The sequence below is a fragment of the Bacillus cereus group sp. N21 genome (assembly GCF_016483395.1).
Lineage (GTDB): Bacteria > Bacillota > Bacilli > Bacillales > Bacillaceae_G > Bacillus_A > Bacillus_A pseudomycoides.
On sequence record NZ_JAEHBX010000003.1, the window covers coordinates 57,672 to 115,342 of the forward strand.

Below are 57,671 nucleotides of genomic sequence, written 5' to 3' on the forward strand. Positions count from 1 at the left end.
AAAAAAAGACCCATATGGATTCACTTTCATCTATGAGAGAAAGCTAATCAATATGAGTCTTTGTATACACAAACAAGCTAATATTCATTAGTTTTCCCCATAGTCCAGCAATTTTCGGTTGCCGGGTAGAAACTCTCGATCCATATTATCAAGTATATATGAGGGAACATCGTCCGTATTAAATTATTAGTAGCGTAACATTAGTCAACAAAATTCGTCAATAGCTTTTTTTCTTCCAATGGATAAAGAGCATATGAGTATGGTAAAATGTAACGCAGTGTTATGAAAAAGAGAGGTCGGAAAATGAGTAATAAAATGACGCCACCAGTTGAAAAGAACGAGTTTATAGATGTAGTATTTGAAGATTTAACACATGATGGTGCCGGTGTTGCGAAAGTGAAAGGATATCCTATTTTCGTAAAAAACGGGTTACCAGGTGAAGAAGCACAAATTAAAATTATTAAAGTAAAGAAGAACTTCGCATTTGGCCGTTTAATGAAGCTTCATACAGAAAGCCCATATCGTAAAGATGCAGAATGCCCAGTTTACAACCAATGCGGCGGTTGTCAGCTTCAGCACTTAACATATGAAGGACAACTAAAGGCGAAAGAAAAACAAGTGCTTGACGTAATGCAGCGCATCGGTGGACTGCACGACGTACCAGTTCATCCTGTTCTTGGTATGGAGAATCCGTGGGTTTATCGAAACAAAGCACAAGTACCGATTGGAGAACGTGAAGGCGGGCTTGTAGCTGGTTTTTATCGCCAAGGAACACATGACATCATTAATATGGAAACATGCTTAATTCAAGCAGAAGAAAATGATGCATTAATTCAAGAAGTAAAACGTATTTGTGAAAAGCATGGCATCACAGCGTACAACGAAGAACGTCATAAAGGAACACTTCGCCACGTAATGGCTAGGTACGGACAAGTAACAGGGGAAATTATGCTTGTCTTCATTACACGTACGGCAGAGCTTCCAAACAAAAAGGCGATCATCGAAGAAATTACAACGAAGTTCCCAAATGTAAAATCAATTGTTCAAAACGTAAACACGAAACGTACAAACGTAATTTTCGGAGACACAACAACAGTCCTATATGGATCAGAATATATTTATGATTTTATCGGTGATATTAAATTTGCTATCTCAGCACGTTCTTTCTATCAAGTAAACCGAGAACAAACGAAAGTGCTATATGACAAAGCATTAGAATATGCAAAATTAGATGGAAATGAAACAGTAATCGACGCATACTGCGGAATCGGATCAATCTCGCTATTCCTAGCGCAAAAAGCGAAAAAAGTATACGGCGTTGAAATCGTCCCAGAAGCAATTGAAGACGCAAATCGAAATGCTGCATTAAACAACATGACAAACGCTGAATTTGCAGTAGGAGAAGCAGAGGTAGTCATTCCAAACTGGTATAAAGAAGGCGTAATTGCTGATACAATCGTCGTCGATCCGCCGCGTAAAGGCTGCGATGAGGCACTATTAAACACGATCATCGATATGAAGCCAAAACGCGTTGTATATGTATCATGTAATCCAGCAACACTAGCACGTGACTTAAAAGTATTAGAAGAAGGCGGATATAAGACGCAGGAAGTACAGCCTGTGGATATGTTCCCGCATACTACGCATGTGGAGTGTGTGGCTTGGTTGGAGTTGGTATAATAGAAAAGCAGTTGATATAGAAAAAATCTATACCATCTGCTTTTTTGTTTATAAAAATACCATTCAGGACCGACTTTAGTTAAAATAAACATTGCCGATTTTCACGATAGTTTTTCACAAATTATAAATGTCCAAATGTACTTGTGTTTGATAATAAGTTATTAAGCATGATATAAGTGTAAAAGAAGTGGAACATTTGGCTTTATATTTTTTGACTGAGAGTTTGAAGTTGTATCCATAGTGAGAGGATTTGAGTTTGAAATGATAGATAATTTTTGGCGTGATTTACCACGACCATTTTTTGTACTTGCACCAATGGAAGATGTGACAGATGTTGTTTTTCGTCACGTAGTAAGTGAAGCCGGTCGACCGGATGTATTTTTCACAGAGTTTACAAACTCGGATAGCTATTGTCATCCAGAGGGTATGAAAAGTGTGCGTGGCCGTTTGATTTTTACAGAAGATGAACAACCAATGGTGGCACATATTTGGGGGGATAATCCCGAATATTTCCGTCAAATGAGTATTGGCATGGCAGAGCTAGGATTTAAAGGCATCGATATTAATATGGGCTGCCCTGTACCGAATGTGGCATCAAGAGGAAAAGGTAGTGGCCTTATTCTGCGTCCAGACGTTGCCGCAGAACTTATTCAAGCAGCAAAAGCGGGCGGACTGCCTGTCAGCGTGAAAACACGACTTGGCTTTAAGGAGCTAAATGAGTGGGAGGAGTGGTTAACGCATATTTTAAAACAGGATATTGCGAACCTTTCTATTCATTTACGTACAAGAGAAGAAATGAGCCAAGTAGATGCGCATTGGGAGCTAATTCCCGAAATCAAAAAATTACGTGACCGTATCGCACCAAATACGCTACTAACAATCAATGGAGACATTCCTGACCGTCAAACTGGGCTACAGCTTGCTGAAAAATATGGTATTGATGGCGTTATGATCGGACGAGGTATCTTTAAAAATCCTTTTGCTTTTGAAAAAGAGCCGAAAGAGCATAGCAGTAAAGAATACCTTGATCTTTTAAGACTGCAGCTTGATCTTCAAGATCAATATGTGGAAGTACTGCCACGTTCAATCACAGGGCTTCATCGCTTTTTCAAAATTTATGTCAAAGGATTCCATGGAGCTGCTGAATTAAGAAATCAATTGATGAGCACGAAATCAACAGATGAAGTGCGTGCATTGCTTGATAAATTTGAAAAGAGTGTTGATGGGACAGAGGACAGTGAAATGGTGTAACTCTCAAAAAGTTAGAGGGGAAATGATTCACATCAACTCACGTGTGCTTATTTTATTCAGTTTCAAGTTCCCTTGCAGCCGACAACTTTTGTTTTGATAAAGTCTGTTTTCTGAAAGAAAAAGGTCTTAAGAATGTAATAAACCCACCAACACCCTTGTGTTGCCACATATACTCTGCATATGTGGAGTGTGTGGCTTGGTTGAGTTTAAAATAAATTTAAAGCAGAAAATGAGCAGTGTTTTTGAGAGATCAAAGTACTGCTTTTTCTTTTCGTTAACGCAACGGTGGAAAGAGTCTTATAAGCGTACCTCAGGGTTTAATAAATATAGACCAGATCTATAGGCGCAAGGAAGGAGAAGAGAATAAATCAAAAAATCATTTGAATCTTTCCTCAGACTCAAGGTCCTCTTGAGTTTTTTAGTATGACCTTCACAAGTATTAATTTGGGTAAGACTATAAAACATGTCTGTAAAGTGTTAAAGTATTAATTTAGCGGACATTAACTAAAAAGTTATATTAAACATGATAGTTTAAAGCATGTTAGAGGATACGCTTTGACTGCTGGATAAATAACCAACATTTTAGGAGGACAAACAATGGCTATAAGCAATAATGATATTTTAATTAGAGTAAGATATGCTCTGGATATAAAAGATATAGATATGGTGGAGATGTTTAAACTTGGTGGCGTTGAAGTAACAAAAGAAGAAGTGCGAAAGATGCTGACAAAATTAAAAAACAGTTACTATGATGAAGTTGACGATGATAGTGATGTAGTTGAAAATGATTACGAAATAAAATGCAATAATGTTATGTTAGAGTCGTTTTTGAATGGTTTGATTACTTTTAAAAGAGGAAAACAAGATCCAAAACCAGGGCAATCGGATAGACAAGCGATGTCTTTAAAGAGTAATGGAAGTGTTAATAATCTCGTTCTAAAAAAATTGAAGATAGCACTATCATTAACAAGTGAAGATATGCTTGATATATTAGAAGACGTAGGAGTCATCGTAACAAAAGGAGAATTAAGCGCTCTATTAAGAAAAGAAGGTCATAAAAATTACAAAGAGTGCGGCGATAGATACGCAAGGAATTTCTTAAAGGGACTAGCTGTTAAATATAGAGGATAAGGGATAAGTATTGTAGCATTTATGGTAAAGCAGTAAATGATATAATAGATAGAGTAGGGAGTTTGTAGCCTACTCTTTTTTATTTGTAAAAATAACAAGAACAAATACGCTAGGTGATGAAATGATACATACATATTTAGGTGAGACAATCAATTTTCATATAAATTACAAGAAGAAAAAATCAGTACGTCTTTATGTAGATTCTTACGGAAATGTTGAGGTACAAGCTCCGAAAGGGACGCCTGTTGAATATATAATCCAGTTGTTAGAGGAGAAATGGGATTGGATTCAGAAAACACGTAAGGAAATGCAGGAGAGAGTGCTTGGGCCACAGGAAAAGGCTTATGATCAAGGAGAGGGCTTTCTCTATTTAGGAAACACGTACCCGATACAGATTTCTCAAGATACAAGTATTGAGCAAGATAATGCGGTGTTTGAAGGAGATAAGCTGCATATTTATGTGAAAGAGCTTAAGAATGAGAAAATACAACAAGCTTTGAAACGATTTTATTATAAGCAGTGTAAAGCGTTAGTAGAGAAGAGTATTAAATCGTATCAAAGTAACTTTAAAACAAAGCCGCGTTTAATCCGTATTTCAGATAGTAACCGTACATGGGGAACCTGTGATTCAAATCTACAGTTAACGTTTAATTGGAAGCTAGCAATGGCACCTCAGAGGGTGATTGACTATGTAGTTGTTCATGAAATGTGCCATATGGTCCATTTAAATCATGATCGATCTTTTTGGCGTCTTGTTGGGAAGATAATGCCTGATTATAAGGAGATGGAAAACTGGTTAGCGTTATCAAGTTGGAAAATGACGGTTTAGTTATTACTCGGGATATGTGGCTTGAAATAAAGTAGAACCCTAATGAATTAGGGTTCTTTTTGTATATATATTATCGTCCAAATTTCACAACGAAAGCCTCATCCACTTTCTCCATCTCATATCCACGATAACCCTCTGAAAGTAATGCCTGCTGTTCGCTAGCATCACTTATCGAAATGTTCTTAACATCCGTCCAATCTCTTTCTTTATCCTTGCGCAACTCCTTCACAAATACATAACGCATATTCCCACCATACTTTTCCTTCAATGTCGCAATTTCCATTCCTTGCGCGAACTTATCTTTTAAGCTAGGAATATTAAATGGCGCAACTGTACAACAAACGTAATCGTATTTGCTGTCTGTTTGTGTTAATTGTTCCATAATCACTGTTGCTAATATTTTCTGCATGCCGTTTCCACGGCACTTTGGATGAACATTTGAGATTTCTTGGTAAATAACACGGTCTAAATCATCCTCAGTTAAACCAATATCAAACCCTAAATGTTCGTCATCAATAGGTGGGACTAAGAGTGCACGAAACGCAATCAGCTCTTGATCTACAAATGCACCAATTATTAAGCCGTTTCCGTTTAATATATATTGATATTCTTCTAACGTAAGAGGTTGCAAGCTATCTGTATTTTCTAATGCTTCAATTACAACATTTTGTAAGGATAAAATTTGCTGGATGTGATCGAAAGATAATGGTGCGACCTTGAATCTTTGTTCGTTTTGTTTTAATGTTCCTTCATAAAGAATGTTCATGTAGTGGTCCTCCTTTAGCGAACAACGTCTTGAAAAACGGTTAATTCATTTAGTATATCTTCATTGACATCGACGCCTAATCCTGGTTTTTCTGTTAAACGAATAAAAGGTATATCATAGGATAGATTCCCAATATCTTTTGTGAATTTTAATGGTCCTGTTAGTTCAACACTTGTAATAATCTTTTTCGAAAAGGCAACATGGAATCCTGCGGAAGAGGCAACAGATGATTCAACCATAGACCCAACTTGACATTCAATTCCAGCCATTTCAGCTTGATGAGCTAGTTTGACAGCTGGATGGATGCCGCCACATTTCATTAATTTAATGTTTACTTTGTCAGCTGCTTGCATTTGAATAATTTGGCGCATTTCACGTGATCCTTTTAATCCTTCGTCAATCATAAGGGAAAGATCTGTTTTGGAGCGAATAAAGGCCATTGCATTAATATCGTCAGCTATAACAGGTTGTTCAATCCAATCAATGTTCAAGTGTCCGAGTGAGCGTAATGCAGTTAACGTAGTAGCGCTATTTTTCCAGCCTTGGTTTACATCCACGCGAATTGCGATATCATTCCCTACTCGTTCACGTACAGTTTCAATTCTCTCAACATCTTTTTGGACATCTGTTCCGACTTTCATTTTAAAAGAGCGATAGCCTTTATTGATCATGGAAGCAGCTTCTTCTGCCATAGCTTCTGGGGAGGCGATACTTAAAACATGAGTAATTGGAAACACTTCATGGTAACGGCCACCAATCAATTGATAAACGGGCTGATTTAACTTTTTCCCAATTAAATCAAAGCAAGCAATATCAATCGCAGCTTTTGCGGTAGGAACACTATAAATAGTTTGATTCATGATGTCATGTATCTTCTCGATATTCATTGGATTCACACCTAGCAAGGCAGGAGCTAATGTATGTTTTAAAACTTGAAAGGTACTTTCCCATGTTTCGCCTGTAACGTGATCATCAGCTACTCCTTCACCGTAACCGACAATACCTTCATCTGTTTCAATTTTTACAATAATAGAAGGCATATCATGGTAAGTGCCGTAGCTGATAATAAATGGATCACGAAGTGGTAAACGAATTGCATAAAGATGAATTGCTGTAATTTTCATTGTATAATCCACGTCCTTTGTATCATAAATTTAAAGTTGCATATATTCTTAATTAGACTAATGATGAGTGATTTTTTAAAAGAATTTTCAGAATTTTTATCTTAATTACCTTATTATATTTCAAAAGAAATGAAGGGACAATCTCTTGACATTTGCGTGAATATTCAATATGTTTTTCGAAATAGGATTTTTATAAATGAGAAAACTGCTTCGAATTTAGGAAGGAGAAAGGGAAAGTGAAAACAGTAGAGCTTCAAGATCGTTTAAACGAAATTTTTCAGCATTTACACGAGAATCCTGAAATAAGTTGGAAAGAATATAATACAACGGCCTATATTACGAAATTTCTAGAAGAAGAAGGAGTTTCATATAAAGTATTTGATGATTGCCCTGGAGTTATAGCTGAAATGGGGAACGGGAAACCAGTTATCGCCATTCGTGCTGATATGGATGCATTATGGCAAGAAGTAGATGGGAAATTTAAAGCGAATCATTCTTGTGGTCACGATGCTCATATGACGATTGCGATGGGACTTATTTTGCAGTTGAAAAATGAGCATTGGAAAAAAGGAACTGTCCGATTTATTTTCCAGCCTGCAGAAGAAAAAGGAAATGGTGCTTTAAAGATGGTGGAGAAGGAAGCGGTGGATGACGCTGATTTCTTATTTGGTGTTCATTTACGACCAATTGAAGAATTACCTTTAAAAAAAGCAGCACCATCTATTCGGCATGGGGCAGCGGGATTTTTAGAAGCGAATATACACGGGGATGATGCGCATGGGGCACGACCACATCAAGGTGTGAACGCAATTGATGTTATTTCTATGATTAATATCGGATTAAAAAACATCTGGCTCTCACCGCAAAAATCATACTCTGTCAAAATGACGAAATGCCAAGCTGGTGGAGATAATTTAAATATCATTCCAGGAAATGGGCAATTCGGTTTAGATGTAAGGGCGGAGAGCAATGTATTGCTAGAAGAGTTAACGAACAAGATAGAACATGTCATTCAATCAGCTGAATCAATGGGAACGAAGATTTCTTATGAATGGGTTGATATTGCACCTGGGGCAGAGGTATCGGAAGAGGCAGAACAACTCATGCGGAAAGGAATTCTTGAAATATACGGAGAAGACGGATGCACACCACCACTTTTTACTACAGGAAGTGATGATTTTCATTACTATACGGTCAAAAGGCCGCATTTAAAAGCTGTTATGTTAGGATTAGGGGCAAATTTAAAGCCCGGTTTACACCACCCTTATATGAAGTTTGATCACGCTTGTATAATCGATGGAGTAGAGATAATGAAGCAAACTGTGTTGGAAGCTTTAAAATAATATTGGTTTAAAGTAAAAGCCTGATTTTATCAGGCTTTTTTTCTATGTTGTATAATAAAAAGTATTATTTCTTAATAGGAGAAAATCAATGAACGAACAATATTATGATGCGATATTAAATATAAAAACAGTAGGAGAGCAAAAGGGATTCAATAAGTCTCTGCATTATCATCGCTATGAACCAACACCATATAGCGGGCTAGAAATATTATTAGATCAATATGAAATGAAAAGCAGTGATCGGATTGTTGATTTTGGATGCGGAAAAGGCCGGCTGAATTTCTATATTCATCATGCATGTGGTGCGTCAGCTGTTGGAATAGAAATGAACGAGATGTTCTACAAAGAAGCAATGGAAAATTTAGAACGTTATGCGAAGAAATCGAGAAATAGTAAAGATAAAATTCAATTTCAATGTTGCTTAGCGCAAGAATATGAGATTGATCCGCGTGACAATCGATTTTATTTCTTTAATCCATTTTCAGTGCAAGTGTTTATGAATGTAATCAATAATATATTGCTTTCGGTGGAGGAAGTAGAGAGAGAAATAGAGATTATTTTATATTATCCATCGGAAGATTATATCTTTTTCTTAGAGAATCAAACGGCATTTGAATTGAAAGAGGAAGTTAGATTGCCTGGGGTGTATGAGCGGAATGGGAACGAGAGGTTTTTGGTTTATGGATTGAGAAGCTAGAAGGAGTAAAAAGATAAATAGTAAATGTCAGTGAGTATTTAGAATTAAATACGGTGAACGGTATCATAAATAAAACACAATGGAGTACAGGATGTTTGAACTTTGCTCATTATGTAAGATTGATAGGGGTTAAAGCGTATTAAATAAAAAGGAAGCAAGAAGCTCTTAAAATACAAAAGTAGCTTCTCGTTTTCATATAGGAAAACATTGACTCCCATCCCCAACAAGCTATAATAAAAACTAGATGTTCGTTTCAAACAAAATATGATACAAAAAGAACATATAACATAGATTGAAAAATACTTTCAATCTATTATTTTTACGGCTTTTAGAAAACGCTCACATTTAGTATGGAGGGAGAAACCATGTCTAAGTTCGCAGAGTATTTTTTAATGGAAGCTAATAATGTTATTGAGTATGTGAAAGAGAAGTTACCAATGTTTGAAAACGCAAAAGATTTGCAGTGCAAGGAAATTGGGGATGGCAATTTAAATTATGTGTTTCGTGTTTGGGATAAGGAGAAAGGAACTTCTGTCATTGTGAAGCAAGCCGGAGATACGGCGCGTATTTCAGATGAGTTTAAGTTGTCTACGAATCGAATTCGCATTGAGTCAAACGTTTTGCAGTTAGAAGGGAAGCTGGCACCTGGGCTTGTACCAGATGTGTATTTATTTGATAGTATGATGAATTGCTGTGTGATGGAAGATTTATCAGACCATACGATTTTACGGACGGCACTGATTGACCATCAAATGTTTCCAAAGCTTGCGGATGATTTAACTACTTTCATGGTAAACACGCTTTTATTAACATCTGATGTAGTGATGAATCATAAAGAGAAAAAGGAACTTGTGAAAAATTATATCAATCCAGAGTTATGTGAGATTACAGAGGATCTTGTGTACTCGGAGCCATTTACAGATCATAACAAGCGCAATGAGTTGTTTTCGATAAATGAAGGTTGGATTCGGGAGCATATATATGGAGATGAAGCACTTCGTATGGAAGTAGCGAAGCTTAAGTTTTCGTTTATGACGAATGCGCAGGCACTACTTCATGGTGATTTACATACTGGCTCTGTGTTTGTACGAAAGGATTCTACAAAGGTCATTGATCCAGAATTTGCTTTCTATGGTCCGATGGGATATGACGTTGGGAATGTGATGGCAAATTTAATATTTGCTTGGGTGAATGCAGATGTAGCGATGGTTGATGGAGTGGAAAAAGATACCTATATGAGTTGGCTGGAGTCTACGATTATAGATGTAATCGACTTGTTTAAGAAGAAGTTTTTAGAAGCGTGGAGCACACATGTAACAGAGATTATGGCAAAGGAAACTGGCTTTGCTCGTTGGTATTTACAATCTGTGTTAGTGGATACAGCGGCTGTGACGGGTTTAGAGTTGATTCGCCGCATTGTTGGATTAGCAAAGGTGAAAGATATTACATCGATTTCAAGTGATGAAGCTCGGGCGAGAGCAGAAAGGATTTGTTTACAGGCAGCGAAGAAGTTTATTTTACGAGCAAATGAATATAAAACAGGTGCTAGTTTTTTACAAACGTTAAACGAGCAGTCTGTCCATAGTGCAAAGTAAGGAGAGAAGATGATGACAGAGCAATTAATACCAATTCAGTGGAAAGATGATGCTTTAGTTTTATTAGATCAAACTCTATTACCAAATGAGGTAGTCTATGAATCTTTTACAACAGCTGAGGGTGTATGGGATGCCATTCAAGTAATGAAAGTACGCGGGGCACCGGCGATTGGTGTTTCAGCAGCTTACGGTGTGTATTTAGGCGTAAAAGAGACATCCGAAGATTCAGTGGAGTCATTTATAGAAGAAGTCAATAAAGTCTGCACGTACTTAGCGACATCTCGACCGACAGCGGTGAACTTATTTTGGGCACTTGAGAGAATGGAAAATGCGGCAAAAGAACATTCCCATTTATCTATCGCTGATTTGAAAAATAGGTTATTAGAGGAAGCAAAAGGAATTCATAAAGAAGATGAAGAGATTAACCGCCAAATTGGGGAATATGCATTAACATTGTTTCAAGATGGCATGGGTGTACTAACGCATTGTAATGCAGGTGCTTTAGCAACAACGAAATATGGTACTGCAACAGCGCCGATGTACCTAGCGAAAGAAAAGGGATGGGATTTAAAGATTTATTCTGATGAGACACGTCCTAGATTACAAGGATCTACGTTAACAGCACTAGAACTTCAGCGAGCTGGGATTGATGTAACAGTCATTACGGATAATATGGCGGCAATGGTTATGTCACAAGGAAAAATTGATGCAGTTATTGTTGGCTGCGATCGTGTAGCGGCAAACGGTGATGTGGCAAATAAAATTGGAACGCTTGGTGTATCCATTTTAGCGAAATATTATAACATTCCATTTTATGTTGCAGCACCGACTCCGACAATTGATGTAAAAACACCAACAGGTAAGGAGATTCCAATCGAGGAGCGTGATGCTTCTGAAGTGATTAACCGCTTTGGGCAATATTCAGCTCCAAAAGAAAGTAAAGTATATAATCCAGCGTTTGATGTAACGCCGCATGAGAATGTAACAGCAATTATTACGGAAAAGGGAATTGTTAGGGCTCCATTTACCGAGAATTTAAGAAAGTTATTTTAGTAATTATGAAATATATAAGTACAAATTGAAAAACTGATATAAAACCTTTCTTTTTAGATGGGAGAGAGCGTCCGTCCATGCATAGAAGCGGTCAGAGCCTCATTCTGCCCCATACCAAGTTAAAACAGGGGGAGAAAACGAGTGCAGATCATGTGTTGTTTTCATAGCAGTAACTTATATGTGAAAACAAAAAAGGAGTTATCCTTAAAAAACACGATAGGAAATGGAAGTTTCACTTTATATAAGTACAAATTGAAAAAACGATCTAAAACCTTTCTTTTTAGGTGGGAGAGAGCGCCTGTCCATGCATAGAAGCGGTCAGGTCCTCTTCCTGCCCCATGCCAAGTGAAAACAGAGAGAAAACAAGTAGCAATCATCTTTTGTTCTTCGTAGTAGCGACTTATATGTTGAAAAATCAAGATGGGTTTATATAGAAAATTGCTTATGTATATTAGACATATAAGAAAATAACGAAAAAGAGGACCGATTATCATGTCTAATTCACCGGTAGAGAGAAGAAATAAAATCATTGAGATGCTTGAACAAAGGGAGCACGTGGAAGTTTCATATTTAAGCCATACATTTCAAGTGTCGTTAATGACAATAAGAAGAGATTTAGAGAAGCTTGAAAAAGACGGCAAAGTCATTCGGATGTACGGTGGTGTAAAACTAAAAACAAAGCGGGTATATGAATATTTGATGGAAGAGCGTCTAAATAGTAATAAGAGAGAGAAGTTAGCAATCGCACGTGAAGCTGCTAGGTTAATTGAAGATGGTGATGTCGTTGCGTTTGATGCGAGTACAACAGCCCTTGAGGTAAGTAAACTTATTAAGGATCACAAAGATGTAACGGTTGTGACAAATAACCTGAGCATCGCGATTGAACTAGCAGATGTGCCAGAGATTGTTGTCATTGTACTCGGTGGCTTTTTACGTGGGAAATCATTATCTGTTATGGGAGCTTCTTTGAAACAGTATCTAGAGAGGATTTATATTGATAAAGCTTTTATTTCAAGTAAAGCACTTAGTTTTCATGAAGGCTTAACAGATACAGCTATTGATGAAGGAGAAGCGAAGCAAGCGATGCTTAGTAAATCGAATGAAGTCATTGTTTTAGCAGATCATACGAAGCTCGGAAAGGTTGCTTTCTATAAGGTTTGTGATAAACAGGGTATTACAAAAATTATTACAGATGAGCTCATACCGTTGACACCACTGCAGCAAGAATGTATTAACAGCTATAAAGAATATGGTACACCCATTATTCTAGCAAACTAGTCGTCACAGAGTTCACACCAAGGGGGATGTATATATATGTTACTACAAAAAGAAAGAGAAGAGATTGTAGCGTATGGAAAGAAAATGATCGCTAGCGGATTAACAAAGGGGACTGGCGGTAATATTAGTATTTTTAATCGTGAACAAGGTCTTATTGCAATAAGTCCAAGTGGTTTAGATTATTTTGAAACAGTGCCTGAAGATGTAGCTATATTGAATTTAGATGGTGAAATTGTGGAAGGTGATAGAAAGCCTTCTAGTGAACTAGATATGCATCTTATTTATTATAGAAAGCGTGAGGACATCAACGCACTTGTTCACACGCACTCCCCTTACGCAAAAACAATAGCATCATTAGGATGGGAACTTCCCGCAGTATCTTACTTAATTGCTTTCGCAGGGCCGAATGTACGTTGTGCGCCGTATGAAACATTCGGAACAAAGGAACTAGCAGAAGCGGCTTTTGAAGGAATGATTGATCGCCGTGCGGTTTTACTTGCTAATCACGGCTTAATGGCCGGTGGGAACAATATAAAAATGGCGTTTACTGTTGCGGAGGAAATTGAATTTTGCGCGCAAATTTATTATCAAACGAAGTGCATTGGAGAGCCAAAATTGTTGCCAGAGGAAGAGATGGCAAGATTGGCGAAGAAGTTTGATGGGTATGGGCAACAATAGAATTAGTAAATAGAAAAAATCCCTCGAGAACAAATCGATTCTCAAGGGATTTTATTTTTATTTCTTAAGTAACAAATACATAAAATAAGGAGCACCAATCAAAGCGACCATGATCCCCGCTGGAATTCCACTTGGCTCTACAATATGACGACCAATTGTATCTGCAAGTAACAATAGCCATCCCCCAATTAAAATGGCAACAGGAAGAAATAATTGATGCCTCGGTCCGACTAAAGATTTTGCGATGTGAGGAGCTATAAGTCCGATAAAGGCAATTCCTCCTGTGACTGAAACGGCAGAAGCTGCTAATGCAACGGCTGCTATAAGGAGTGAGCGGCGTTCTTTTTCGAGTGCGACACCAACACCAATTGCTACATGCTCATTTAATGCAAGGAGATTTAATCGGTTTGCTTTATAGAAAGTAAATGGAATGAGTACAGCTAGCCATGGAAGGAGTGCGAAAACAAAAACCCAGTCATCTCCCCAAATGTTTCCGGCAATCCATTTTACGATAAAGTCTACTTTTGCACGTTCAGCAGATGAAATAAGTACAATCATCGTTCCGGAAAGAGCGAACGTAAATCCAATTCCTGTTAATGTCAGTCTTATCGGTTGAAGCCCAGCGGTTTTACTGTATGAAAATCCATAGATGAGACAGGCTGTAATAAAGGCACCGATAAATCCAACGATTGGTAGCAAGTAAACAAATGAGCCTGCGTCTATTGGAAAATATAAAAAGAAAAGGGCAATTGCAACGCCTGCCCCTGAGTTAATACCGATAATACCAGGCTCGGCTAGATCATTACGCGTTATACCTTGTAGTATAGCTCCTGATAAGGCAAGTGCCATACCAGCTAATAGTGTAATCACAATTCGTGGTAATCGAAGAGAAAATAAAATAAATTCTTCTTTAAATGTACCTTGGCCAAAAAGTGTAGGTAGCAGTCTATCATAGGACAATGAAGCTGCTCCTAGGCCCATTCCAATTGTAATGGTTGCTGCAATAAGCAGGAGTAAGGCAAGTACGATTACTCGTTGTTTTTTAGATTGTTGAATCATGAGAACGACCTTCCTCCTTTACGTACGATGAATAGGAAGAATGGTAAACCTACAATTGCGATAATGGCCGCTATTGGTGTTTCATATGGAGCGTTGATTGTGCGTCCAAGTGTGTCAGCTAATAGCATAAAAGAAGCACCAGCAATGGCAGACATCGGTAGCACAAATCGATAGTCTGGTCCGACAATAGGGCGGACCATATGAGGTACCATTAAACCGATAAATGCCATATTTCCAACAAGTGCAACAGAAGCACCGGCAAGTAAAATGATAACGATAAAAAGAATGATTTTAATGACGATGATTTTTTGACCGAGTCCTATTGCTACTTCTTCGCTTAAGCTAAGAATCGTCAATTTCTTTGAAAATAAGATTGCAATGAATATACTGATTGAAATAACTGGAACAATGACCTGTAATTGGCTCCATGATGTTCCGATTACGCCTCCGGCAGTCCACATGGATACATCTTGTGAGATTTTAAAATAAATCCCGATTCCTTCTGAAATCGCGACTAAAAATGCTGAAACCGCGGCGCCAGCAAGTACAATACGAAGAGGAGAAAGCCCACCTTTTTTCATCATACCAATTCCGAAAACCATAATGGCGCCGATAGCAGCACCGATAAAACAAGCAATCATTATATAAAAATAGTTTACAGAAGGAATAAGGGCAAGTGTAATTGCCAAGGCAGCGTTGGCACCACCAGTTAGCCCGAGTAATCCTGGATCAGCGAGTGGATTTCGCGTTATACCTTGCATAATCGCACCAGAAACAGCGAGCCCAGCTCCAACAAAAATGGCTGCAATTTCACGTGGTAAGCGAAGTTCACGGATAATGGAGAACTTTTCTCCATTAACGTTAGAAGTCAGCGCTATCCATACATCCTTTATAGAGGTATCTGCTGCGCCAAATACCATGGCAACCATAAATATAATAAAGAACACAATGGTTCCTAAAATGAGCTTGTATACAAAGGAAGTGGAACGTAGATTGTCTTTTGTCATTAGTTTCACATCTTTTCTTTTCATAGAATAAAGGAAGAGGAATTCTTTAAATAAGAATTCCTCATTGTTGTGTTATTTACCAAGAAAGCTTTTCTTGAAGAAATCTAGTTGGAAATCTAATGTGATTGGATCATTAAAATAGAATTCTTTCGCGTTTATTTCAAATGCTTTATTGTTTTTAACAGCTGGAATGTTTTTGTACGATTCTGTTTCTTGGAATGAATTATTCGTATCGTTGTTTTTACTTATAATTAAGTAATCCCCAGCATACTCAGGTAGAACTTCAGCAGATAATGCATAGTAGCCATCTTTTAGCGCTTTTTCTTTTACTTTTTCCGGCATTTTTAATTTCATTTCTTGATACAGGATTTCTGTTCCACGGCCCCAGTTATCGCCGAATACATAGATTTGTTTGTCGAAGTTTTCAATAACAGAAACGGTTGTATCTTCACCAATTTTTGCTTTAATATCTTTTCCTGCAGCAGCAGCACGTTTTTTGAAATCATCAACCCAAGCTTTTGCTTCTTTTTCTTTATTTAGTAGTTTACCGATTTCTAAATGTTGTGTTAAGTAGTCAACTTTCCCATATGTGAATGTTACAGTAGGAGCGATTTTCTTTAACTTATCGATATTTTTAATGTTTGATAAACCAATGATTAAATCTGGATTTAATTCGATAATTTTTTCAACATTTTCATCAGATACTTCTGTAACATCTTTTAATTTATTCTCAAAACGCGGATTCATTTTAGACCATGAATCTACACCAACAAGGTTTACACCTAAAGACATTACGTTACCTGCGAATGATGATAGTACAACAACGCGTTTTGGATTTGCAGGAACTTCAACTTTACCATTCTCAGATTGGTATGTAATTGTTTCTGATTTGCTTCCCTTTGCATTTGAATCGTTTTTCTTATCTGTCGAACCGTTGCTACAAGCACTCATAACGAGTATGAATAGAACTGTAAGTGAAATGAATAACTTTTTCATTTTTTCTTTCTCCTTTTTTATATAGCTTTCTAACGGGATAGATGTCTTGCACTTAGTAGTTAAGGAATCTTATAAATCTTGATATTGAGATTTATTATAATAAAATACTTGAGTGATCTATAAATAAACGAGCCGCTATTTCCCCTACAAATTTGTTAATAGTTTACAAATAGATAATGATTATCAATATCGATTCTTTAATAATATAATTTTATATTTTTTATTGTCAATAGTTATTTTGATTGAAAACCTGAAGGAAAAAGGTTATATTTTATTGAGAATGATAATCGATTATATTTGATGGCTGGGGAGTGAACATAAATGAATCCAGAAGAATTATTTGATGTGACCGTGATTGGAGGAGGTCCGGCAGGGCTTTATTCAGCGTTTTATAGTGGACTAAGAGAGATGAAAACAAAAATAATTGAATTTCAACCACAGTTAGGTGGAAAGATACACGTTTATCCAGAAAAAATGATTTGGGATATCGGGGGACTGCCGCCAGTTACTGGAGCGCAGTTAATTGAGCAGCTTGTGGAGCAAGGGTTAACATTTCATCCAGAAGTAGTGTTGAATGAAAAGATAGAGTCAATCACTCGGAATGAAGAGGGAGTTTTTGTGCTAACAACTTTCTCTGGTCAAAGGCATTTTTCAAAAACAGTTATTGTAGCTACTGGAAGTGGAATATTAAAACCACAAAAGTTAGCAATTGAAGGTGCAGAGAGGTTTGAAGTATCAAATTTAAATTATACTGTCAAATCTTTAAAGGGTTTTAAAGATAAGACTGTAATTATTTCAGGTGGAGGAAACTCAGCGATCGATTGGGCAAATGAATTAGAGCCCATTGCGAAAAAGGTTTATTTAACATATAGAAAAGATACCTTAGCTGGTCATGAAGCACAAGTTACTCAGCTTATGAATAGTTCAGTGGATTGTCTCTTTAATATGTCGATTACAAAGTTGATGGCTGATGATAATCACGAAGCAATTGAATATATTGAGTTAACGAATCATGAAACAGGTGAAGTTTCTCATTTACCTATTGACGAAGTCATTATTAATCATGGGTATGAACGTGATATGACATTATTGGAAAATAGTGAACTAAATGTTGAAATCGTTGATAATTATTTTATTGCCGGGAGTGCGAACAGTGAATCTTCAATAGAAGGGCTATATGCTGCTGGAGATATTTTAAAGCATGAAGGCAAATTGCACTTAATAGCTGGTGCTTTCCAAGATGCTGGAAATGCTGTAAATAAAGCAAAACAATTTATCCAACCAGATGCGAGTGAATATGGAATGGTCTCTTCCCATAATGATGTTTTCAAACAACGTAACCGAGAACTTATTAAGCGAATGATGAAATAATCGGTCGTGTTGAGAAGGTTAAAGAATGGAAAGGAATGAATAGAGAAGAATATGTAAATGAATTATGAGAGATTTGAAATAAATATCTTTTTAATGGATAAACACCCAGTTACTTTCCTAATCTTTATTAAGTAAGGAAGTAGGCTGGGTATTTATATAATTACTATGTTTTTTATCATTTGTATTACACTGGTTTCTTCAGTTCACGTCTTTTACATGTATTTTGGGAAGAGAATACATGTAAAAGACGTGAACGTTTGATTTGTAAATCTTTTTTTGTGGTTCATATTTTTTATAGACAAGGAAAATTATGCTGTTCCTTGTGCGTACTGATCAGGAAACTGCTTATTTTGCACAGAGGCAATATATTGTTTCCCGTGTTTTCTAGCCATAGATTCTAGTATGTGACGTACACGTTTTGTAAGATGTCCCTGGTTTTGTAACGCTTCACAGTATGCATCATAGTAAGCATATTTAGCCCAAAGGAAATCATCTTGTTGAAATATGAAATGATGTTTATACCATTCTCCAATTGTATTATAGTTTACGCTTTCATTTGCAGCCTTTGTTTGCTCAATGATTCTTTTTGGTAAAGCTTTAGAAAGCTGAGAAGCAGTATTTGTTGTTTCAGTTTGTAATGATTGCTCTAACATTGTAATGATGTGACGAGTAGCCATATGTTTAACTCTCCTTTGTGTAAATGGATAAATGCCATCTATATTTTTTTAATACTTACTATATTATTATACAATATATGGAATGCATCTACCTGCTTTTTGATTTGTATTTACAAAATCTTTTTATTTTATTTATAAAAATCTTTTATAATAATGTAGACATAAAAAATAATAAGGGAATGAAACAATTGTATATAACGGTAAAAGAAGCAGCAGAATATTTAAATATTCCGGAATCTTACATTGAAGAATTGGTTCAGCAAAAACGAATTCGAGCCGTGTATGACGGTGAGCAATATTTGCTGAATAAAGAACAGTTCAATGCGCATTTAGAGCAAATGGAAAAATATAAACAGTTAGTAGAAGAAATATTAAATGAGCCAATTCCAGAGGATATGGATGTAAAAGACGAAGATTAAAACTCATGGGCCTATAGCGTAGTACTCTATGAAAAATGATACAGAATCATTTTTATCCTGCTATTTGTGGGCAGTAATATTCCCACTTTAATTTCAACAAAAGTAAAGAAGCTAGGTGGAGAATAAATTGCCCGTAAAAGCCCGATTGGTGAGGGCTAATATTAATGGAGGATGAAAAATCCTCCACTAAGTAAAGTTTCACTTTATAAATACTGTTTCAAGATCTGTAGGATAAGTATCTTGAAACGGTATTTTTTTATGATGAAATAGTAAAATTGTGTGCATAAATGGCGGCTAATGACATGCTGGGTATTGATAGAAGCCATGCTAGTCTTTTGTACATCAGAGATATACATATTGGATAGATGTACCCCCGTGTTAAAAACATATTTTTATATAATGGGACAATCATAGAGAACGTAACCTGTACAGATACATATACTATCAGTGCAAACGACTTATAAAACAATGAAAGGGGTTTTCTCATGAGCACGATTAGTAGTGATTTGCTGTATGGATTGATTGGAGAGAGTGTTAGAGTGAATCGAGGTGGACCAGAGTCTCAAAAAGGTACAGTGGTCGCAGTGTATTCGGATCATTTTATTTTATTGAGTGAAAACAGAACGTTTTACTATTATCAGTTTCAACATCTAAAAAGTATTACAAAAAATGCGAAAGATGTTGCTGCAGACATTGGAGTTTTACCAACATTTGCACAAGGTGAAGATTTTCAAGGCTTACTTCAAAATTTAAAGTATCGTTGGGTGAAAATTAACCGCGGCGGTCCAGAAAAGATTGAAGGAATTCTACAAGATGTTTCTTCTGAATATGTGACATTAATTGTAAAAGAGGAAGTTGTACAGATTCCACATTTCCATATTAAAAGTATGAATTATGGTCTGCAAGCACTAGAAGAAGATGATTATCAGTCAAATAACCAAAAATCCGATCAGACAGCATATGTTCAATATTCAAGAGCAAGAGCAACAAGACAATCAAGTCGATATAATCGATCCAAATAATAACAAAAGAGGGGAAGGAGGGATGAAATTGGAAAATATATTTCCTGAAAATCAAATAAAAAGCTTGGTTTATCAAGGTGTAAAAGTAAACCTTGGTGGACCAGAAAGCCGTACAGGTGTGTTGCTGGCAGCAGGTGATGATTATCTCGTTCTTCAAGGAAATACAGGAGAGGTCATTTATTATCAACAGAAGCATGTAAAGGGTGTTGTAAAAAAGGCAAAAGAGATAGGGTTAAATCCTTATTTTATTGAGCAATCCTATGCGGATGGTGCAACGTTTCAAGAGATACTAGGTAGTCTTAAGTATAAATGGGTCAAAATTAATCGCGGTGGACCAGAAAGCGTAGAAGGTTTATTAAGTGATGTAAATGAAGAATACGTTACATTAGTGAACCGTGATGAGGTAATTTACGTTATTAACTTTCACATTAAAAACGTAAATCAAATCGTTAAAACTAATAAAGATGAAGAAGAGTAATGTTTGATAAATAAGAGGGGGCAGTATGGAATAGGTAGTGGCGAATGTTTTTTGTTCAATTGCTATTATTTTACTATAGTCTAAATGCCCTCCTCTACTATTCATACAGATAGAAAGAGAGCATTGTGTCACTTTGCATACATGTTTTAGCCCCCTATTATTCTTTTTTAGCTACATGTGAATGAGAGATAAAGAGGAAGTTACGCTTTGGAGAAAGGAGGATACAGGTGAACGAACTAAGCAAAAATATTGGAGAATATATCTATGTTAAATTAATTGGCGAGAAAAGGTTTAAAGGATTATTAATTGATGTAGGCAATGATATTGTTGTTATTTATGATGGGAAAGACTACATCTATATTTCCTTATATCATATTCAATATTATAAATTTATGGCGAGTCTTGTGACCGAAATACACAAGCCAGAAACAGATTCTGTTATTAAAAGAGAGTCACCATCAATTTCCCTTCGAAAAGTACTGAGCACATCTAAAGGGATTTTTACGGAGATTTATGTAGCTGGTGGTTATCCTATTCATGGTTATGTTGCAAGTGTTATGAATGATTATTTAGTATTCTATAGTCCTGTGTACAAAACAGTATATATTTCTTTAAAACATCTAAAATGGTTAATCCCCTATCAAGAAAATCAAATTCCGTATTCCCTCAATAAAAATGAGCTTTCAGTTAATCCATTAAATATTACACTAGCTAGAACATTTGAAGAACAACTAATCAAAATGGCAAGGAAAATTATGGTGTTTGATTTAGGCGAACATTCAAATAAAATTGGGAAGATGACGAAAATTGAAGATGGTCATATTGAATTGATCAAGGCGCGTGATGAAAAAGTATATTTAAATATTCAACATGTAAAATCGGTTCATTTTCCGTAAGCTTGTTAAGAAGGCTTGCTTTTTCTTTTATGTGTGTAAAAGAAAAGGTCGAGTCTATTTTTATCCCGTAAAAGCCCGATTGGTGAGGGCTAACTATCAGTGAGGGATGAAGACATCTCCTCACTGATTAAATATTTAATTTATTTAATCATGGATTAGTAAGAGAGAAAGGTATATTTTTATAATAAAAAATGTGTACGAGCATGTTTATTATGTCCAAGCTATCCTTTCAAAATTGAATAGATTATGTATTATCTAACTAAATATTAAAGGGGTTTTCAGGGTGAGTCAGCTTAGACATTCTTTTTCAATTACATTACTTGGTAGTGGGGGAGGAGCCGCTAAAGCAGTATTGGCAGTTTTAAATCAAACTGTGGCGAATATAAATGATCCCATCTATTCTATGATAAAAGATTTAAAGTTTCATCTCGTTGATATAAAGCAAAAGGAAAAAAGCTATTATGACGAATTATTTCCGAATTTAAAGGGGAAATTCTTTCTTCATGAAATGGATCTTCAAAATACAATACTGTTTAAACAGCATTTACAGAAAACGGATGCAGGTGTAGTTATCGACGTTTCCGGAGCAGATACGATTCGTATACTTAGTTGTTGTAATGAATTAGGTATTTCGTATGTAAATTCAGCTTTGGAGAATGAGCAGGTGGATCAGGATGATAGCTTAAAGGGGTTTCAGCTTACAGAACGTTATACGAGATTTGAAAAGGAAAAAATAATTTTATAAATACAAGAGCTATCATAGGATCGGGAATGAATCCTGGTGTTGTTCAATGGATGGTTGTACAGCTTATGAAAGAACAACCGGGAAAAAAACCACGTGCGTGTTATATTATAGAGCATGATTATTCTTTCTTTGCAGACCAAAGTCTTATAAAACCTAATACACTGTATGCTTCATGGGCGGTAGAACGTTTTCTTGATGAAGCAATATTAAGTTATCCAATGTATGTGAGTCATCATCGGCCCATCTATTTTTATGAGGATGTATATGCTTCGGAATATAAAGTGAGATTAGGAGAGAAAGAGTTTCATGGTTGCCTAATGCCACATGAAGAAGTTCTGATTCTTGGTAAAACATTTGATATGGAAGTGGGTTTTCTTTATCGTATTAATGAATATACAACAGATTTAATTCGAAAAAATCTAGATGATGTGGATAAATTATGGAATTGGAATCGAAAAGTTTTTAATCCAGCAGAGGAAGAAATAGTCGGAGAAGATTTAGTTGGTGTGTTACTTGTCTATGAAGACAATGAAAAATATATGTACAATGTAATGAATAGTAGTGAAGTTTTCCAGAAATATAAGACAAACGCGACTTATTTTCAAGTTGGTTGCGGAATCTATGCTGGTTTGTCCAGTTTACTGCTAGATATATTTTCACCAGGTGTGTATTATGTTGAGGAATTATTACTTAATACAAAAAGTAAGTATGGTGAATATTTACATGTTTATATGAAAGATTTTGTGATGGGTGATAATTCATTTACGGATGGATTGCTTCATGAGCGGGTGAAGTGGATATAATTTATCCCGCCATTTGTGGGCAGTAAGACCTTCACCTCAAAGTTCAGCGAAAGCGAAGAGGTTAGGTGGTGGATCAACTGACTGTAAAAACCAGATTGGTGAGGACTAATAATCAGTGTGGAATGAGGCTTCCACTGATTAAGGTTTCATTTTGTGTAATTGTTAACAGGGGGAGTTTGTTCACTCCCTCTTTTAGTGTTATGGTATGAAAGGAAGTTAGAATAAAAATAGTATAGCTATTTTATATAGGATAATATTACTAGAAATTTCACATGACGTAAAAGTTAGATAGGAATGACTTTAAAGGGCTTTACTCAAATTCAAAAAGAGCGCAATCTAGCTGATAATGCTAGTTATGATATTATGCTGCAGGAAATTGAGAGAATCAATGGATTTGTTAGTGAGTTAATGTTACTTGGAAAACCGAAACCAACAATGTATCAATTATGTGATATGCGAAAAGTTCTGTTATATGTTGTTCATTTGATGGAAAGTTATGCAATGCAGTACGCTGTAAAAATACATATACAAGTAGATGAGGCGTTACCTGATATAAAGGGTGATGAAAAACAATTAAAGCAAGTCTTATTAAATCTTGTGAAAAATGGGATTGAATCGATGATGCATGGTGAAGATTTGAGAATTTCTGCCTATAAAACGATAGAAGAAAAATTGTTTATTTGCATTCAAGATGAGGGATGCGGTATGGATAGCGAAAGAATAGAGAGACTTGGAAAGTCTGTTTATACGACAAAGGAAAATGGAACTGGTCTTGGTTTAATCATTACAAATAAAATTATTGAAGAGCATCAAGGGATGATTCAATTCAAAAGTAACATTGGCACAGGGACAAAAGTAGAAGTGACATTGCCAACTATATAGAATTTAAAGACAAGAGTACTTTTCAGAAAAGTGCTCTTGTTGTGTAAATATAAACATTTTATAAAAAGCTTCAAGAATGCTTTTTTTTATAAAAAACTTAGTTTATAATGGAGGAAAATATCGACATGTAGTTTTATTACTCATGTACCGGTTTGTAGTTTTTACTTGTATGAATGTTTATATTGAATTGGGTTTTATGTGAATTAAAAAAGAGGGGTGCACATGCATCCTTTTTTCTATGCTGATATTATGACAGAGGTGGTACGATGGAACTAACATTAAATTCGACCGTATGTTTACACACTATTCAATTTCGAAAAGATCAAAAGAATTATATTGTAAAGGATACAATTACAGGAGAAAAATATGAAATGCCGCCACTTTGGATTGATGCACTTGCAATGATGCGTGACGGATTTTTATTGGGAGAAATTGAAGAAAAGCTAAAGGAAGAGTATCCAAAAGAAGAAGTGAATATTCTAGAATTTACGAGGCAATTGTTGGAACTAGAGCTTGTCGGAATGGTTGATGGAAAAGAAATTATTTGTAAGAAAAAGAAAGATAAAGATTATTTTGCATGGGTTCGTCCTCGGATTGAACAGTTTTTTCTTAATTTAAATCGAAAATATCGAAGCAGAGGTCAATGATGATCTCTGCTTTTTTGTTGCAAGAATAAAAAAATAGGTATTCACCCAATTGAAGCGTCGTGCATATTGTAACTTATGTAAGTAGACTGCTATAAAGGAGTGAGGGCAGTGACAGGGAAAATTTTAAATTATTATGCTGGAGGAAATACCGCGAGAGGTTTTTATAGTTTATATGAGGAAAATGTAAGGGGATTGGAAAGACTTTTCATTTTGAAAGGTGGTCCAGGGACAGGGAAATCCTCATTGATGAAAGCAATTGGGCGTGAGTGGGTTGGAAGAGGATATGATATTGAACTGTTACATTGTTCTTCTGATAATAAATCCATCGATGGTATTATTATTCCAAAATTAAAAGTAGGAATTGTAGATGGAACAGCACCACATGTCATTGAGCCAAAAACACCTGGAGTTGTGGAAGAATACGTAAACTTAGGTGTTGCTTGGGACTCAGGGAAATTACGAAAACATAAAAATGAAATTGTACGTTATATATCGGAAGCAAGCGATGCATTTCAATCAGCATATATTTGTTTCAAAGAGGCATTAGTTATACATGATGATTGGGAGAAAATTTATATTAATAATATTGATTTTCAAAAAGCGAATGAATTAACAAGCCAGCTTATACAAAAGTTATTTGCAGATAACAAAGGAAAACAAGCGGTGGTAAAGCACCGTTTCTTAGGGGCAGCAACACCAAAAGGGGCGGTTGATTTCGTTCCAAATTTAACAGAAGATATCCCGCATCGTTATTTTATAAAAGGACGCCCGGGTTCAGGAAAATCAACGATGTTAAAAAAATTAGCTGGGGCAGCGGAAGAGAAAGGATTTGAAGTTGAAGTATATCATTGCGGCTTTGATCCAAATAGCCTAGATATGATTATTGTAAGAGAATTAGGTTTTGCGATCTTTGACAGCACCGCGCCACATGAATATTTTCCAGAGCGAGAAGGTGATGAGATTATTGATATGTATGATCTCATCGTTACGCCAGGAACGGATGAAAAATATGCAACAGAAATTCGGGATGTTTCCATTCAATACAAAACAAAAATGAGTGAAGCAATGTCGTTCTTAGCGAAGGCAAAAGCAGTTCGAGATAAATTAGAACGGATTTATATTGCTGCGATGGATTTTACAAAAGTAGATATGTATAAAAATGAAATTCAGGGTGAGTTTGAGCGAATTGCAAAGCTTGTTAGCGAGCAACAAAAATGAAATGTTTATAGAGCTGCCAGGGAAGGCCTAGCAGCTTCCTTTTAAATTTAGTTATGTTACATACTATAGAGTTACTGAGATATTGATGTTAAAAGTAGAATAACACGCCAATAATAAGTAGATTATATTTGTCGAATTTCCAGGGAAATGATCAGAAAATGAGGATGATATATATGAGGGATAAAATTCAATTAGAATTACAGAGAATTGAAAAAGAGAACAATGTGAAAATTTTATTTGCTGTCGAATCTGGAAGTCGTGCATGGGGATTTCAGTCGAAAGATAGTGATTATGATGTTAGATTTGTATACATTCATTCAGTAGACTGGTATTTATCTATTAATGAAAAACGTGATGTGATTGAGTATCCAATTAGTGATGCTTTAGATATAAGCGGTTGGGATATTAGAAAAGCTCTGCAGTTATTTGCAAAATCAAATCCAGCACTATTAGAATGGATCCGTTCTCCAATCTTTTATTCTAAGAACTCTGATCTTCCAGAGCGTCTACAGAAAATGAGCGAAAATGATTTTGATCCTAAAGCAACGATGTATCACTACTTACATATGGCTTCAAAAAACTATCGTGAATTTCTACAAGGAGAGAGCGTGAAGTTGAAAAAGTACTTCTATGTATTGCGCCCTATTTTAGCTTGCAAATGGTTAGAAGAGAAAGGGACATTGCCGCCTGTAGAATTTGAACGATTCATTACTGAATTGTCGCTAGAACAAGAGCTTTTTGATGAAATTGAAGATTTACTACTAAAGAAAAAGGATGGTGTTGAGTTAGACGCTGGTCCGAAGATTATCGTATTAAATGAATTTTTAGAGAGGCAGATAAAGTATTATCAAGAGTATGTGAAAGGTATTGAAAAGGGAAAGGGCATTGAGGTTGAGAGGTTGAATGGCTTGTTTCGGGATATGTTATTTGAGAAAGAGCACCAGTAGATTGGTGCTCTGTTTGTTTTAGTTAACTTTATTCTCCATCAACCCGTTTTAACGGCTTATCTGCCGGCCCCTCAATTACATCTCCTTCAATTGAAAAGCGTGATCCATGACAAGGACAATCCCACGTACAATCACCGCTATTCCATTCTACTTCACAGCCAAGGTGTGTACAGGTCGTATCAACAATATGCAATTTTCCTTCGTTGTCTTTATAAGCGCCTGCACGTTTTCCATGTACTCTTACAACGGCACCTTCACCATTTTCAAGATCTTCTGGTTTACGCAGAGCAAATTCTAACTTGCCTTCGATCAAATGTTTTGCTACATCAAGGTTTTGAGAAACAAATGTTTTTATATCTGGATCTGCATGGAATCGTGATGGGGCAAAGAGTTCTTTATACGGGTTATCTATTTTTGTAATAGAGTCCTTTAGTAGTTGAGCTGCAGCAGTTCCTGTTGTCATCCCCCATTTTCGATAACCTGTTGCAACGAATATATTTGGATTATTTTCATTAATATGGCCGATGTAAGGTAGTTTATCTAGGGTAATTAAGTCTTGTGCTGACCATCTGTAAGGGATTGCATCTATTCCAAATGTTTCTTCTGCGAAAGAGTGCAATGCTTCATAATGAAGCATTGTATTGATTCCTTGTCCTGTTTTATGACTTTCACCCCCAACAAGAATAATTTTTTCTCCATTTACTGTTGTGTAACGTAAGGAGCGTGTAGGAGTGTCTATGCTTAAATACATGCCTCCGGGATAATCTTTTTTTGCTTTTATAGCTAGAACGTAGGAACGTTCTGCATACATTCTTGTGAAGAAAAAGCTATTTGCATCATAGAAAGGAAAATGAGAACAGGAGACGACATATCCACATGTAATACGATGGCCATCTTTTGTAATGACTTGCGGATAGAATCCTTTCTCGATATCGATTGCAGTGGTTTGCTCATAGATTGTTCCGCCTGCTTCAATAAACTGTTCAACAAGGTTCTTTAAATAATGAAGAGGATGGAACTGTGCTTGTTTTTTCATAACAAGTGCTCCCTGAACTGAGATAGGAAGTGGAATGGACTCTACATAGTCACAAGGAATATTTAGTTTTTTATAAGCTTCATATTCTTTTGTTAATTTCCGTAATCCGTCATTGCAAGTTGTATATAAGTAGGCGTCCTCTTCAGTAAAGTCACAATCAATGTTATTTGTTCGGACTGTTTCTTTTATAAATTGCAATGCTTTTTCGTTTGCCTCATAGTAGAGGCGCGCTTGATCAGCTCCAAAATGATCAATGAGCTCATCATAAATGAGATCGTGTTGTGCTGTGATTTTTGCAGTCGTATGGCCTGTCGTTCCATTTAAAATATTTCCGGAATCGATTAAAACAACTTTCATGCCCTCTTTTGCAAGTAAATAAGCAGTTGTGATGCCTGTAATTCCAGCACCAATAATTGCAACTTCTGCTTTTATATTTTCTGATAGCTTGGGGAAAATAGGGAATGAAGTAGAATCGCGCCAGTACGGTTCTGGAAATTGGGGAAATGAATTGTTTGTCATCGTATGTCCCTCCTGTTTTAAAATAATTTACTACTTATTTTTTCCAATTTATATAAAATTCATGTAGCTTATTTTCAATCTAGGAGAAGGAGATACTACTGTACAGTGAACAGAAGAAATTAAGAATAAGTTTTAAATATTTACAAAACATAAATATTATTCTAATATAATAAAAATGAGTATTCCTTTATAAGGTTATTTTAAATGACAGTCGATTCTATAAAGAATTATTGATGTTCATATATAAGCTTTTCTTGAGTGAAGCAGACTTTCTTATATGTGAAAGTATTTATATATATAATGGATAAAAGCTTATAAAACCTATGCTTTTCCTTTGGTGAAATAAAATATTATTATAAAAATATAACCACATTTTATTACTAGGTCATAAAAGTTATTGACAATATGGAAAGTCTATTGATATGATTCATCATGTGGAAAGGTTGATAAAGAGTAAAAAGAGAAATGTTTTTCATTGATAATAAAAGCGAAAATGAGTGACGATAGAGTGAGTATGATTTACTTATTATAAATGCTTTTTGTAATTAACTAGTATTATCAATCTGGAAACAAGAATTGATTTATGCAAGTTGCGTAAGCGCGGCATAAGAAAGGGGCAAAAGGATGAAGGAGCTTCATACGTTTGGATGGTATGCAGCACGTGTATCGCCGCATTTGCCAAAAAAAGCATTTAAACCAGTTCCAACTCGTTTGTTTGGTGGACTGGCTTATTTACTTGTGGCGGTAGCTGGGTTAATAGCGATTGGTTTATTCGATTTGAATGTGTGGGCAAATCTTGGAATTGCAATTGTTCTAGGGTTATGTTTTGCTTCACTTGGATTTTTAGGACATGAAATCTTGCACGGAACAGTTGTAAGAAAAGCATGGCTTCGTGATTTTTTAGGGGCAATTGCATTTATGCCATTATCTACAGGACCGAAATTGTGGAGAAAATGGCACAATGCGACGCACCATGTTCATACACAGCATGAAGAACATGACCCTGATGCGTGGCCAACACTTGAAAAGATGAAGAAGAGTAAATTTTTAAGATGGGTGTATCGTATGCCCTTGCATGTGCGTTCTTTCTTCAGTTTTCTGTCACTAACAATTCAATTTACAATACATTCAACTCGTATGTTCTTTCATTTTATAAAAGAATTTAAGTCATCGAATCAGAAGTCTGTATGGCTTCAACTTCTTTTGCCATGGACGGTTTGGATTAGTTTGCTATTTATTATGGGGCCTACGAAGTGGTTGTTTGCTTATGTGATTCCATTACTCATTGCAAACTTTATTGTAATGGGCTATATTGCAACAAATCACCGTTTAAATCCAATTGTTCCTGTAAATGATCCATTAGCTAACTGTTTATCTGTAACAGTGCCGCGCTGGGTTGATGTTTTGCATTTTAACTTCTCATATCATACGGAACATCATTTGTTCCCTGCTATGAGTTCTAAGTATTACCCATTAGTAAAAGAAAAAATTAAAGAAATGTGGCCGGAGCGTTATCATGAAATGCCGATGACGAAAGCAATGGCAGCACTTTGGAACACACCTCGCGTATATTATCAAGGCAGTGAATTAGTTGATCCTCATAGGGAACATTTCTATGGTTCTTTAGGGAATGGGTTAGACCCTGATAATATTGCATATCGTGAGGAGCATATAGAAGAACAGGAAACTATCAAAAAAGTGAATCCATGATTCTGGAATAGATTATTTAGAACCCTTTAACTATAAAAGCAAGCTACCTAAAAAGTAGCTTGCTTTTTTTAGTTTGTATTTTGATTGTTTTTTTGCATGTAATAGTAACTTTTCATTGATTCCTTTTTCAATCTAATAGATGAAAGGGTTGCTACAATTCTTCCTATAAAGAGACTGCTTTTTCTTTCTCTTTATTTACTTGTATAGAATTACTTTGTTTACGCTGAAGTTTTTTCTCTAAGAGATTTACGAGGTAAGTAAACAAAAGGACGAGTACAAGATAATAGGCACTAACAACAATGTATGTTTCAAGTTGCTTAAAGTTTCCAGCAGCTATAGATAAACCGGATCCCCAAAGCTCAGACATTCCTACGTATGCGACAAGGGAAGAATCTTTTAATCCAATGACAAATTGGTTTCCGAGCGGTGGGATTGATAATCGAAATGCTTGCGGTAAAATGATACGGCGCATAGCGAGTGGATAGGACATTCCTAAAGAACGAGCCGCTTCTAATTGGCCGCGATCGACCGATTGAATGGAGCCACGGAAAATTTCTGTAATATATGCACCGTTATGAATTGCTAAAGCAATGGCACCAGCCCAAAATGGAGACAGAACGATAATAGACGTAATGCCGAAATAAAGAATCATGATTTGAACGATTAATGGTGTGCCTCGGATAACAGCAATATATATGTGTGCAATACTATTTAAAATTTTATTATTGGAAATACGAAAAAAGGCGAATAGAAGTCCGATTAATGAACCAAGTAATAATGAAGTTAATGTTAATTGTAAAGTCATGACAATTGCTTTTAGAAATGTTGGATATGTAGATATGAAAATTTCAATCATCAACGTCACCTCAATATAGAATTTATTTTAGGAAATAGATGCAAATACCCCACGGCTGAGGTGGGGCATCGCTTATGGATTAAAAATGATTTGTTTTTTAGAAGGGTAAATCATTTTATTTTGTCTTTTCCTCTTCTCCAAGAATATTTTTTCCAAACCATTTTTTACTGATTTTTTCATATGTGCCATCTTTAATAATTTCCTCTAATGCTTTGTTTACTTTCTTCACCATCTCTTTATCATCTTTGCGAATTGCAATTCCCATTTCCTCAAGATTTAATGGTTTGCCAGCTTCTTTTATATTTGATTTTCCTTCTTTTATCATACGAAGACCAACCATTTGATCCGTAATAACAGCATCTACTCGGCCCGGTTCCAAATCCATAAGAGCTGTAATGTCACTGTCGTATTCTGTGATTTGATCTGTATGTTTTTCCACAAGTGTTTTAAATGTACTAGCTTTTACAACACCGATTTTTTTTCCTTTTAAGTCTTCTACTGAAGAAATGGAATTGTTCTTTTTAGCTACGAAAATTTGTGCACCAGAGCGATAGTATGGATTCGTAAAATTAACGGCTTTTAGGCGGTCTTCTGTAATTGCCATACTTCCTAATATGACGTCATATTTTTTTGCTTTTAGACCTTGAATCAATGTTTCCCAAGGATTTGTAACTGGAACAGGCTTCATTCCCATTTTTTTTGCGAGTGCCTCACCAATTTCGACATCAAAACCAACTAGTTTTCCGTCATTTTCTTTGAAGTTAAAAGGTTTATATAAGCCGCTCATTGCATAGCGAAACTCTTTCCCTTCATTTGTTGAAGTTTCCTTACTACAGGCTCCAAGGACGAAGGATACACATAGTGTAATTGCTGCAAAAACAGTAAGTATTTTCTTTCTCATCAAAACCCCTCCTATATATTCATCCTGCACATACGGGTTAAACAGCCGTATCTTAATTGCTATGGAAAGTTTCCATGGGTGGGGCAATTAGGCCACCCGTATGAGTTTTAATGGTTTAAGTATTCGTGGGGAGTGAAGTCCCTCTCTATAAAATGTTTCGTAAAAACTGTTTTGCTCTCTCATTTGACGGTGCTGAAAAAAATTGTTCTGGTGGTGCATCCTCTACAATTTGTCCATTATCCATAAAAATGACGCGATCTGCTACATCCCGTGCAAAGTTCATTTCATGGGTGACGATTACCATTGTCATTCCTTCACCAGCAAGCTCTTTCATAACTTGGAGTACTTCTCCAACAAGTTCAGGATCAAGAGCAGATGTAGGTTCATCAAATAGCATGATTTTAGGATTCATTGCAAGTGCGCGTGCGATCGCAACACGTTGTTTTTGTCCACCAGATAAAAGGTGAGGTGTCACGTTTGCTTTGTCTTGTAATCCAACCTTTTGTAATAGGTCGGTTCCAATTTCTTTCGCTTTTGTTTTGTCCATTTTTTTTACATGAATAGGTGCTTCTATGATGTTTTCTAATGAGGTCATATGTGGAAAGAGGTTAAAATGTTGAAATACCATTCCAACATTTTCGCGGACTTTGTTTAAGTTTGTACTTTTAGGATTAATTCGTTTCCCTTGTAAGTGAATTTCTCCTTCATCGTACATTTCTAAAAAGTTGAGACAACGAAGTAAAGTGCTTTTTCCTGAGCCGCTCGCGCCAATTAAAACAACAACTTCTTTTTCTTTTACTTCTAAATTGATCCCTTTTAAAACGTCTAATGAACCAAATGACTTTACTAGATTTTGAACTTGAATCATACCAATCCCCCAGTCAAATTTGTATTTTACAAATGTTGCCCCTTATTTTTGTTATTAGTCATAAAGTGCCAAAACCCTTTATTTTTTGCGAAAAACATTGTCTAGGGAACGTGAAATTAGGAAGATGATTCGGTTAGTAAGGTGATAAAAAGAGGCTTTGAAGAAAATAAAAAAGTGAGAGAAATTTATATTTTATTTATGGAAGGGAGGGATGCTTTGTGGGAATCGAAAAACATTACAAGGGTCATATACTGTTTTTACTTTACGTAACCTTGTAAAGTTTGTGCCATAGTAAGTGTTTTGCCAATCTGTAATATCAATATCAGGCCAATTGACATAATCACCTAATGTATAAGGTGCCATAGCATTTCGTAAATCTTTAATCCAACGTATATTTTGTTGTTCCTCATTGTCGCATTTCCAAGATGTAAGGTATTCTTGAGCAATAATTGCTTTTCGATGGAAATAAGCTGTTTCACTTGAAGCAATGTCTTCTACAGCTCCTATGAGTGATTGATGCCAAATGCTCGCTGAAGAATTTGGAGCATGACTAAGAAAATGCTTTAAAGTTTGAATTCCTTTAAGAGGAATAATTATAAACTATGAACGTTTCCGCAACATTTACCTTTATCTCTTTCGAATGGAAATTATAGCAAGATATAATAAAGTTATAATATTCGAAAGGATGTCTTTTATGAAAAAGGAGAAAAGACAACGGCTAATTAAACAATTGATAAGAGAGTGTGAAATAGATACACAAGAGAAATTAGTAGAATTGTTAGAAGAACATGGTGTAGTAGTTACACAAGCAACGATTTCACGAGATATTCGTGAATTAAATTTAATAAAGGTAACCTCTGCAAGTGGATTAACAATATATAAGATTTTTTCAGAAGACAGTTTACAAACGGATATGAAATTAAAGAAAAAAATAAAAGAAGTTGTTGTGAAAATTGATTGTGTAGAGCAATTAACAATCATTAAAACATTACCGGGAAATGCCCATGTTATTGGTGTATTATTGGATTCTTTAGATTGGAAAGAAAAAGTAGGATGTATATGTGGAAATGATACGTGCCTTGTGATTTCTCGATCACAATCGGATAGGAAGGTTCTAGAAGAAAGATTGAAATTGATTATGTAAGTGAAGATCCTATTTCTAATTTTTATTAGAAATAGGATCTTTTTTTGAAATTTTAATATGAATTAGTAAAGGGTTATTCATTATATATACGTAATATATAGCTGTTTTGCAAAATATGGAGCAAAAAACCTTATAAAAATACAAATATATATTATTTTAAAAAATAAATTGTGAAATATTCCACTTGAAAATGTTAGCGCTTTCACAAGAAGGGAAGTACGTACCGTTTATTATGTATTTGTAGACATCAAACAAATTTAAAAGGAGGTACAACAAATGAAACATCCGATACATGTTACTTCAGAAATTGGGGAATTACAAACGGTTTTATTAAAACGTCCTGGTAAAGAAGTGGAAAATTTAACGCCAGATTATTTGCAACAATTATTATTTGACGATATCCCATATTTACCAATTATTCAAAAAGAACATGATTATTTTGCACAAACATTACGCAATCGGGGTGTTGAAGTTCTTTATTTAGAAAAACTAGCAGCTGAGGCGTTAGTTGATAAAAAACTTCGTGAAGAATTTGTTGATCGTATTTTAAAAGAAGGACAGACTGACGTAAATGTTGCACATCAAACTTTAAAAGAATATTTACTTTCCTTTTCAAATGAAGAATTGATTCAGAAAATTATGGGTGGCGTGCGGAAAAACGAAATTGAAACTAGTAAAAAAACGCATCTGTATGAATTAATGGAAGATCATTATCCATTCTATTTAGATCCAATGCCAAATTTATATTTTACTCGTGATCCAGCAGCTAGTATAGGTGACGGTTTAACAATTAACAAAATGAGAGAACCGGCACGGAGACGTGAATCATTGTTTATGGAATATATCATTAAACATCATCCACGATTTGCAAGTCATGATGTGCCAGTTTGGTTAGATCGTGATTATAAATTTCCGATTGAAGGTGGCGACGAACTGATTTTAAATGAGGAAACAATTGCAATTGGGGTATCTGCTCGTACTTCAGCTAAAGCAATTGAGCGTTTAGCTAAAAACTTATTTAGTCGCCAAAATAAAATTAAAAAAGTGCTAGCAATAGAAATTCCAAAATGTCGTGCTTTTATGCACTTAGATACAGTGTTTACAATGGTCGATTATGACAAATTTACAATTCACCCAGCTATTCAAGGACCAAAAGGAAATATGAATATATATATATTAGAAAAAGGAAAGGATGAAGAAACTCTTAAAATTACCCATCGTACATCTTTAACTGAAGCTTTAAAAGAAGTATTAGGTTTAAGTGAATTAGTACTTATCCCTTGCGGAGGAGGAGATGTGATCGCTTCTGCTCGTGAACAATGGAACGATGGATCTAATACATTGGCGATTGCGCCAGGAGTAGTTGTTACATATGATCGCAACTATGTATCTAATGCTTTATTACGTGAGCATGGTATAGAAGTTATTGAAGTACTCAGCTCGGAATTATCTCGCGGTCGTGGGGGTCCACGTTGCATGAGTATGCCGATTGTTCGAAAAGATATTTAGTATAAAAAACGGAGAAAGTAGGGATGAATCATGTTGATGACTAAACCAAACTTAAAAGGAAGAAGTTTTCTTGCTGAAAAAGATTTTACGGAAGAAGAATTATTATACTTTCTAGATTTAGCAGCAGAATTAAAAGAGAAAAAGAAAAATGGTATTCCGCATCGTTATTTAGAAGGTAAAAATGTTGCACTCTTATTCGAAAAAACTTCAACTCGTACACGGTGTGCATTTACAGTAGCTTGTACAGATTTAGGTGCCAACCCTGAATACTTAGGTAAAGGTGATATTCAGCTCGGAAAAAAAGAATCTGTTGAAGATACAGCAAAAGTTTTAGGGCGTATGTTTGATGGGATTGAATTCCGTGGTTTCGATCATGCGACAGTAGAATCTTTAGCAAACAATTCTGGTGTGCCAGTATGGAATGGCTTAACAGATATGTGGCATCCAACACAAACACTTGCAGATTTATTAACAATAAGAGAGCATGTGGGACGTTTAAAAGACGTTAAGCTCGTTTATGTTGGGGACGGGCGGAACAATGTAGCAAATAGCTTATTAGTCGGCGGTGCAATTGTTGGAATGGAAGTCCGTATTTGTACACCAGAATCATTATGGCCAGCACAAGAAGTTATTGATTTAGCAAAAAAATATAATGATCGAGTAATGGTAACAAGTAATGTTCAAGAGGCTGTTGCAGATGCGGATGTAATTTATACAGATGTATGGGTATCTATGGGGGAAGAAGATAAGTTTGCTGAACGTATTGAATTATTGACGCCTTATCAAGTAAATATGCAAATGATTAAAGAAACTGGAAATGAAAATGTGGTGTTCTTACATTGTTTACCTGCATTTCATGATGCGGAAACAATGTACGGAGAAGAAATTTATGAAAAATATGGAATAAAAGAAATGGAAGTAAGTGACGAAGTCTTCCGTAGTAAGCATTCAAAAGTATTTGATCAAGCAGAAAATAGAATGCATACAATTAAAGCGGTTATGGCAGCTACTTTAGGAAATATGGAGTAAAGAAGGAAGGTAATCTTCCTTCTTTCTCCTCCTTTAGACACTATCATTCACTATTGTTGTTTTCTTCTTATTGCAATTAAAGAGAGGTGAGTGTAATGGGTGAAGAAAAGAAACTAGGACTATTTACTTTAACAGCTCTTGTCGTTGGTTCCATGATAGGCGGTGGAGCATTTAACTTAGCAAGTGATATGGCAAAAGGCGCTGGTGCGGGAGCCATTATTATCGGTTGGGTTATAACAGGGGTTGGGATGATTGCTCTTGGATTATCATTTCAAAATTTAACTGTAAAAAGACCAGATTTAGATGGTGGTATTTTTAGTTATGCAAAAGCAGGATTTGGTAATTTTATGGGATTTAATAGTGCCTGGGGATATTGGCTATCTGCTTGGCTTGGTAATGTAGCTTACGGTACATTATTATTCTCTTCATTAGGTTATTTCTTCCCAGTTTTTGAAGGTGGACAAAATGTAGCTTCGATTATTGGAGCGAGTATATTGCTATGGTGTGTTCACATGCTAATTTTACGTGGGGTACAATCAGCAGCACTTGTAAATTTAGTAACAACAATTGCAAAATTAGTGCCTGTATTTGTCTTTATTGTTGTAGGAATTTTCGCCTTCCATATTGATATTTTCTTAGATGGTTTTTGGGGACAAGCTGGTTCCTTTTCTTGGGGAGCAGTAGGTAGTCAAGTTAAGAGCACAATGCTTGTAACTCTTTGGGTATTTATTGGTGTAGAAGGGGCTGTTGTCTTATCAAGTCGTGCGAAAAGCCGAAGCGATGTGGGGAAAGCAACAGTCATCGGATTAATTGGTACACTCATCATTTATATCCTACTTACATTACTATCTCTTGGTCTTATGCAACAAGCTGATGTTGCTAATTTGAAAAATCCGTCTATGGCGTATTTATTTGAAAGCGTTGTCGGAAAATGGGGCGCTATTTTTATTAACTTAGGTTTAGTCATTTCTGTATTAGGTGCTTGGTTAGGATGGACGCTACTCGCATCTGAAATTCCATATTTAGCTGCTAAAGACGGAGTGTTTCCAAAGTGGTTTGCGAAAGAAAACAAAAACAAAGCTCCTATAAATTCATTATGGATAACAAATGGTTTAATTCAAATTTTTTTATTAACATTTGTTGTTTCAGATCAAGCATATCATTTTGCATTTTCTCTCGCGTCCTCTGCTATTTTAATTCCGTATGCTTTTTCAGCATTCTATCAATTTAAGCACAGTTTACAATCTAAAGAAAAAGATCGAACAAAAAATATAATCATTGGTTTGGTAGCAAGTATTTATGGAATTTGGTTAGTGTATGCAGCTGGCTTAGATTACTTATTACTAACAATGACATTATATGCACCTGGTATTTTCATCTTTTACAATGTTCAAAAGCAAACGAATCCAAAACAAATATTTACTCGTGTGGAACTGGCATCCTCTGTAGCTATTGGTGCCTTAGCATTTTTCGCGATTTATGGATTAATTACAGGGAGTATCACTTTATAAAATTTTGTGAAACTGAATTAATTGGAGGGTTGAAATATGACACGAAGAAAAATCGTAGTTGCACTAGGGGGAAATGCTATACAATCTGGAAATGCTACTGCCGAGGCGCAGCAAGAAGCATTAGAAAGAACAGCAGAACAACTTGTTAAAATTATGGAAAATAACATTGATATTGTTATTGCACATGGAAATGGCCCGCAAGTAGGTAATATTTTATTGCAACAAAAAGCAGCAGATACGGAAAAAACACCGGCAATGCCGTTAGATACTTGTGGTGCAATGAGCCAAGGGATGATCGGATATTGGATGGAAAATGCAATTGAGAAGGCTTTGAAAAAGCGTAAAATAAAAAAAGAAGTAGCCACGGTTATAACACGTGTTGTCGTGGATGAAAAGGATGAGGCATTCCGAAATCCAACAAAACCAATTGGGCCTTTCTATACAGAAGAAGAAGCAAGAAAGTTAATGGAAGAAACAAAAGCTGTATTTAAAGAGGATGCAGGAAGAGGATGGAGACGCGTTGTTCCATCACCAAAGCCTGTGAGCATTCACGAGCATAAAGTAATCAATTCATTAGTTGAAGGTGGAAATATAGTCATTGCTGTTGGAGGTGGAGGAATCCCCGTTATTGAGTCTGAGGAAGGGTTAAAAGGTACTGAAGCTGTCATTGATAAGGACTTTGCAGCTCAAAAGTTAGCAGAACTAGTAGATGCTGATACACTTGTGATTTTAACGGCAGTTGATTATGTTTATGTGCATTTTAATCAGCCTAATCAAAAGAGATTAGAGGCTGTTACAGTCGATGAATTAGAAGGGTATATACAGGAGAAACAATTTGCAGCAGGTAGTATGCTTCCAAAAATTGAAGCTGCTATTAGTTTTGCAAATGCAGATCCAAAGCGAAAAACAATTATTACTTCATTAGAAAAAGTATATGAAGCGTTAGAAGAAAAAGCTGGTACGATTATTTCTAAGCAGGACGTATATGCTTGTGTATAAACATAGCTCTTCTATTACTAGTAATTTCAAAAAGAATGAGGTAGCAACTTCATTCTTTTTTGTTTGTTAATTTTTGGATAAAACGTTCATAAAGTATTCATGATAAACAAAAGCTGTGTAAGTTAAGTGTGATAAAATAAAATTGAATACGCTTTCTCGATGTTTCACTCCGATATATAGCAAGAGAGAAGGAATTTTATGAACAGACGGAACGTAGTTAAAGACTTGAAGCAGTTTGAATTATTTTCTCATGTAACAGATACAAAATTAAAAAGCCTATCAGAGTTTGTTTATTGGCGAACTTATAAGAAAGGTCAGTTTTTATTTTTAGAAGGTGATTCAAGAGAAAGAATTTATTTTATGCTAGATGGTTTTGTAAAGTTAGAGCGAATAAATCAAAACGGGAATTTATTATATGAAGACTATGTAAAGCGACTTTCTATTTTCCCTTATGGTGGTATGTTTACAGACAATGCATATAATTATACAGCGGAAGCAATGACAGATGTGGATGTTTACTATATTCCTACAGTGATTTTTGAAGATATGGTAAAAGCAAGTCGGACACAGCTAATGTACGTTGTTCAGCAGTTATCCTCTATATTAAAAATTAACGAAAATCGGGTGCAAAATATTACAATCCCAAATGCACAAGATCGTGTTATCCAGACATTAAATTATTTAATGAATGATTTAGGAGAACAAGATGGTGAGGAAATTGTAATCGCATGTCCACTTACAACAATTGAAATTTCAAAGATATCTGGAACATCTCGAGAGACTGTTAGCGGTGTATTAAAACAATTAAAAAATGATAGTATTGTTACGGTTCTAGGTAAAAAAATTACTATACATAATCCAACGTACTTTGAGGAAATTTCGATGTGAAAACTTCATATTGTATATTAATAAAGTTCTTTATATATTTATAAGGAACTTTTTTATGTTATTCCCTATAAAAAGATTGTATATTCCGATAATGTTAGCTAAAATCGATAATAAAAAACAAAGGAGAAGGGAGAAAGAATGATTCGGATTGAATATGATCGATTAGTAGCCATTTTTTACAGTGTCGGAGTATTACTATTAATAAAAATGCCAAATGATAATGAATTAATTGGAGAAAAATTATTTCACGCATACGGGATTCCAGTAGATACATATATTTATATGGAGTATAAGATTTCGAATATCTGGATTTGTTCTTTTACATTACAAGCAATTTCTTTTCTATTTCTTATAAAGTGGTTAGAAAAGAAGGATTCTAATTGGTTAAAAAAGCTAAATAACATAAAAGTAGTGTGTATGAGTGTCTTGATTATCATAATGCCATTTACTTTAAATGAAATACTTCAAACTCTTGATAAAACATGGCATTACACAGGGAAAAAAGGACTAGAGGCAATTGAATACAAAAAAGAGGATAGCCAATGTACGATGGAGAAAAAGGGAGATAATTTTGAACAAAATTGCGTCGTCACTTTAAAAAATTATCGCAATCATTCACAAGCATTACAACTTGTTTTATATCAAGATGCAAATCAAAAATTAAAGAGTTATCAGGTACCAACACCTATTTACTTACAGCGACATGAAACAAAGCAATTTGAGTTTCAAGTTCCAGTTGTTTATGATGACGTCGTAGTGAAAAATAAAGCACCAAATATTAAATTGCGGTCATTAAATGAAAATCATAAGACAAATAATTAGTTTATGAAAATGAGGTTTGTTATTAGGAGAAAGAATTAGAAATGAAAAAGAAAAGTAAACTTTAGTCATCCAAAATGTTGCGAATAATCGGGCATAAATTGGATGACTTTTTATTTGTAATTAAGACCCACACATCAGAATTCAGGGAACCAACTGTCCGTAAAAGCCCGATTGGTGAGGGCTAATAATCAGTGGGGGATGAAGAATCCCCCACTGATTAAAGTTTCACTTTATTAATGATAAAGGGGAGTGAGAAATTCCCACCAAGTATGTACACCATAAAAATATGTAAGGTTAATGAAATGGAGTATTGTTTCTTAAAGAAAAGTAGATATTTAGTAATAAGATGAAATTTCTCATTGCAAACTCTCTATATTTTGTTATGATAGTGTTACGAAAACGTTTGCATAAATTTTTAAGATGGATGCAAAAGGAGAGAATTATTATGAATAAAACATGGTGGAAAGAAGCTGTCGCTTATCAAATTTATCCACGTAGCTTTATGGATTCCAATGGTGATGGTATTGGAGATTTACAAGGTATTATTACAAAACTTGATTATTTAAAGGATTTAGGTATCGATGTAATTTGGATTTGTCCAATGTATAAATCACCGAATGATGATAATGGTTATGATATTAGTGACTATCAAGACATTATGGATGAATTTGGTACAATGGCTGATTTTGATGAATTACTAGATGAAGTGCATAAACGTGGTATGAAGCTCATTATTGATTTAGTTATTAATCACACGAGTGATGAACATCCTTGGTTTATTGAATCGCGTTCGTCTAAAGATAATCCAAAACGTGATTGGTATATTTGGCGCGATGGTAAGGATGGAGAAGAGCCAAATAATTGGGAAAGTATCTTTAGCGGTTCTGCTTGGGAATATGATGAAGTAACAGATCAATATTTCTTACACATATTCTCACGTAAACAACCAGATTTAAACTGGGAGAATGCACAGGTCCGTGAAGTTTTATATGATACTGTAAACTGGTGGCTAGATAAAGGAATTGATGGTTTCCGTGTAGATGCAATCAGTCATATCAAAAAAGAAGAAGGCCTAAAAGACATGCCAAATCCAAAAGGGTTAAAGTATGTGCCTTCTTTTGATAAACATATGAATGTAAATGGAATTCAGCCACTTTTAGAAGAGTTGAAGGAGAATACATTTTCAAAATACGATATTATGACTGTTGGGGAAGCCAATGGTGTCAAAGTTGAAGATGCTGATCTTTGGGTTGGAGAAGAAAACGGTAAATTTAATATGGTATTTCAGTTTGAGCATTTAAGTTTATGGGATGCAGAAAAGAAAAAGGAACTTGATGTTGTGGAACTGAAAAAGGTGTTAACGAAGTGGCAAAAAGGTTTAGAAAATAAGGGATGGAATGCGTTGTATATTGAAAATCATGATAAACCACGGATTGTTTCTACGTGGGGAGATGATAAACAGTATTGGCGTGAAAGTGCAACAGCTTTAGGAGCAATGTACTTCTTTATGCACGGAACACCGTTTATTTATCAAGGACAAGAAATTGGTATGACAAATGTTCAATTCCAAAATATTGAAGATTATGATGACGTAGCAATTAAGAATTTATATCGCGAGAAAATTGCAGAAGGCGTATCACATCAAGAAATGATGGAAATTATTTGGGCATCTTGTCGTGATAATTCACGTACACCAATGCAATGGAATGATGAAGAAAACGCTGGTTTTACAACAGGGAAACCGTGGTTTGGAATGAATCCAAATTATAAAGAAATTAATGTTCAAAAGCAGCAAGTAGAGACTAGTTCTATTTTTAATTTCTATAAAAAGATGATTGCACTAAAAAAAGAGCATGATGTATTTAATTATGGCACATATGATTTGATTTTAGAGAATGATCCGCAGGTTTATGCGTATACGCGTACGTTAAATGATGCAAAAGTTGTTGTGATTAGTAATATATCTAAAGAAAATGCTGTGTATAATGAGGATACATTCTCTTTAGAACGCAAACGTTTGCTTTTAAATAACTATGAAGTAGCGGAACATAATAAATGTACTACAATTACTTTAAAACCTTATGAAACAAGGGTTTATCGTATTTCTTAATAAAAAAAGATGCTCTCGTAGCATCTTTTTTTATGAAAAATAATAAATTTATATTGCAATATGAAAACGCTTTTATTAAAATAGATTTATGAAAACGTTTGCGTTAAAAAGGTATCGTTTTCGTAGGTAAAAAGAAATTATTATCTATATTATTAGGGATTTTATAAATAAAGAGGAGGAAAAAACAGATGAAAATTACGTCTTTTGATTTTTGGCAGAAGTTCGGGAAAGCATTGCTAGTTGTTGTAGCTGTTATGCCAGCTGCTGGCTTAATGATTTCCATCGGTAAGCTAATTGGTATGTCTGCTGGGGATGTAAATGCAGTACATACAATTGCTAGAGTAATGGAAGACATCGGTTGGGCAATTATTACAAACTTGCATATTTTATTTGCAGTAGCAATTGGGGGGTCTTGGGCGAAAGACCGGGCAGGTGGTGCATTCGCAGCACTGTTAGCATTCGTCTTAACGAACCGAATTACGGGAGCTATATTTGGTGTTAACGCTGAAATGTTAACGGATTCAAAAGCGAAAGTTTCTTCATTATTAGCAGGAGATTTACTTGTAAAGGATTATTTCACTTCTGTACTTGGTGCACCAGCATTGAACATGGGAGTATTCGTAGGGATTATTACAGGGTTCTTAGGAGCTACCTTATATAATAAATACTATAACTATAATAAATTACCACAAGCATTAGCGTTCTTTAACGGAAAACGCTTTGTACCGTTCGTTGTAATTGTATGGTCTACAGTTACTGCGATTGCTTTATCACTTTTATGGCCATTTATCCAAAGCGGATTAAATGAGTTTGGTCGCTGGATCGCAGCATCTAAAGATAGTGCACCAATTGTTGCACCATTTGTATACGGGACATTAGAGCGTTTACTATTACCGTTCGGATTACATCATATGTTAACGATTCCTATGAACTATACGGAGCTTGGTGGAACATATACGATGTTAACTGGAGCAAAAGTTGGTCAGGTTGTTGCGGGACAAGATCCATTATGGCTTGCATGGATTACTGATTTAAATAACTTGTTAGCAAAAGGGGATACAAAAGCATATAACGATTTATTAAATAATGTTGTTCCAGCTCGTTTCAAAGTTGGGCAAGTTATTGGTTCAACTGCATCATTAATTGGTATTGCATTTGCGATGTTCCGTAATGTCGATAAAGATAAACGTGCAAAATATAAACCAATGTTCTTATCTGCAGCATTAGCAGTATTTTTAACAGGTGTAACGGAACCAATTGAATTCATGTTCATGTTTATTGCACCAGTATTATATATTGTATACGCGATTACAACAGGACTTGCATTTGCATTAGCGGATTTAATTAACTTACGTGTTCATGCATTTGGATTTATTGAGTTAATTACACGTACACCAATGATGATAAATGCGGGGTTAACAAGAGATTTAATTAACTTTGTTGTTGTGTCAGCGGTATTCTTCGGTTTAAACTTTACATTATTCAATTTCTTAATTAAAAAATTCAATTTACCAACGCCAGGTCGTGCAGGGAACTATATTGATAATGAAGATGAATCAGAAGAAGGCACAACGAATGTAAAAGAGGGTTCATTAGCAACAAAGGTTATTGAACTTTTAGGTGGAAAAGATAATATTGCGGATGTAGATGCTTGTATGACACGTTTACGTGTAACAGTGAAAAATTTAGAAGCTGTTGCACCAGAAGCACAGTGGAAGCAAAACGGTGCTTTAGGTCTCATTGTAAAAGACAAAGGTGTTCAAGCAGTATATGGTCCGAAAGCTGATGTGTTGAAATCAGACATCCAAGATATGTTAGGTGCATAATAAATGAAATTACTCACTTTAAACTGCCACTCTTGGCAAGAAGAGAATCAAATAGAAAAAATAAGACATCTTGCTAAAACGATTCAAGAGGAAGGTTACGATGTTATTGCCTTGCAAGAGGTTAGTCAGTCTATAAAAGCTCAAAATGTATGCGGTAATAAGAAAAAGGATAACTTTGGCCTTGTATTACTTGCAGAGCTTGAGAAGTTGGGTTCAGGAAATTACAATATTGTTTGGGATTACTCGCATATTGGTTATGACATATATGAAGAAGGTTCAGCTATCATAACGAAACATCCTATTGTGAAACAAGATTCTTTCTTTGTATCAGAAAGTAAGGATACTTCTTATTGGAAAGCACGTAAAATTGTAAGTGCAACAGTTTCTTATAAAGGAAAGAATATGACGTTTTATTCATGTCACCTTGGGTGGTGGAATGATGAGGAAGAAACGTTTCAAGGCCAAGTGAATTGTTTAACGCAGCATGTGAATGAAAACGAACTTTCAATTTTAATGGGCGATTTTAATAATAATGCCCGTTTACAAGGAGAAGGATACGATTATCTCATGCAAAAAGGGCTTTATGACACATATGAACTAGCTTTTAAAAAAGATGAAGGAACAACTGTACAAGGAAAAATTGCTGGTTGGGATGAAAATAAGCAAAATTTACGAATTGATCTTATTTTAAGTAACAAACCAAAAACAGTTATTTCTTCAAAGGTCATTTTCAATGGTATAAATCGAAATATTATTTCAGATCATTTCGGAGTAGAAGTTCAATTAGATATATAATAATAGAAGAAATCCTCATAGCAATGTAAGCGCTATGAGGATTTTTTTTGTGAATACAAGTATTTCCAAGATAAAATACTTGTATTTTTTATGACATTTCCTATATATTTGTTATTACTGAATGTAAAACCGATTTGGTCATTTTGCATGAATACTTTATCGACTTCGTTATATAATGAAGTAAGTGAAGTGTTTTGTTTGGAAAAATAGTACATTTTCGTTTAATCCACGATGAGGAAAATGATATAATTGCAAAATGCATGCATCATTTTCTAAAGAAGGAAAAATATATAATTAGGTGATAGCTTATATGAAACAGATATGGCGTATTTATACGACAGACTTACGGAATGTAGCCAAACATTGGGCTGCGATTGTAATTGTATTAGGACTTATGATTTTGCCATCGTTATATGCATGGTTTAACATTAAAGCTTCCTGGGATCCATATGGGAACACGAAAGATGTTCCAATTGCAGTTTCCAACCAAGATGCTGGATCAAATTTACGGGGAAAAGATATTAACATCGGGAATGAAATTGTAGATTCGCTCAAAAAGAATAAAAATATGGGATGGAAATTCGTTGATGAAAAGCAAGCAATTTATGGAGTAGAACACGGGGATTATTATGCAAGTATTACGATCCCGAAAGATTTCTCTGAAAAAATTGCAACGGTAATTAGCGATAATCCGCAAAAGCCAGAACTTGATTATTTTGTGAATGAAAAGGTCAATGCCATTGCACCGAAAATTACAGCGAAAGGTGCATCAGGTATAACAGAAGAAATCAGTAAAAACTTCGTTAAAACAGCAAACGGTGAGATTTTTGAAATCTTCAATGACCTTGGAATCGATTTAGAAACAAACTTACCAAGTATTGAAAAAGTAAAGGATCTTGTATTTAAGTTAGAAGCAGAGTTCCCAGAAATGTATAAACTTGTGGATACGGCGTTAGATGATGCCGGTAGAGCGCAAGGGCTTGTGAAGACTGCACAAGATACATTACCGACAGTAGAAAATGTGATTCGTGATGGACAACAAATGACGAAAGATTTGGATGCATTCTTTGCAAGAAATGGTCAAACTTTAGAAAATGCGCCTGACGTTATGAAAAATAACTTAACGGTATTGAAAAAAGGAATGGATGGTGCAGCGACGGCTACAGACTTTTTAATGCATCCAGGGTTTGATTTAAATATAGCCCTCCCAGATCTTCCACAAGTTAATACAGAGGGATATAAAAATATAGCGAACGGTATTAATCAAACTGTGAACAATGTTTTTAACTCCGCGCGTGTGGGAACTGCATATGCACAAAGTGTTATGGCTGGGTTACAAAATGGAAAGATTGATCCAGAGATAGCAAAGAAAAATGTAGAGACCGTCTCTAATAATTTTCAGACTGATATTAATAATGTGTCTTCTCTGATTGATACCATGGCTAGTTTAAAAGAGAAAGCACCAACTAAATTCGGGCAAGATTTCTTTAAGAACAGAAAAGAACATTTAACAGCTATTAGAGATTCTATGCAAGATGTAAATAATAGAATTAAGCATGTTGGAGAGTTAATTAGTACAGGTCAAGAAGTAAAACAAGATGTGAGAGATGGAATTAACCAAAAGTTAAATGCAGTAAATGGTTTAATTGATCAAGCTGAAAAAGATTATAACGAAACTTTTGTAACTGATTTCCAAAAAGCAGTGAGCACGGCAGAGCAGTTGAAAAATCAGGCAGGAAATACAGTAGAAGATTTCAAAAAAGCAAAAGGAGATTTACAAAATAAAGGTATTAATGGATTAGGTACTACAAAAACGGCTTTAAACAGCTTAAATGGTCAATTTCAAGCAACTATAAATATGATTGACGATATGATACCTGTCTTAAATGATTTGAATAAAATTTTAGGTGATGTTAATAGCGATAAAAATGTTAACAATCAGATTGATAAGCTAAACAAAGTAAAAGCTGATCTTCAAAAAGGGATGGATTTAACGAATAAAGGAATTGCTGCGATTGATAAAGGACAGCAGCCAGCAAAAGATGTAATTGAAAGTATTAACCAAGTATCAAAAAGTACTTCAGCACAATTAGGCGACATTTTAGCAAGATATGATTCTGAAATCGTTCCGAGCTTTAATACGGCAATTGAACGTACAAAGCAAATGTCAAAAGATACTGCTAAAATTCTAGGTGAAGCAAATAAAAGTCTTCCAGATGTTAAAAAACTGCTAGAAGATTCATCAAAAGGCTTAGTAGAAGGTACGAAGAAAGTTGAAGATATTAAAGCAGAAATGCCGGCTACTGAGAAAAAGATTAAAGAATTAGCAGATAAAATTCGTAAATTTGAATCGGAAGAAGATATAAAAGATATCATCAAGTTATTGAAAAATGATGTTGAACAGCAAAGTGATTACTTTGCAAATCCAGTAAATTTAAAAGAAAATAAATTATTTGCGATGCCAAACTACGGTTCGGGGATGTCACCATTCTATACAGTGCTTGCATTATGGGTAGGGGCACTTTTAATGGTTTCATTATTAACAGTAGAAGTACATGAGCCAGAGGCAAATTATAAGAGTCATGAGATTTACTTCGGACGCTTTTTAACATTCTTAACGATAGGTCTTGCACAGGCGTTTATCGTATCGATGGGAGATATTTTCTTACTTGGTACGTATGTAGTTGATAAGTTTTGGTTTGTTCTATTCAGCTTATTCATTGGTGGAGTCTTTGTTTGTATCGTGTATTCACTCGTTTCTGTTTTCGGAAACATTGGGAAATCGATGGCAATCATTTTACTCGTACTACAAGTAGCTGGATCAGGCGGAACATTCCCAATTCAAATGCTTCCAAAATTCTTCCAATCGATCTATCCGTTCTTACCGTTCACATATGCAATTAGCGTGATTCGTGAAACAGTGGGCGGAATGCTTTGGGATATTGTGATAAGAGATCTTCTCGTGTTAAGTGTCTTTGTGGTAATCATGCTTGTACTTGCATTGGTACTGAAAACACCGATTAACAAGTCGAGTGAGAAATTTGTTGAGAATGCAAAAGGAAGTAAAATTATTCATTAAAAAAAGTTCCTACCGAGAGCGGTAGGAACTTTTTTTATTCAAATTTTAACTTTTTTAATGCTTCTGCTAGTGCGTTATTTAATGGCTCTTCTTCTTCTTTTTGTTGCTGCTTCATATATTTTTGCACGTAGCGTTTATCTGCTTTATTTCCTGATTCTTTCTTGCGGCGCTCTTGGAATGTAGAAAGCTTCTCACGATATCCACATTTACATGCGAAGATTTGCCCATCTCCTTCACCGCGAAGTTCTAGTTTTTTCTTACATTGAGGGCATCTTGCATTTGTCGTACGGGATACATTTTTACGATGACCACATTCGCGGTCTTGGCATACAAGCATTTTACCTTTTTTGCCGTTTACTTCGAGCATCGGTTTGCCACAGTCTGGACAAGTTTTTGTTGAAATGTTTTCATGCTTATACTTTTTATCGCTTGATTTAATTTCAGCAACGATTTCTTTTGTATAGTTTTTCATCTCGGAAATGAAAATTTCTTTTTTTAATTTACCTTTTGCGATAGCTTCAAGTTTTTGTTCCCATTCAGCAGTTAGTGTAGGAGATTTTAGTTCTTCCGGTACTAAATCAAGTAACTGACGACCTTTTGATGTAATGTGAATATCTTTACCACGTTTTTCAATCAAGAATGAATTAAATAGTTTGTCAATAATGTCAGCTCGTGTAGCCACAGTACCTAATCCACCAGTTGATTTTAACGTATCAGCAAGTTGTTTGTTTTGCGTATCCATGTATTTTGTAGGGTTTTCCATTGCTGAAAGTAACGTTGCTTCATTAAAGCGTGCAGGTGGTTTTGTTTGACCTGATGTTTGAGCAATTAGTTTTACGCTTAATGTATCGCCTTTTTCAATGCGAGGTAAAATTTGCTCTTTTAAATCTTCAACTGCATCGTCATCTTCAAAGCGGTTTTCATATACTTCTTTCCAACCAGAATGTAAAATCGTTTTGCCACGTGCAACAAACGTTTCATCACCAATCTTCGTGCGTAATGTTAGTTGTTCATATTCAAAGGCTGGGAATAAAACTGCTAAGAAACGTTTTACCACTAAATCATAGATTTTGCGTTCTTTATCTGTGAAAGCTGAGAAATTCACATAGCTTTCCGTTGGGATGATTGCATGATGATCGCTTACTTTACTATCATCAACAAATGCTTTAGTGGATTTTATAGGCTTATTTAAAATTTTATGAGCTAAAGGACGGTATTCTCCTACTCCACACGCTTTTAGACGCTCTGGAAGTGTTCCGACGATATCAGATGAAATATAGCGCGAATCTGTACGAGGGTAAGTGAGTACTTTATGTTGCTCATATAATTTTTGCATAATATTTAACGTTTCTTTTGCAGAATAACCAAAGATTTTATTCGCATCACGTTGTAGCTCTGTTAAGTCATAAAGACCAGGAGCAAATGATTTTTTCACCTTTTTATCGATTTCTACCACAGTTGCATTTTGTTTATCCAGTTTTGTCACAATGGTATCGATTTTTGCTTTATCAAAACTGCGACCATTCCCTCTAGCGTCTTGCCAAGTCAATGTTAACTTTTCTGTTGTTTGAGCTTCAATGCCGTAGTATGTTTGTGCTTTGAAGTTTTTAATTTCGTCCTCACGACCTGCAATGATAGCTACAGTAGGTGTTTGTACACGACCACAGTTTAGTTGAGCATTAAATCGAGTAGTTAATGCACGTGTTGCATTAAGCCCGATATACCAGTCAGCCTCCGAACGTGCGACAGCTGAAGCGTATAAATTTTCATATGCTTTACCTGGCTTTAAGTTTGCGAAGCCATCTTTGATTGCTTTATCGGTAACAGATGAGATCCATAGGCGTTTAATAGGTTTATTAATTCTAACTTTATCAATAATCCAACGCGCGACTAATTCTCCCTCTCTTCCTGCGTCTGTAGCCACTATTATTTCAGTAACATCTTTTCTAATCAGTTGACTTTTAACGGCATTAAACTGTTTGCCAGTTTGTTTAATCACTGTCAATTTCAAACGTTCAGGTAGCATTGGTAAATCTTCTAGATTCCACTTTTTGTATTTTATATCATAGCTTTCTGGGTCTGCTAATGTAACGAGATGCCCTAAAGCCCAAGTAACGATATATTTATTACCTTCAAGATAACCATTTCCTTTTTTATCACACTTCAATACACGCGCAATATCACGTGCAACAGAAGGTTTCTCAGCAATTACAACACTTTTTGCCATATTTAAAACATCCTTTCAAGTTTCCGTAAGTTAAATATAGCATACATCCTTTGCGGATTCAGTTATGCCGAAGATTCTAACCTTTTGTTATTAATTAAATACTCTATATCTTTGAATAGTAGGGTATGTTTTTCGTTTTTATGGAAAAATATCAAAGCGTGATGTGGCGAAGTATTGGAAGTGATAAAAGATGATGTACCACAAAAGAATGTGCCAGAATATCTTTCTAAATATAAAGATAAAAAATATACAAACTTGTTATTTTATTAGAATAAGAGTAGACTCTGAATTAGATGAATAAGAACACATGGGAGTTTGCGGATGCAGACTGAGAGTACGACTAATCTGTCGTTGACCATTAGAACCTGTTGGATAATGCCAGCGTAGGGAGAGTGTAACAGCACATGTTCAGGCACTTTGCATACGCAAAGTGTCTTTTTGTGTATCTCCCATTATAAAGTTAGGAGATGAAAAGAATGAACATACAAGAAATCGCAAAAGTAGTGGAGACAGTGAGAGAGGCTAATCCTCTTGTGCATAATATTACAAATGTCGTTGTGACAAACTTTACGGCCAATGGTTTACTTGCAGTAGGAGCATCACCAGTTATGGCGTATGCAAAAGAAGAAGTGGCTGAAATGGCTAGCATTGCAGGAGCACTTGTTTTAAATATGGGTACGCTTCGTCCTGAAGAAGTAGAAGCGATGCTAATTGCTGGAAAGTCTGCGAATACACATCATGTACCAATATTATTTGATCCAGTTGGTGCTGGAGCTACTTCTTACCGAACTGAAGTAGCAAGACATATTCCAAGTGAAGTGAAATTAGCAATGATTCGCGGGAATGCAGCGGAAATTGCTAATGTTATCAATGAAAAATGGGAAATTAAAGGTGTTGATGTTGGTGCTGGAAATGGAGATGTTGTAGGAATTGCGAAACAAGCAGCAGATGAACTAGATACAGTCGCGGTTATTACCGGAAAAGAAGATGTTGTAACAAATGGTGAGCGAACTTTTATCATTCGTAACGGCCATCCAATCTTAACGAAAGTTACAGGGACGGGATGTTTGTTAACTTCTGTAATGGGAGCATTTGCAGCGGTTGAAAAAGATTATGTGAAAGCAGCAGTTGCTGCATTAACGTTTTATGGGGTAGCAGCAGAAATCGCTGCTGCAAAAACCGTGGAGCTAGGACCGGGCAGTTTCCAAATCGAATTTTTGAATCAGCTAGCAAACATTACTGTGGATGATATTGAACAATATGGAAATATCCAAGAGGTGCAGTAAGAAAGGATGAGGGAAATGGCGCGCATTAATCAACAGCAAATGTCCAAATTATTGCAAGTGTATTTTATTATGGGTAGTAACAATTGCCAAAAGGATCCATTACGAGTAATGAAAGAAGCGCTAGATGGTGGAGTGACCCTTTTTCAATTTCGTGAAAAGGGTGAAGGAGCTTTAACTGGCAAAGAACGAGTCCATTTTGCAAAGCAGCTACAAGCACTTTGTAAAGAATATAATCTTCCATTTATCGTGAATGATGATGTAGACTTAGCAATTGAATTAGATGCAGATGGTATTCATGTTGGACAAGATGATGAAGGAATTACATCCGTTCGTGAAAAAATGGGAGATAAAATTGTTGGGGTATCTGCCCATACGATAGAAGAAGCACGCTTTGCCATTGCAAATGGAGCGGATTATTTAGGAGTAGGACCTATTTTTCCGACGAGTACGAAGAAAGATACAAAAGCGGTGCAAGGAACGAAAGGATTACGTTATTTTAGAGAAGAGGGAATTATAATCCCGATTGTTGGTATTGGAGGAATTACAGTTGAAAATGCTGCCTCTGTTATAGAGGCAGGGGCTGATGGAGTTTCTGTTATTTCTGCCATTAGTTTAGCGGATTCCCCTTATGAAAGTACGTCTTTACTGACAGGTATTTTTAATGATAAAGTGAAACTTTAATTAGTGGGGGGGTTCTTCATCCCATACTGATTATCATCCCTCATCAGTTGATATATGGGAAGAACCATTTCTAATCTGAAGAAATGGTTTTTTGTCGTATAAAACAAAGTGTGCGGCTCAAACTAATATGTGTGAACATATATCGTTTCGGAGGGGAACATATGATTTCTTTACAAGATATTATAGCTGCTCATGAGAAAATGAAAGGCATTGTACATATGACACCACTGGATTATTCAAGTACATTTAGTGAATTATCAAAGAATGAAGTGTATTTAAAGCTTGAAAATCTACAAAAAACCGGCTCTTTTAAAGTACGTGGTTCTTATAATAAGATGGTTTCTTTAGAAAAAGGAGAACTAGAAAATGGAGTTATTGCAGCATCTGCTGGAAATCATGCACAAGGAGTTGCCTATTCTAGTAATATGCTCGGTATTCCTTGTACGATTGTGATGCCAAAAGGTGCCCCGCTTAGTAAAGTGCTAGCGACGAAGCGATACGGAGCACACGTGGAATTGCAAGGTGATGTATTTGACGATGCTTTAGCTTACGCGCTTGATTTAAAAGAACAAACGGGAGCGAAGTTTGTTCACCCGTTTGATGATGAGGCTGTCATTGCTGGTCAAGGTACAGTTGGATTAGAAATTATGCAGCAGCTTGATGATATAGATGCAGTAATCTGTCCTGGTGGAGGCGGAGGTTTAATTGCAGGTATAGCGATGGCGATTAAAGAACAGAAGCCATCGGTAAAAATATATGGTGTACAAGCGCTTGCCTGTCCAGGTATGAAGCAATCCTTTGAAGAAAAGAAAGTAATTACAGTAGAATCTTCACCGACTATGGCAGATGGAATCGCGGTAAAAAGACCAGGTGAGCTTACTTTTCAGCTTGTAGAGCGCTACGTAGATGATATTTTTTGTGTGGATGAAATGGAAATTGCACGAACGATGCTAATGCTACTTGAACGCAATAAATTATTAGTAGAGGGGTCCGGTGCTAGTTCATTAGCGGCGCTACTATATCAAAAAGTACCTGTGAAAGAAAAAAAGGTTGTGTCAGTTTTAAGTGGAGGGAATGTCGACGTAAACTTTATCACTCGTATTATTGAACATGGAATGGTTGAAGCTGGTCGATTTGTTCACATTGCGACAACAATTAAGGATAAACCAGGACATTTGCAACACTTACTTGAAATTGTGACAAATTTTGAAGCGAACGTATTACATATTCATTTAGAGAGAATTGGAACAAAGGTGTTTCCTGGGTATGCGCAGCTCCATTTATCATTAGAAACGAAAGATAAAAATCATATTGAAGAAGTGCTAAGCGCGATAGAGAAGAAAGGATATAATGTAGAGGTTATTGAATAAAGAATTTAAACAAACGTTTGATTAAATGAAAAAAGCACAAACTTTATTCAGAAAAAGTTTGTGCTTTTTATATATTAAAACATAATTGAAATTAGTAGCATCCCAATTCCAATGGAAGCAAATGTCGCAACCAGACCAGGAATCATAAAGCTATGATTTAATACATATTTACCAATACGTGTTGTTCCTGTACGGTCAAAGTTGATCGCAGCAACAATTGTTCCGTAGTTTGGAATGAAGAAATAACCGTTTACTGCAGGGAACATGGCAATAAGAAGTGCTGGTGAAATACCAAGTGATAATCCGAGTGGCATTAAAGCACGTACTGTTGCAGCTTGGCTATATAGTAAAATAGATAGGATAAATAGCGCAATAGCGAATAACCATGGTGCGCTTGTTACTAGGTGTTGAATCGATCCTTGAATCGTATTTAAGTTTCCATTGAAAAATGTGTCTCCCATCCAAGCGATACCGAAGATTGCAACAACGGCTGTAGCGCCGGCTTTGAAGACATTTCCAGATACAATGCTTTCTACATTTGGCTTACAGAAGATAATAATAAGAGCAGCAATTGTTAACATTACCATTTCAATTGTGTTTGGCATTGAAAGACGAACTAATTTTCCGTCTATCATCCATCCTGGACGAAGTACTTCGAATGAACCAAGAAGAACAACAAAAATAGTTGCAAATAAGAAGAGAACAACGGATAATTTGGCGCCCTTTGCACCGATAAATTCTTTCTTTTCTTCAAGTTTAGGAATCATTCCTTCTTTTAATCGTTTCAAGTATTCAGGGTCTTCATTTAACTCTTTACCCATTTTGCTGGCAACGAAAGCAGCTAGCATACAAGCGATGAAAGTAGAAGGAATACTTACTTTTAAAATATCTAACAATGTAATTTTATAATCAGCTAGCATTGCTAACAGGGCCACAGTTGCAGCAGAGATTGGACTTGCTGTAATTGCTTGTTGCGAAGCGATTACGGCAATTGACATCGGGCGTTCAGGTCTAATTCCTGATTCACGTGATACCTCTGCAATAACGGGAAGTACGGAATAGGCAACATGTCCAGTTCCAGCGCACAATGTAAATAAATATGTCACAATAGGTGCGAAAAATGTAATGTGCTTCGGGTTTTTACGAAGTGCTTTTTCTGCAAGATGAACAAGGTAATCCATTCCACCTGCAGCTTGTAAGGCACCTGCAGCTGTAATGACTGCTAAAATCATCAGCATAACGTCAATAGGAGGAGCTGTAGGTTGTAAATGGAATACGAATACAAGTATTGCCATACCAACTCCACCCATTACCCCTAGTCCAACTCCACCAAGGCGTGCACCGATAAAAATGCAGAGTAATAAGGTAATAAATTGTAGCCAAAACATGATAAACTACCTCCAAAATCCATATGGTAAGATATTTTTGAATAATTTAATTTGAATGATAATTATTAAATTAAACAAATAAAGACCTGTTAAATCAACCTTTTTATTATATAACACATAAAATGTAACATTCACTATATTTTGTGACATTATTTCGGAAAAACAATTACTTTAATTTAATATATAAATAAGAAATAATGGACGTATAGTAAATGTGTTGCAAAGAAAAAAGCAGAAACGAATTCATCCGTTTCTGCTTTTTTTTTATGAAAGAGACTTATTTTAGAGATTCTTTAATTTGTGTGAAAATATTAATAGCAAAAATGATAATAGCAAGAACAACAAGAATACTTCCACCAGCAACAAAAGGTATAGCTGCATGGTAGCCATAAATCTCAAGAGCGAGTGCAATCATCGTAATCGGTAGTCCGATATTTAAGAGCCAAAAATGCCATTTACCAAGTTTTGAGGCACCAGCTTCTTTGAAAATATAATATAAAATATATGACCAATAGTTTATGAGCGGTATCATATTATGAAAAAAATGTGGATTTGTTTGTTTGAAAAAATAAATCATGCTACAATGAAAACGAATTAAGACCGGGGAGCCAATTGGCTGAGAGGATGTAAGTAAGCATCGACCCTCAACCTGATCTGGATAATGCCAGCGTAGGGAGTTACTTAAAGTGATGTAAGCAGATGTTGTTGTATAATAACTTGCATACAAGGCTTTCCTACGTATTTTGTAGGAAAGCCTTTTCTTTTTACAAAACATATTTTGCAAGGAGGATTTTCGGATGTCACAACAAGTTACAATTTCATTTTCAGTCGTACCACAAGCAAAAACGAAAGATGTGTATGCCGTTGTTGATAAAGCAATTGAAGTCGTACAACAATCGGGTGTTCGTTATGAAGTAGGTGCGATGGAAACAACACTAGAAGGAGAATTAGACGTGCTTCTTGACGTGATTAAACGTGCACAACAAGCTTGTGTCGATGCTGGAGCAGAAGAGGTTATTACTTCTATTAAAATTCATTATCGTCCAAGTACAGGTGTAACGATTGATGAGAAAGTTTGGAAGTACCGTGATGAATATGAAAAACCAGAAACGATCTAACATAACAATTACAACGATTTGGCTTATCCTTCTCATTGCTATATGGGAAGGATCTGTTTCATTATTTCGAATTGAACCGTGGATTTTACCCAAGCCTTCTACTATTGTACAGGAACTGATTGGAATGAAAGATTTATTGTTGCCAAATACAATGCAAACACTACAAGAGGTTATCATCGGATTATTCTTTGCGATTTTACTTGGAACGAGTATTGCAATTATTATGGATGTGATTCCGTTATTTCGCATTTTAATTAATCCGTTACTCGTAATATCACAAACGATACCGATTGTTGTGCTAGCACCTTTATTCATTATTTGGTTTGGGTATGGGATGCTGCCGAAAGTGATGGTCGTGATTCTTGTTTGCTTCTTTCCGATTGCCTTGAGTATTTTAGAAGGTTTCCAAACAGTAGATAAGAACATGCTTAAGTTATTACAAACAATGCGTGCGACGAAATGGCAAATCTATCAGAAGGTAAAATTTCCAGCCGTGCTTCCATACTTTTTCTCTGGATTAAAAATTGCGGTTACATATAGCGTGATGGGAGCGATTATTGGGGAGTGGCTTGGTGCGAGCGAGGGATTAGGTGTTATGCTTACTCGTGCAACAAAATCCTTTTTAACAGCTCGTGTATTTGGTATTGCAGCAATTATTGTCATGGTGACATTGCTCTTGTATTTTATCGTAGAATTTATGGCAAGAATAACAGCACCATGGATATACAGAAAGGACGACAGAAAATGAAAAAAGGCTTAAAAGTGATGCTAGCTGCAATACTTGCAGCTGGTGTTGTTGGCTGTAATGCGGCGAAGAAAGAAGAGAGTACAGATAAAGGGAAGAAAGTAAAAGTTGTTTTAGACTGGTTCCCGAATACAAACCATACTGGTTTATATGTAGCAAAGACGAAAGACTACTATAAAAAACAAGGTTTAGATGTAGAAATTATTCAGCCGGGTGATAACGTATCGGCAGAGCAAATGATTGCTTCAGGAAAAGCTGATTTCGGTGTGAGTTATCAAGAAAACGTAACATCAGCTCGTGTTGAAGGAATACCGGTTGTTTCAATTGGAGCAATTATTCAACATAATACATCTGCATTTGCATCACTGAAAAAAGATAATATTACCTCTCCGAAAGGGTTTGAAGGTAAGCGCTACGGCGGTTGGGGTGCACCAGCAGAAGAAGCGACGTTAAAAACAATTATGGATAAGCATCAAGCTGATTTTAGTAAAGTAGAAAAGGTTGTTCTTGGACAAACAGATTTCTTTAAATCAATTGGCCGCGATGCAGACTTTGAATGGATTTATTATGGCTGGGATGGCATTGAAGCAAAACGACAAGGAAAAGAATTAAATACGATCATGGTAAAAGATTTAGATCCAGCGTTAGATTTCTATAGTCCT

The 57,671-nt window shown here is 35.6% G+C and carries 49 protein-coding genes, 3 pseudogenes and 3 riboswitches (1 of these 55 only partly in view); of the genes and pseudogenes, 38 read left to right on the forward strand and 14 right to left on the reverse strand.

Annotated features, from left to right (window positions below; translation table 11 throughout):
- Positions 1-80 precede the first annotated feature (80 nt).
- Positions 81-182: riboswitch (purine riboswitch) on the reverse strand.
- A 121-nt stretch (positions 183-303) separates the two neighbouring features.
- From rlmD to JDS96_RS02410, 4 genes are all read left to right on the forward strand, one after another.
- Positions 304-1,680: a 23S rRNA (uracil(1939)-C(5))-methyltransferase RlmD gene (rlmD, locus tag JDS96_RS02395; protein ID WP_199665866.1), complete on the forward strand. Its 1,377-nt coding sequence runs from the start codon at positions 304-306 to the stop codon at positions 1,678-1,680.
- Positions 1,681-1,941: 261 nt separating this feature from the next.
- The gene (locus JDS96_RS02400) at positions 1,942-2,931 is read left to right on the forward strand and encodes a tRNA dihydrouridine synthase (RefSeq protein ID WP_199665868.1); all 990 of its coding nucleotides are present in this window, start codon (positions 1,942-1,944) and stop codon (positions 2,929-2,931) included.
- Between the two features lie 597 nt (positions 2,932-3,528).
- Positions 3,529-4,062, forward strand: coding sequence for a YehS family protein (locus JDS96_RS02405; protein WP_003205667.1), 534 nt, complete (start codon positions 3,529-3,531; stop codon positions 4,060-4,062).
- Positions 4,063-4,183: 121 nt separating this feature from the next.
- Positions 4,184-4,891, forward strand: a complete 708-nt coding sequence (locus JDS96_RS02410) for a M48 family metallopeptidase (RefSeq protein WP_003194677.1) — start codon at positions 4,184-4,186, stop codon at positions 4,889-4,891.
- A 70-nt stretch (positions 4,892-4,961) separates the two neighbouring features.
- Here the strand turns inward: JDS96_RS02410 and JDS96_RS02415 are convergent, their stop codons facing one another.
- Both JDS96_RS02415 and JDS96_RS02420 read right to left on the reverse strand, forming a co-directional pair.
- Positions 4,962-5,657 carry a GNAT family N-acetyltransferase gene (locus JDS96_RS02415; RefSeq protein WP_199665870.1) on the reverse strand — a complete coding sequence of 232 codons (696 nt, stop codon included), beginning with the start codon at positions 5,655-5,657 and terminating at the stop codon, positions 4,962-4,964.
- A gap of 14 nt (positions 5,658-5,671) precedes the next feature.
- Positions 5,672-6,781, reverse strand: a complete 1,110-nt coding sequence (locus JDS96_RS02420; RefSeq protein ID WP_199665872.1) for a mandelate racemase/muconate lactonizing enzyme family protein — start codon at positions 6,779-6,781, stop codon at positions 5,672-5,674.
- Positions 6,782-7,017: 236 nt separating this feature from the next.
- On the opposite strand from JDS96_RS02420, the gene JDS96_RS02425 reads away from it, so the two are divergent.
- The 6 genes from JDS96_RS02425 (at position 7,018) to JDS96_RS02450 (ending at position 13,425) form a co-directional block, all read left to right on the forward strand.
- Complete coding sequence (locus JDS96_RS02425; RefSeq protein WP_199665874.1) at positions 7,018-8,124, forward strand: M20 peptidase aminoacylase family protein; 1,107 nt, start codon at positions 7,018-7,020, stop codon at positions 8,122-8,124.
- Positions 8,125-8,212: 88 nt separating this feature from the next.
- Positions 8,213-8,821 carry a class I SAM-dependent methyltransferase gene (locus JDS96_RS02430; protein WP_006093259.1) on the forward strand — a complete coding sequence of 203 codons (609 nt, stop codon included), beginning with the start codon at positions 8,213-8,215 and terminating at the stop codon, positions 8,819-8,821.
- Positions 8,822-9,186: 365 nt separating this feature from the next.
- Positions 9,187-10,416 (forward strand): S-methyl-5-thioribose kinase, encoded by a 1,230-nt coding sequence (mtnK, locus tag JDS96_RS02435; RefSeq protein ID WP_199665875.1) that lies wholly within the window; start codon positions 9,187-9,189, stop codon positions 10,414-10,416.
- A gap of 12 nt (positions 10,417-10,428) precedes the next feature.
- A complete protein-coding gene (gene mtnA / locus JDS96_RS02440; RefSeq protein WP_033670960.1) occupies positions 10,429-11,469 on the forward strand; it encodes an S-methyl-5-thioribose-1-phosphate isomerase in 1,041 nt (346 codons plus the stop codon).
- 492 nt (positions 11,470-11,961) lie between these two features.
- The gene (locus tag JDS96_RS02445; RefSeq protein WP_199665877.1) at positions 11,962-12,747 is read left to right on the forward strand and encodes a DeoR/GlpR family DNA-binding transcription regulator; all 786 of its coding nucleotides are present in this window, start codon (positions 11,962-11,964) and stop codon (positions 12,745-12,747) included.
- 36 nt (positions 12,748-12,783) lie between these two features.
- Entirely contained in the window at positions 12,784-13,425 is a 642-nt protein-coding gene (locus JDS96_RS02450; RefSeq protein WP_016112878.1) for an L-fuculose-phosphate aldolase, read from the forward strand.
- Between the two features lie 57 nt (positions 13,426-13,482).
- Here JDS96_RS02450 and JDS96_RS02455 read toward each other — a convergent pair whose 3' ends face one another.
- Genes JDS96_RS02455 through JDS96_RS02465 form a run of 3 tightly spaced genes read right to left on the reverse strand, consistent with a single transcriptional unit; the run spans position 13,483 to position 16,487 of the window.
- Positions 13,483-14,484, reverse strand: a complete 1,002-nt coding sequence (locus JDS96_RS02455) for a FecCD family ABC transporter permease (RefSeq protein WP_199665879.1) — start codon at positions 14,482-14,484, stop codon at positions 13,483-13,485.
- Positions 14,481-15,515, reverse strand: a complete 1,035-nt coding sequence (locus tag JDS96_RS02460; RefSeq protein ID WP_199665881.1) for a FecCD family ABC transporter permease — start codon at positions 15,513-15,515, stop codon at positions 14,481-14,483. The genes JDS96_RS02455 and JDS96_RS02460 overlap by 4 nt, the downstream gene beginning before the upstream one ends.
- 48 nt (positions 15,516-15,563) lie before the next feature.
- Complete coding sequence (locus JDS96_RS02465) at positions 15,564-16,487, reverse strand: iron-hydroxamate ABC transporter substrate-binding protein (RefSeq protein WP_033795832.1); 924 nt, start codon at positions 16,485-16,487, stop codon at positions 15,564-15,566.
- A gap of 321 nt (positions 16,488-16,808) precedes the next feature.
- Here JDS96_RS02465 and JDS96_RS02470 point away from each other — a divergent pair, with 321 nt between their 5' ends.
- A complete protein-coding gene (locus JDS96_RS02470) occupies positions 16,809-17,858 on the forward strand; it encodes an NAD(P)/FAD-dependent oxidoreductase (RefSeq protein ID WP_199665883.1) in 1,050 nt (349 codons plus the stop codon).
- A gap of 308 nt (positions 17,859-18,166) precedes the next feature.
- On the opposite strand, the gene JDS96_RS02475 is transcribed toward JDS96_RS02470, so the two are convergent.
- Complete coding sequence (locus tag JDS96_RS02475; protein ID WP_003205643.1) at positions 18,167-18,535, reverse strand: hypothetical protein; 369 nt, start codon at positions 18,533-18,535, stop codon at positions 18,167-18,169.
- Between the two features lie 179 nt (positions 18,536-18,714).
- Between JDS96_RS02475 and JDS96_RS02480 the strand changes: the two genes are divergently transcribed.
- The 9 genes and pseudogenes from JDS96_RS02480 (at position 18,715) to JDS96_RS02520 (ending at position 26,592) form a co-directional block, all read left to right on the forward strand.
- Positions 18,715-18,954, forward strand: a complete 240-nt coding sequence (locus JDS96_RS02480) for a helix-turn-helix domain-containing protein (protein WP_199665884.1) — start codon at positions 18,715-18,717, stop codon at positions 18,952-18,954.
- A 485-nt stretch (positions 18,955-19,439) separates the two neighbouring features.
- Entirely contained in the window at positions 19,440-19,976 is a 537-nt protein-coding gene (locus JDS96_RS02485) for a hypothetical protein (protein WP_003194708.1), read from the forward strand.
- Between the two features lie 22 nt (positions 19,977-19,998).
- On the forward strand, positions 19,999-20,454 hold the full coding sequence (locus JDS96_RS02490; RefSeq protein WP_374220968.1) for a spore coat protein: 456 nt from the start codon (positions 19,999-20,001) through the stop codon (positions 20,452-20,454).
- Between the two features lie 227 nt (positions 20,455-20,681).
- Complete coding sequence (locus JDS96_RS02495; RefSeq protein WP_199665886.1) at positions 20,682-21,350, forward strand: LSm family protein; 669 nt, start codon at positions 20,682-20,684, stop codon at positions 21,348-21,350.
- Between the two features lie 283 nt (positions 21,351-21,633).
- Positions 21,634-22,898: pseudogene (locus JDS96_RS02500) on the forward strand (S-adenosylmethionine decarboxylase related protein).
- A 300-nt stretch (positions 22,899-23,198) separates the two neighbouring features.
- Positions 23,199-23,780 (forward strand): annotated as a pseudogene (locus JDS96_RS02505) (ATP-binding protein); the annotation flags it as partial.
- A 266-nt stretch (positions 23,781-24,046) separates the two neighbouring features.
- Positions 24,047-24,427 carry a hypothetical protein gene (locus tag JDS96_RS02510; RefSeq protein ID WP_003194716.1) on the forward strand — a complete coding sequence of 127 codons (381 nt, stop codon included), beginning with the start codon at positions 24,047-24,049 and terminating at the stop codon, positions 24,425-24,427.
- Between the two features lie 108 nt (positions 24,428-24,535).
- Complete coding sequence (locus tag JDS96_RS02515; RefSeq protein WP_003205635.1) at positions 24,536-25,645, forward strand: PRK06851 family protein; 1,110 nt, start codon at positions 24,536-24,538, stop codon at positions 25,643-25,645.
- A 173-nt stretch (positions 25,646-25,818) separates the two neighbouring features.
- Positions 25,819-26,592: a nucleotidyltransferase domain-containing protein gene (locus JDS96_RS02520; RefSeq protein WP_199665887.1), complete on the forward strand. Its 774-nt coding sequence runs from the start codon at positions 25,819-25,821 to the stop codon at positions 26,590-26,592.
- Between the two features lie 28 nt (positions 26,593-26,620).
- Here JDS96_RS02520 and JDS96_RS02525 read toward each other — a convergent pair whose 3' ends face one another.
- The gene (locus tag JDS96_RS02525; RefSeq protein ID WP_003194721.1) at positions 26,621-28,147 is read right to left on the reverse strand and encodes an FAD-dependent oxidoreductase; all 1,527 of its coding nucleotides are present in this window, start codon (positions 28,145-28,147) and stop codon (positions 26,621-26,623) included.
- A gap of 624 nt (positions 28,148-28,771) precedes the next feature.
- Here JDS96_RS02525 and desB point away from each other — a divergent pair.
- The gene (gene desB, locus JDS96_RS02530) at positions 28,772-29,857 is read left to right on the forward strand and encodes a Delta(10) desaturase DesB (protein ID WP_003194723.1); all 1,086 of its coding nucleotides are present in this window, start codon (positions 28,772-28,774) and stop codon (positions 29,855-29,857) included.
- 163 nt (positions 29,858-30,020) lie between these two features.
- On the opposite strand, the gene JDS96_RS02535 is transcribed toward desB, so the two are convergent.
- The 4 genes and pseudogenes from JDS96_RS02535 to JDS96_RS02550 all read right to left on the reverse strand — a co-directional run.
- On the reverse strand, positions 30,021-30,713 hold the full coding sequence (locus JDS96_RS02535; protein WP_003194725.1) for an amino acid ABC transporter permease: 693 nt from the start codon (positions 30,711-30,713) through the stop codon (positions 30,021-30,023).
- A gap of 115 nt (positions 30,714-30,828) precedes the next feature.
- Positions 30,829-31,614 (reverse strand): ABC transporter substrate-binding protein, encoded by a 786-nt coding sequence (locus JDS96_RS02540; RefSeq protein WP_018766523.1) that lies wholly within the window; start codon positions 31,612-31,614, stop codon positions 30,829-30,831.
- A gap of 145 nt (positions 31,615-31,759) precedes the next feature.
- Positions 31,760-32,482, reverse strand: coding sequence for an amino acid ABC transporter ATP-binding protein (locus JDS96_RS02545; RefSeq protein ID WP_003194731.1), 723 nt, complete (start codon positions 32,480-32,482; stop codon positions 31,760-31,762).
- Positions 32,483-32,674: 192 nt separating this feature from the next.
- Positions 32,675-33,073: pseudogene (locus JDS96_RS02550) on the reverse strand (BBE domain-containing protein); the annotation flags it as partial.
- Between the two features lie 103 nt (positions 33,074-33,176).
- Between JDS96_RS02550 and argR the strand changes: the two are divergent.
- The 11 genes from argR to JDS96_RS02605 all read left to right on the forward strand — a co-directional run bounded on the left by argR (position 33,177) and on the right by JDS96_RS02605 (position 48,194).
- A complete protein-coding gene (argR, locus tag JDS96_RS02555) occupies positions 33,177-33,626 on the forward strand; it encodes an arginine repressor (RefSeq protein WP_018766526.1) in 450 nt (149 codons plus the stop codon).
- 276 nt (positions 33,627-33,902) lie between these two features.
- Positions 33,903-35,135, forward strand: a complete 1,233-nt coding sequence (gene arcA, locus JDS96_RS02560) for an arginine deiminase (protein ID WP_003194737.1) — start codon at positions 33,903-33,905, stop codon at positions 35,133-35,135.
- Positions 35,136-35,165: 30 nt separating this feature from the next.
- A complete protein-coding gene (gene argF / locus JDS96_RS02565) occupies positions 35,166-36,164 on the forward strand; it encodes an ornithine carbamoyltransferase (protein ID WP_003205627.1) in 999 nt (332 codons plus the stop codon).
- Between the two features lie 95 nt (positions 36,165-36,259).
- A complete protein-coding gene (arcD, locus tag JDS96_RS02570) occupies positions 36,260-37,675 on the forward strand; it encodes an arginine-ornithine antiporter (RefSeq protein WP_033798007.1) in 1,416 nt (471 codons plus the stop codon).
- Positions 37,676-37,711: 36 nt separating this feature from the next.
- Positions 37,712-38,674: a carbamate kinase gene (gene arcC / locus JDS96_RS02575; RefSeq protein WP_003205622.1), complete on the forward strand. Its 963-nt coding sequence runs from the start codon at positions 37,712-37,714 to the stop codon at positions 38,672-38,674.
- Between the two features lie 198 nt (positions 38,675-38,872).
- The gene (locus JDS96_RS02580; RefSeq protein ID WP_199665888.1) at positions 38,873-39,562 is read left to right on the forward strand and encodes a Crp/Fnr family transcriptional regulator; all 690 of its coding nucleotides are present in this window, start codon (positions 38,873-38,875) and stop codon (positions 39,560-39,562) included.
- Positions 39,563-39,700: 138 nt separating this feature from the next.
- Positions 39,701-40,384 carry an ABC transporter permease gene (locus JDS96_RS02585; protein WP_199665889.1) on the forward strand — a complete coding sequence of 228 codons (684 nt, stop codon included), beginning with the start codon at positions 39,701-39,703 and terminating at the stop codon, positions 40,382-40,384.
- A gap of 445 nt (positions 40,385-40,829) precedes the next feature.
- The gene (locus tag JDS96_RS02590) at positions 40,830-42,494 is read left to right on the forward strand and encodes a glycoside hydrolase family 13 protein (protein WP_098148630.1); all 1,665 of its coding nucleotides are present in this window, start codon (positions 40,830-40,832) and stop codon (positions 42,492-42,494) included.
- A 188-nt stretch (positions 42,495-42,682) separates the two neighbouring features.
- The gene (locus JDS96_RS02595; protein WP_003194749.1) at positions 42,683-44,320 is read left to right on the forward strand and encodes a PTS transporter subunit IIBC; all 1,638 of its coding nucleotides are present in this window, start codon (positions 42,683-42,685) and stop codon (positions 44,318-44,320) included.
- A gap of 3 nt (positions 44,321-44,323) precedes the next feature.
- Complete coding sequence (locus JDS96_RS02600; protein ID WP_199665890.1) at positions 44,324-45,115, forward strand: endonuclease/exonuclease/phosphatase family protein; 792 nt, start codon at positions 44,324-44,326, stop codon at positions 45,113-45,115.
- A 310-nt stretch (positions 45,116-45,425) separates the two neighbouring features.
- On the forward strand, positions 45,426-48,194 hold the full coding sequence (locus JDS96_RS02605; RefSeq protein WP_199665891.1) for a YhgE/Pip domain-containing protein: 2,769 nt from the start codon (positions 45,426-45,428) through the stop codon (positions 48,192-48,194).
- A 34-nt stretch (positions 48,195-48,228) separates the two neighbouring features.
- Here the strand turns inward: JDS96_RS02605 and JDS96_RS02610 are convergent, their stop codons facing one another.
- Complete coding sequence (locus JDS96_RS02610) at positions 48,229-50,421, reverse strand: DNA topoisomerase III (RefSeq protein ID WP_199665893.1); 2,193 nt, start codon at positions 50,419-50,421, stop codon at positions 48,229-48,231.
- Between the two features lie 297 nt (positions 50,422-50,718).
- Positions 50,719-50,828, forward strand: a riboswitch (TPP riboswitch).
- Between the two features lie 60 nt (positions 50,829-50,888).
- Here JDS96_RS02610 and thiM point away from each other — a divergent pair.
- The 3 genes from thiM (at position 50,889) to ilvA (ending at position 53,758) form a co-directional block, all read left to right on the forward strand.
- Positions 50,889-51,707: a hydroxyethylthiazole kinase gene (gene thiM / locus JDS96_RS02615; RefSeq protein WP_374220969.1), complete on the forward strand. Its 819-nt coding sequence runs from the start codon at positions 50,889-50,891 to the stop codon at positions 51,705-51,707.
- Between the two features lie 6 nt (positions 51,708-51,713).
- Positions 51,714-52,388 carry a thiamine phosphate synthase gene (gene thiE / locus JDS96_RS02620; RefSeq protein ID WP_274605925.1) on the forward strand — a complete coding sequence of 225 codons (675 nt, stop codon included), beginning with the start codon at positions 51,714-51,716 and terminating at the stop codon, positions 52,386-52,388.
- 161 nt (positions 52,389-52,549) lie between these two features.
- Positions 52,550-53,758 carry a threonine ammonia-lyase gene (ilvA, locus tag JDS96_RS02625; protein ID WP_199665903.1) on the forward strand — a complete coding sequence of 403 codons (1,209 nt, stop codon included), beginning with the start codon at positions 52,550-52,552 and terminating at the stop codon, positions 53,756-53,758.
- 74 nt (positions 53,759-53,832) lie between these two features.
- Here ilvA and JDS96_RS02630 read toward each other — a convergent pair whose 3' ends face one another.
- Together JDS96_RS02630 and JDS96_RS02635 are read right to left on the reverse strand one after the other, a co-directional pair.
- Complete coding sequence (locus JDS96_RS02630; RefSeq protein ID WP_199665904.1) at positions 53,833-55,146, reverse strand: anaerobic C4-dicarboxylate transporter family protein; 1,314 nt, start codon at positions 55,144-55,146, stop codon at positions 53,833-53,835.
- A gap of 277 nt (positions 55,147-55,423) precedes the next feature.
- Positions 55,424-55,723 carry a hypothetical protein gene (locus tag JDS96_RS02635; protein ID WP_199665994.1) on the reverse strand — a complete coding sequence of 100 codons (300 nt, stop codon included), beginning with the start codon at positions 55,721-55,723 and terminating at the stop codon, positions 55,424-55,426.
- 14 nt (positions 55,724-55,737) lie between these two features.
- Positions 55,738-55,839, forward strand: a riboswitch (TPP riboswitch).
- Positions 55,840-55,943: 104 nt separating this feature from the next.
- Here JDS96_RS02635 and JDS96_RS02640 point away from each other — a divergent pair.
- The 3 genes in view from JDS96_RS02640 to JDS96_RS02650 are tightly spaced (each overlapping or abutting the next) and all read left to right on the forward strand, a layout consistent with a single transcriptional unit that may run on beyond the window.
- Positions 55,944-56,264: an MTH1187 family thiamine-binding protein gene (locus JDS96_RS02640; RefSeq protein WP_006093425.1), complete on the forward strand. Its 321-nt coding sequence runs from the start codon at positions 55,944-55,946 to the stop codon at positions 56,262-56,264.
- The gene (locus tag JDS96_RS02645) at positions 56,236-57,012 is read left to right on the forward strand and encodes an ABC transporter permease (RefSeq protein ID WP_199665906.1); all 777 of its coding nucleotides are present in this window, start codon (positions 56,236-56,238) and stop codon (positions 57,010-57,012) included. The genes JDS96_RS02640 and JDS96_RS02645 overlap by 29 nt, the downstream gene beginning before the upstream one ends.
- Positions 57,009-57,671, forward strand: the 5' portion of a protein-coding gene (locus JDS96_RS02650) for an ABC transporter substrate-binding protein (RefSeq protein WP_018766537.1). The gene runs 336 nt beyond the window's last position; 663 of the gene's 999 nt are visible here — the first part of the coding sequence; the start codon lies at positions 57,009-57,011; its stop codon lies beyond the right edge, outside the window. The genes JDS96_RS02645 and JDS96_RS02650 overlap by 4 nt, the downstream gene beginning before the upstream one ends.

Coding starts and splice junctions, on each gene's coding strand:
- rlmD (WP_199665866.1), top strand. CDS start 304: ATGAGTAATAAAATGACGCCACCAGTTGAAAAGAACGAGTTTATAGAT.
- JDS96_RS02400 (WP_199665868.1), top strand. CDS start 1,942: ATGATAGATAATTTTTGGCGTGATTTACCACGACCATTTTTTGTACTT.
- JDS96_RS02405 (WP_003205667.1), top strand. CDS start 3,529: ATGGCTATAAGCAATAATGATATTTTAATTAGAGTAAGATATGCTCTG.
- JDS96_RS02410 (WP_003194677.1), top strand. CDS start 4,184: ATGATACATACATATTTAGGTGAGACAATCAATTTTCATATAAATTAC.
- JDS96_RS02415 (WP_199665870.1), bottom strand. CDS start 5,657: ATGAACATTCTTTATGAAGGAACATTAAAACAAAACGAACAAAGATTC.
- JDS96_RS02420 (WP_199665872.1), bottom strand. CDS start 6,781: ATGAAAATTACAGCAATTCATCTTTATGCAATTCGTTTACCACTTCGT.
- JDS96_RS02430 (WP_006093259.1), top strand. CDS start 8,213: ATGAACGAACAATATTATGATGCGATATTAAATATAAAAACAGTAGGA.
- mtnK (WP_199665875.1), top strand. CDS start 9,187: ATGTCTAAGTTCGCAGAGTATTTTTTAATGGAAGCTAATAATGTTATT.
- mtnA (WP_033670960.1), top strand. CDS start 10,429: ATGACAGAGCAATTAATACCAATTCAGTGGAAAGATGATGCTTTAGTT.
- JDS96_RS02445 (WP_199665877.1), top strand. CDS start 11,962: ATGTCTAATTCACCGGTAGAGAGAAGAAATAAAATCATTGAGATGCTT.
- JDS96_RS02450 (WP_016112878.1), top strand. CDS start 12,784: ATGTTACTACAAAAAGAAAGAGAAGAGATTGTAGCGTATGGAAAGAAA.
- JDS96_RS02455 (WP_199665879.1), bottom strand. CDS start 14,484: ATGATTCAACAATCTAAAAAACAACGAGTAATCGTACTTGCCTTACTC.
- JDS96_RS02460 (WP_199665881.1), bottom strand. CDS start 15,515: ATGAAAAGAAAAGATGTGAAACTAATGACAAAAGACAATCTACGTTCC.
- JDS96_RS02465 (WP_033795832.1), bottom strand. CDS start 16,487: ATGAAAAAGTTATTCATTTCACTTACAGTTCTATTCATACTCGTTATG.
- JDS96_RS02470 (WP_199665883.1), top strand. CDS start 16,809: ATGAATCCAGAAGAATTATTTGATGTGACCGTGATTGGAGGAGGTCCG.
- JDS96_RS02475 (WP_003205643.1), bottom strand. CDS start 18,535: ATGGCTACTCGTCACATCATTACAATGTTAGAGCAATCATTACAAACT.
- JDS96_RS02480 (WP_199665884.1), top strand. CDS start 18,715: ATGAAACAATTGTATATAACGGTAAAAGAAGCAGCAGAATATTTAAAT.
- JDS96_RS02485 (WP_003194708.1), top strand. CDS start 19,440: ATGAGCACGATTAGTAGTGATTTGCTGTATGGATTGATTGGAGAGAGT.
- JDS96_RS02490 (WP_374220968.1), top strand. CDS start 19,999: ATGAAATTGGAAAATATATTTCCTGAAAATCAAATAAAAAGCTTGGTT.
- JDS96_RS02510 (WP_003194716.1), top strand. CDS start 24,047: ATGGAACTAACATTAAATTCGACCGTATGTTTACACACTATTCAATTT.
- JDS96_RS02520 (WP_199665887.1), top strand. CDS start 25,819: ATGAGGGATAAAATTCAATTAGAATTACAGAGAATTGAAAAAGAGAAC.
- JDS96_RS02525 (WP_003194721.1), bottom strand. CDS start 28,147: ATGACAAACAATTCATTTCCCCAATTTCCAGAACCGTACTGGCGCGAT.
- desB (WP_003194723.1), top strand. CDS start 28,772: ATGAAGGAGCTTCATACGTTTGGATGGTATGCAGCACGTGTATCGCCG.
- JDS96_RS02535 (WP_003194725.1), bottom strand. CDS start 30,713: ATGATTGAAATTTTCATATCTACATATCCAACATTTCTAAAAGCAATT.
- JDS96_RS02540 (WP_018766523.1), bottom strand. CDS start 31,614: ATGAGAAAGAAAATACTTACTGTTTTTGCAGCAATTACACTATGTGTA.
- JDS96_RS02545 (WP_003194731.1), bottom strand. CDS start 32,482: ATGATTCAAGTTCAAAATCTAGTAAAGTCATTTGGTTCATTAGACGTT.
- argR (WP_018766526.1), top strand. CDS start 33,177: ATGAAAAAGGAGAAAAGACAACGGCTAATTAAACAATTGATAAGAGAG.
- arcA (WP_003194737.1), top strand. CDS start 33,903: ATGAAACATCCGATACATGTTACTTCAGAAATTGGGGAATTACAAACG.
- argF (WP_003205627.1), top strand. CDS start 35,166: ATGTTGATGACTAAACCAAACTTAAAAGGAAGAAGTTTTCTTGCTGAA.
- arcD (WP_033798007.1), top strand. CDS start 36,260: ATGGGTGAAGAAAAGAAACTAGGACTATTTACTTTAACAGCTCTTGTC.
- arcC (WP_003205622.1), top strand. CDS start 37,712: ATGACACGAAGAAAAATCGTAGTTGCACTAGGGGGAAATGCTATACAA.
- JDS96_RS02580 (WP_199665888.1), top strand. CDS start 38,873: ATGAACAGACGGAACGTAGTTAAAGACTTGAAGCAGTTTGAATTATTT.
- JDS96_RS02585 (WP_199665889.1), top strand. CDS start 39,701: ATGATTCGGATTGAATATGATCGATTAGTAGCCATTTTTTACAGTGTC.
- JDS96_RS02590 (WP_098148630.1), top strand. CDS start 40,830: ATGAATAAAACATGGTGGAAAGAAGCTGTCGCTTATCAAATTTATCCA.
- JDS96_RS02595 (WP_003194749.1), top strand. CDS start 42,683: ATGAAAATTACGTCTTTTGATTTTTGGCAGAAGTTCGGGAAAGCATTG.
- JDS96_RS02600 (WP_199665890.1), top strand. CDS start 44,324: ATGAAATTACTCACTTTAAACTGCCACTCTTGGCAAGAAGAGAATCAA.
- JDS96_RS02605 (WP_199665891.1), top strand. CDS start 45,426: ATGAAACAGATATGGCGTATTTATACGACAGACTTACGGAATGTAGCC.
- JDS96_RS02610 (WP_199665893.1), bottom strand. CDS start 50,421: ATGGCAAAAAGTGTTGTAATTGCTGAGAAACCTTCTGTTGCACGTGAT.
- thiM (WP_374220969.1), top strand. CDS start 50,889: ATGAAAAGAATGAACATACAAGAAATCGCAAAAGTAGTGGAGACAGTG.
- thiE (WP_274605925.1), top strand. CDS start 51,714: ATGAGGGAAATGGCGCGCATTAATCAACAGCAAATGTCCAAATTATTG.
- ilvA (WP_199665903.1), top strand. CDS start 52,550: ATGATTTCTTTACAAGATATTATAGCTGCTCATGAGAAAATGAAAGGC.
- JDS96_RS02630 (WP_199665904.1), bottom strand. CDS start 55,146: ATGTTTTGGCTACAATTTATTACCTTATTACTCTGCATTTTTATCGGT.
- JDS96_RS02635 (WP_199665994.1), bottom strand. CDS start 55,723: ATGATTTATTTTTTCAAACAAACAAATCCACATTTTTTTCATAATATG.
- JDS96_RS02640 (WP_006093425.1), top strand. CDS start 55,944: ATGTCACAACAAGTTACAATTTCATTTTCAGTCGTACCACAAGCAAAA.
- JDS96_RS02645 (WP_199665906.1), top strand. CDS start 56,236: ATGAATATGAAAAACCAGAAACGATCTAACATAACAATTACAACGATT.